This is a genomic window from Streptomyces shenzhenensis, assembly GCF_003688995.1.
In the GTDB taxonomy this organism is placed as follows: Bacteria; Actinomycetota; Actinomycetes; order Streptomycetales; family Streptomycetaceae; genus Streptomyces; species Streptomyces shenzhenensis_A.
Genome location: NZ_PENI01000021.1, coordinates 113,621 through 167,463, shown reverse-complemented (window position 1 = coordinate 167,463; position 53,843 = coordinate 113,621). Strand labels below are relative to the sequence as shown.

Genomic DNA, 53,843 nt, shown 5'->3' with positions numbered 1-53,843 from the left:
GCATCGACGGCGGCAACGGCCTCACCACCTCCGCCACCCTCGGCTCCGCCACCACCGGACACACCAAGGGCACCGCCGCCCTCGGCGCCGCACTCGACCTCCGACTCCCCACCACCACCCAACCAGGCACCTACACCACCACCCTCACCCTCACCGCACTCAGCTGACCCACACCCACACCCAGAGCCCGGCACAGCCCCACCCAAGGGCCGTGCCGGGCCTTGACCCGCCGCGGACGGAGGGCGGTTCATGGTTGTCAGCTGTCCGCGGGGCGTTCGATCGACACCTTGGGCAGCCTTCGTGCAAGGGGTGCGGGCAGCCACCAGGCCCACTTGCCGAGCATCTGCATGACGGCCGGGACGATGAGACAGCGGATGACCACCGCGTCCAGCAGGATCGCCACGGCGAGGCCGAGTCCGAACTGCTGCAGCATCCGGTCGGAGCTCAGTACGAACGCGGCGAACACCACGACCATGATGGCCGCGGCTGCCGTGATCACCTTGCCCGTGGACGCCAGCCCTTCGCGCACGGCGTGTGAGTGGTCCTTCGTGCGGGTCCATTCCTCGTGGATGCGTGAGACGAGGAAGACCTCGTAGTCCATGGACAGCCCGAACACGATCGCGAAGATCAGGGCGGGAATGAACGCCTCGATCGGGCCCGGCTGCGCCCCGAACCAGCCGTGCTGGAAGACCACGGTGACCACGCCGAGCGCGGCGGAGATCGACAGCAGATTCAGGACGGCTGCCTTGACGGGGATCCACACCGACCGGAAGACCAGCAACAGCAGCAGCGAGGAGACACCGACGACGACGGCGACGAACAACGGCAGCCGCTGCGCCAGGGTTTCGGAGACGTCCTGGGAAGCGGCGGTGGCGCCACCGACCAAGACCTCTGCGCCGGTGTCATGCTCCAGACCGGGGGCGACGTCGTCGCGCAGATGATGCACGAGGTCGGTGGTGCCCTCGTCCTGAGGAGCCGTCGTGGGGTAGACGAACACGGTGGACAGGGCGCCGTCCTCGGACGGCATGGCGGGGCTGGCCTCGGCGACACCGTCGGCCCCGGCCAGCTCTTTCTGGACGGTCCGGCCGGCGTCCTCGGCGCCCTTGACCAGGACGATCAGCGGGCCGTTGAAGCCGGGGCCGAAGCCCTCGGCGAGCAGGTCGTATGCCTGCCTGGACGTGGTGGCCTCGGGGTCGTTGCCGGAGTCGGCGAAGCCGAGGCGCATGCTCAGTGCCGGCGCGGACAGGGCCAGCAGGGCGATGACGCCGACCAGCAGGGTCGGAAGCGGACGGCGTTGCACGGCCTGGGCCATGGCCCGCCAGCGGCTGCCTTCGGCCCTGCCCTTGGCCGTGGTCCTGGCCGTCTGCTTGAGCACGTGGCGCTGGATGCGGGCGCCGAAGAGTGCCAGCAGCGCGGGCAGCAGTACCAGGGAGGCGGCCATGGTGACCAGTACGGTCACCGCCACGGCGAGGGCCACCCCCTGCAGGGAGCCGAGGCCGAGTGCGACCAGGCCAAGCAGGGCGATGATCACGGTGCAGCCGGCGAAGAAGACGGTACGGCCGGCGGAGTCCAGCGCCTTGCGGGCGGCTTCGGCCGGCCGGCCGCCGTCGGTGAGTTCGTGCCGGTAGCGGTAGAAGATCAGCAGGGCGTAGTCGACGCCGACACCGAGTCCGACAAGCATCAGGATGGGCGGAGTGAAGTCGGCGACGGTGAAGATGTGCGAGGCGAGCGCGATCAGTCCGATGGCTCCGCCGACTGCGAAGAGTGCGGTGATCAGCGGCAGGGACGCGGCCAGCACGGAGCCGAAGAGCAGTACCAGGATGACCAGGGCGGCGACGATGCCCGCGAGTTCGGCGGTCGGGGCTTCCTTGTCCTCGGCGTTGCGCGCGGCTTCACCGCCGACCTCGACCTGGAGCCCGTCGGTCTCGATGCCCTTCGCGGTGTCGATGATCTTTGCGACGTCCTCCCTGGGGACATCCTCGGTCTTGCCGTCCAGGGTCACGGAGGCGTAGCCGATCGTGCCGTCTTTGGACACGGCGGAGGTGTCGGCGTACGGGCTGCGCACATCGGCGACGCCCGCCATCCCCTTCACCTCGGCCAGCATCGGCTCGACGGTGGCCTTGTGGACCGCGACACCCTGAGTGTCCTTGAAGACGATCTCGACGCTGTCACCGGCCTGTTCGGAACCGTGCTTCTTGAACAGATCGGTGGCCGCCTGGGAGTCGGTGCCCGGCAGGGAGAAGTCGTTCTTGTAGGCGGAGCCTGCCGCGGTCGAGCCCAGCGTGATGGCGGCCAGGACGGCCACCCAGAGCACGAGAGCGGCCCAGCGATGGCGCTGTGCCCAGCCGGCGAGAGCACCGAACCGGCCGACGCGCGCCTGGTCGGGCCGGTCCGGCGGGGGCAGGGCAAGAGACGCGGCTGAGCCGCGGGGGGAAGACATGATGCCTACCTCGGATGTGAGCGAGTGTTACCTGGTGTCAGAGCCACGCCCACCACGGCACCGCCCAGTGCGGGCACACCGATCGCCAGGGCGGCGAAGATGCCGCTGACCGTCGTGGAGAAGGTTCCGGCAGCGGTGACCAGCAGGATTCCGGCAGCAGCCCCCACGAGCGCGCCGACGACGGCAGCGCTGGTACGTGTGGAAGCGGTGGACGACGTCATGCCCTTGATCCTGCAAGGGCGCGCAGGTCCGGGGCGTCGGCCTGCGGCTGACACTGGACGTACCCCAGCAGGAGCAGGTGCCGGCCGCGATCTACACCAGCGGATGCAGGCAAGGACCGCGCCTGGTCATCCCCAGGGGACAACTTGGCGCGAAGAGCGGACAGACAGACCTGGCCGGACCCACGGCACGGGCAGAATGAAGGCGTGCCGCGCTTCGATGTGACCCGTGTCCGCTTGCCCGGCGGCCCTCGAGCCGACCGTCTGCTCGCCCTGGGCGTGCTGGTGCTGGTGGGGGTGGCCGAGGTGCAGCGGTGGGGCCGCGAGGGTCACGCCGCGTCCCTGGCCGCGTCCTGGCTGCTGGTCATGGCGGTGTGCGCGGCGCTTCCGTTCAGACGCCGGTATCCGGTGGCCGTGGGTTGGTGCACGGTGGTGGGTACCGGCGCCTACCACCTGCTGAGCACCGTCGACGGCCCGCTGGTCCTGGTGCCGATCGTGGCGCTGTACGCGCTCGCGTCCCAGGGGCGCGTCCAGGCGGCGATCGGCATGGCAGCGGCCATGGTCGTCGGTGTCGGTGTCGGGGTCCTGGCAGGCACCGGCGATGTCAATGGCACGGCGGTGTTCATGCTCACCGGCTGGCTGGTCGCCGTCCTGGCGCTCGGCGGCGTACGCCACAGCCGGGTCGCCTTCGCCGAGGAAGCGGCCCGGCTGCGGGCCACGCAGGAGCGGCTGCGTATCGCCCGCGAACTGCATGACGTGATCGGCCACAGCATGTCGATGATCAACGTGCAGGCGGCGGCTGCCCTGCACCGGCTGAAGAAGGACCCGGGCCAGGCCGAGGAAGCACTGGCCGCGATCAAGGCGGGCAGTCGCGAGGGCCTGCGGGAACTGCGGGCCACCCTCGGCGTGCTGCGTCAGGTCGACGAAGAGGCACCCACCGCGCCCACGCCGGGGCTGGCCCGGATCGACGAACTGGTGGCCTCGGCCGGCCTGGCAGGACTGGTGGTGCGGATCGAGAAGAGCGGAACGGAACGCCCGCTGCCCGCCGCGGTCGACCTGGCCGCCTACCGGATCGTGCAGGAGTCACTGACCAACGCCGCCAGGCACAGCGGCGCCGGCCACGTCACCGTCCGGCTCTCCTACGACGACAAGCAGCTGACGCTCGCCGTCGAGGACGACGGCCGCGGCCCGTCCTCAGGACCGGCCGGGGTGGTCGGCAGCGGCATCGCCGGCATGACGGAGCGGGCGCGGGCACTGGGCGGAGAGCTGGCCACGCAACAGCGGCCCGGCGGGTTCACCGTGCGGGCCCGGCTACCGTTCGAAGACATGGAAGAGACCATGAAGCGGAGTGGCTGATGATCAGGATCCTGCTGGCGGATGACCAGCGGCTCGTCCGGGCCGGTATCCGCTCCATTCTCGAGGACGAGGACGACCTCGAAGTCGTTGGCGAGGCCGCCGACGGGCAGGCCGCGATCTCCGCCTGCCGCGCGCTGCAACCGGACGTGGTCCTCATGGACATCCGCATGCCGGGTACGGACGGCCTGGAGGCCGCCCGTGTCATCGCTGCGGACGAACGGCTGGCGACGGTGAAGGTGGTCATGCTGACCACCTTCGACCTGGACGACTATGTGTACGGAGCACTGCGCGCCGGAGCGACAGGCTTCCTGGTCAAGGACACCGAACCGGCGGAACTCCTGCACGCCGTGCGGGTGGCCGTCCGGGGAGACGCACTCATCAGCCCCTCGGTCACCCGGCGGCTCATCGCGGAATTCGCGAGCATGCAGAAGACCAGAGCGAAGGCGGACGCCCGGCTCGACGCCCTGACCGGCCGCGAACGCGAGGTGATGCGGCTGGTCGCCGCCGGATGCACCAACGACGAGATCGCGGCGCGCCTCGTGCTGTCCCCACTGACGGCGAAGACCCATGTCAGCCGCATCATGGCAAAACTCGGGGCACGGGACAGGTCACAAGTCGTGGTCCTCGCGTACGAGTACGGAATGGTCAGCCCCGGCTGGCTCACCGAATAGCCGCCCGCACACTTTCCTCCACGACGAGGATGAGCCCTGCATGCTGAGCATCTATTTCACATTCGAGTGGGAATCCGAAGACACCTGAGCGTGGACCAGGCCGAGCATCCTGGACTGCTCGCTCAGCGCCTTGGCCCGGCCGCTGGTCTCGTGGCCGCCGCTGTACCAGTCGACGACCACCTTCCCGCCGGCCGCGCGCAGCGCCTCGACGTAGCGGCGCACCTGATGGGGCGCGGTACGGGTGTCGTGTGTGCCCTGGTTGATCCACACCGGCGCCACGACATCGGCCACGTATGTGATGGGGGACGCGCGCACGAAGCGCTCCACGTCGTCCTCCGGCCGCGCGCCGAAGAACGACGCACAGGCCGCGCGCAGCGCCGGGTTCATGTCCTCGTACCCCGCAAGCCAGTCCGCCATCGGCACGTGCGCCAGCGCTCCGGCGAACAGCCCGGGCAGCCGTCCCACGGCCAGCAGTGACAGGAAGCCGCCGTACGAGGCACCCGTGACGAAGACCTTGCCGGGATCGGCGACGCCCTCGGCGACCAGCCACCGGACCGCCGCCTCGATGTCCTCGAGCTCCCGGTCGCCGATCGCCGGCATGAATCCCTCGCGGAAGCGCCGCCCGAAGGTGACCGAACCGCGGTAGTTCAGCGAGGCGTACGCCACGCCGTTGTCCAGCCAGGCCTGGGCCGAGGGGTCGTAGCTGTCGACCGTCACCAGGTTGGGGCCGCCGTGCAGCTGCAGGACGAGAGGGACGGGTCCCGCGGCATCGCGCGGCCTGGCCCACCACAGCTGCAGGGACGTACCGTCGGCCGAGCGGATCGTGCTCGACCTGCACCGGACGCCGTCCAGGTCCTGCTGCGGGAAGAGCTCAGGGCCGGGAAGGTTCTCCGGGGCGCCGGTGTGCAGGACGCGAAGGGGGGAGTCGAAACGCTGGTGCAGCAGGCGCACGGTGTCTCCGGGACCGTAGTGCGAGGCCCACTGGTGGCAGTGGGTGTCCGCCACGTCCGGCTCGAAGTACGCACCCGGCGGATGGTCGAGCAGCCGGAGTTCGCCCGACTCCAGGTCGGCCTCCATGACCCGGTGGATGCCGCCGTCCACGTGCACGGCCAGGACGCGGGTGGCGTCCTCGGACCAGTCGAGCGGGACCAGGTCGCCCCGCACATGCGGTGCGTCGAAGTCGATGCGGGTGCCGCGCGTGGGATGCCAGACGCAGGGACGGGCGAACCCGGTGCGTTCGGTGGCGACCAGTATCCGGTCGTCGCCCGCGACGGGCGAGAACCGCACGCCGCGCACGGGCGCCTCGGGCCCGTCGCTCAGGCAGCCGAGCGCCGCGCCCGTGGCGGTGTCGACGACGGTGACCGCGAACCTGCGGACCCCTGGATTGTGGTCGGTGGTGTCGACGCAGGCGAGGCCGGCGTCGGCCGAGATCAGGCCGTTCCACGCCTCGTTCGTCGACCGCAGCAACAGCTCGGGAGCGGCGGAGCCGTCCGTGCTGAGCAGCCACAGACTGAAACCGTCCTCGGCAGCACAGGTGATCACGGCCCGGTCGGCCCGTGCCGCCACATCCATCCCGCGCAGGGTGTAGGGCGGCAGGTCCGGCGTCAGATCACGGCTGGCGCCGCCGTCGAGGCGCGTCGCGTGCACATGGCCGACCTCGGACCCGTTGTCGTCGTGCAGGCTGAGCACCTGCCCGCCGTCGGAGGTGAGCACCGCCTGCGCGAGGTCGCCCGAGGTCAGTTCGCTCAGCGGCCGGACCGTGCCGCGTTCGGCGTCCCACAGGGTCAGCCGGGGACCCTCGTCGCTCTCCACGACGATCAGCGACCTGTCGCCCGGTCCGCGTCCGCGCCGTACCGCGCGGGGCCGTTCGGCGGTGAAGAACCGCTGCCAGTTCCTGGTCATGGTGCGGTGACCTCCTTGGGTTCGCCCGGTATCGCCGGGGGCGGGGCATCGGGAAAGTGGCAGGCGGCGAGATGTCCTTCGCCCTGCTCGGCGAGGGCGGGGGCGGTCTCGGCGCACAGGTCCCGCGCCTTCCAGCACCGGGTGCGGAAACGGCAGCCGGACGGCGGGGCCAGCGGGCTGGGCAGATCGCCGTCCAGGACGATCCGCCGGCGCGCCCGCTGGACGCGCGGATCGGGGATGGGCACGGCCGACAGCAGGGCCTGGGTGTAGGGATGGCGCGGCTGGGTGAACAGCGTGTCCACGGGCCCCTGTTCGACGATCTGCCCGAGGTACATGACCGCGACCTCGTCGCTGATCTGCCGTACCACCGACAGATCGTGCGCGACGAACAGGTAGGTGAGTCCCAGCTCCTGCTGGAGGTCCTCCAGCAGATTGATCACCCCGGCCTGGACACTGACGTCGAGGGCGCTGACCGGTTCGTCGAGGACGAGCACCTCCGGTTCGACCGCGAGCGCGCGGGCGATGCCGATGCGCTGCCGCTGGCCGCCGGAGAACTGGTGCGGATGGCGGTGGGTGTGTCCGGGGTCCAGGCCGACCAGCTCCAGCAGCTCGGTCACCCTCGCGTTCTCCCGGCCCCGGTGCAGGCCGTGGATCTTCAGCGGTTCGAGGAGCGCCGCGTGCACGGTGAGCCGCGGGTTGAGGGAGGCGTACGGGTCCTGGAACACGAACTGGATGCGACGGCGTACGGCCGCCAGCTCCCGTCGGCCGGCCGCCGTCACGTCCGTGTCGAACAGCATGATGCGTCCGGCGGCCGGGTCGGTCAGCCGGACCAGGCAGCGGCCCAGGGTGCTCTTGCCGCAGCCGGTCTCGCCGACCAGGCCCAGGGTGGTGCCGCGCGGGATGACGAGATTCACCCCGGAGACGGCCCGCACGGTCTGCGCGCGCCGGCCGCGCCGGCCGGTGGTGTACTCGGCCACCAGCCCCTCGACGGTCAGTGCCGGTGCTGTCATGGCGTCACGCTCGCGATCTCGGACGCCCGCACACAGGCCACGGTGTGGCCCTCGCCGACCGTGACCGGCCGGGGGTTCTCGGCGCACCGGTCCTCGGCGTGCGGGCAGCGGTTCTGGAAGGGGCAGCCCGGGGGCCGCTCGGCGGGGGAGGGCGGCTGGCCGGCGATCTGCGCGAGGCGCCGGGTGCCGCGGTCGATCCTCGGCAGCGCGGCGAGCAGGCCGCGGGTGTAGGGATGGGCCGGCCGGTAGAAGAGGGGCTCCACGGGGGCCTCCTCCATCGTGCGTCCGCAGTACAGGACGAGGACCCGGTCGGCGAGGCCGGCCACCACACCCAGGTCGTGGGTGATCAGCAGGATGGCGGACTTCGTACGGTCCTGGACGCGCCCCAGGACGTCGAGGACCTGGGCCTGGACGGTCACGTCGAGCGCGGTGGTCGGCTCGTCGGCGATGAGGACGTCCGGTTCGTTGGCGATGCCGGTGGCGATCATGACACGCTGGCGCATGCCGCCCGACAGCTCGTGCGGGTACTGGCCGGCTCGGGTCCGGGGGTCGGGGATGCCGACCAGGTCGAGCAGGTCGACGGCCCGTTCCCGCAGGGCGGCGCGGGAGATGTCCGGGTCGTGCACGCTCACCGCCTCGGCGAGCTGGGCGCCCACGGTCATCATCGGGTTCAGCGCGGCCAGCGCGTCCTGGAAGACCATGGCGATGCGCCGGCCGCGCACGGTCCGCATCTCCCGGTCGGACAGGCCCAGCAGTTCCCGGCCGCGGAACCGCACCGAGCCCGCGGCCACGGCGTTGCGCGGCAGCAGTCCCATCACCGCCAGGGAGGCGGCGCTCTTCCCGGAGCCCGACTCGCCGACGATGCTCAGGGTTTCCCCGGCCCTCAGGTCGAACGAGAGCCCGTCGAGGGCGGCCACGGGCCCGGCGTCGGTGCGATAGGTGACGCACAGGTCGCGGACCGACAGCAGTGGAGCCGTCGCCTCGCCGGTCACTTCGGTGAAGGTCTTCATCACTGCCTGCCTTGGGGGTCGAGCGCGTCGCGCAGCCCGTCGCCGAGGAAGTTCACGGCGAGCACGGTGATGAGGATCGCCAGGCCGGGGACGTAGAGGAGGTAGGACTGCGAGGTGCCGATCAGTCCGGCCGCCTGGGTGAGCAGGTTGCCCCAGCTCGACCGGGGCGGCTGGACGCCGTAGCCGAGGAAGCTGACGGTGGATTCGAGGATGATCGCCATGGCCACCGACAGGGATACGTTGACCACGATCAGGCCCGTCAGATTGGGCAGCAGATGCCGTACGACGATCCTGGGGCCGGAGGCGCCGATGACCCGGGCCGCCTCCACGAACTCCTGGTGGCGCAGCTGGATCACCCGGGCCCGTACGACACGGGCGATGAGCGTCCAGCCCAGACTGCTGAGCACCACGACGATGGTCGCGGGCGAGGGACCGAGGCCCTGCAGGGACACCGCCAGCACGGCGACCGGGGGCACGATCAGGAAGAGGTCGGCCACGCGCATGATCACCTCGTCGGCCCAGCCGCCGGCATACCCGGCCACCGCGCCGGCCGCCGTCCCCACCAGGGTGGCCAGCAGGGCGACGCCCAGTCCGATCGCCAGCGAGAGCTGCCCGGCGTAGAGCATCTCGCTGAGGTAGTCGCGGCCGAGGGAGTCCGTGCCCAGCCAGTGGCCGCCGGACGGCGGCTGGGAGGCCTCCAGGAGGTTCTGCGCGTTGCGCGGGCTGGGCGCGATCCAGGTGGCGCCGAAACAGCAGACCGCCAGCAGGACCAGCACGATCAGCGAGGCCACCGCGAGCCGGTGGTGCAGGAAGCGGGACAGGACGACGCGGGAGGTCCGCGGGTCGCCGGGCGCGGCGGGCGGCGGCGGAGGGAGGGCGGTGGGCTGGGTCATCGCAGGGCCACCCGGGGATCGAGGAGGGCGTAGGACAGGTCGGCCAGCAGGTTGAAGAGGATGACGGCGACGGCCACGACGAACATCCAGGGCAGCAGCACGAAGACGTCGCCGGTCTCCAGGGAGGCGAGGAACAGCTTGCCCATGCCGGGGATCGAGTAGATCTGCTCGGTCACCACGAGCCCGCCGACCAGCGCGGCGGCATCCATCGCGACCACGGTGACGAACGGCGCGAGCGCATTGCGCAGGGCGTGGCGCAGCAGGATGCGCCGGCGGGGGACACCCTTGGCCCGTGCGGTCCGCACATAGTCGCTGGAGAGCGCCTCCAGGAGGGTGGCCCGGCCGAACCGCGACCAGGAGGCGACGAGGCCGACGGTGAGTGTGGCCACCGGCAGCACCAGGTGGCGCAGATAGTCCAGATCGAGTCCGCTGTGCCCTACGGAGTGCAGTCCCACGAAGTACAGCGGCGGATCCGCCAGCCCGAACTGCTGCTTGGGCCATACGGCGAGCACCTGGATGAGGACCAGGCCGAACCAGAACGCCGGCATGGCGACGCCCAGATAGGACAGGCCGGTCAGGACATGGTCGCCGGCGGAGTACTGGCGCGCCGCCGAGTACAGCCCGATCGCCAGTGCCAGCACGACGGCGAGGGCCACGCCCCACAGGATCAGCTGCACCGTGGTCCCGAGGGCGTCGCCGACCATGGGCAGCACGGCCCCGCCGGTCCGGGTGCTGGTGCCCCAGTCGCCCTGCACGAAGCCTTTGACCCACAGCAGGTACTGCTCGGGCAGGCTGCGGTCGAGCCCGAGGCGGACCGTCTCACGGCGCAGGGCCGCGGGATCGACCGACTGACGCAGTTTCGCCAGCGGGTCGAAGGTCGCCCGCACCGCCCAGAAGAGGATGAACGAGGCGACGCAGACCACGGGCACGGAGGCGAGCAGGCGGCGCAGGACGTATCTCAGCATGGCAGGCCCCTGCGCGGTGCGCGGACCGGTGTCATTTCGCCAGGCCCCAGTCCTCGAGGTTCCACCAGGGGCCTTCCACCGGGTTGATGGAGAGCGGTCCGCCGACACGCTTGCCGGTGACGAGGATGTTCGGGACGGCGGCCAGCGGGAGCGAGGGTACGTCGTCGGCTATGAGCTTCTCCGCCCTGCGCGACTGAGTGATCCGGGCGGTGTCGTCCAGCTCGGTGTCGACCCGCTCCAGGACCGGGTCCAGGCCCGCGACGCGGATGCGCATGAAGTTGATGCCCGACTGGTTGTTGGCGGCGCCCGGGATGGCCGTGCTGCTGAAGGTGGCGGACAGGGTCGGGTTGGGGAAGGAGTCGGTGATGTTCCACAGACCCAGCTGGAAGTCACCGGCGGGGGCGAGCTTGCCGAAGATGTTCGCAGGCGTGGAGTTCTTGATCGTCACCCGGAACCCGGCCTTGGCGAGCTGGGACTGGAGGATCTGCTCCGTCAGTTCACGGCTCTGGTTGCCGGCGAGGGAGGTGACGGTGAACGCGGCCTCCTTGCCGTTCTTGGCCCAGAACCCGCTCGCGTTCTTGGCCCAGCCGTCCGCCTTCATGAGCTGTTCCGCCTTGGCGGTGTCCGGCTTGTAGCCGGAGAAGTCGGTGGACGCGTAGCGGGAGACCAGCGGCGACTGGAAGCTCTGCGCGGGAGCGGTGACGCCGTACGAGCCGAACAGGCGCTTGACGATGGCCTCGCGGTCGACCGAGTAGGCGAAGGCCTTGCGTACGGCGGCCGAGTCGAAGGGGAACTTCGCGTTGTTGAGCCACAGTGCCTGGAGGTTGCCGGTTTGCGCCTGCACCTGCATGCGGGCCGCGCTGCCCAGCGCCTTGATCTGGTCCACCGTGGTGAGCTGCGGGGTGGGGTAGAGGGCGTCGAACTGCCCGCTCGCGAAGGCCTGGGTGGCCGCCGAGGTGTCCGAGGCGAACTGGAAGGTGACCTTGTCCAGGTGCGGTTTGGCGCCCCAGTAGCGGTCGTTGGGGACGAGGGTGATGGACACCCCCTTCTTCCAGGACGCGATCTTCCAGGGGCCGCCGCTGAAGGTGTAGCCGTCCTTCATGACGGCGTTGCGGTCCTTGCCCCGGAGGAGGTGGGAGGGCAGCACGCCGTAGCCGGCGCTGAAGAGCTGCTTCCAGTTGCCGTACGGGGACTTGAGTGTGACGACGGCGGTGGTGCTGTCGGGGGTGTCGACCGACGTGATGCGGTCGTAGCCGCTCTTGTCGAAGACGGCCTTGCCGTCGCGGATTTGGAGAGCGGTGTACTTCAGGTCCGCGGAGGTGATCGGCTTCCCGTCGGACCAGACGGCCTTCGGGTTGAGCCGGTATGTGATCTGCTGCTGCTTGCCGACCAGTTTCGTCGTCGGCTCCGACGCCATCAGGTTCGAGGCGACCGGTGTCCAGTTCTCACCCTTGAGCCGGACGTCGAAGACCTGCGGGACGGTCTCGGTCTGCATCAGGTAGGTGCCCCAGACGGAGGCGCCGCAGGTGCCGATCCAGTCGGCGCAGTCGGGCTCCTGCTCGGCTCCGACGACCAGGCTGCCACCCTCCCTGACCGGGAGGTTCGTGCCGGTTTCCGATGGAGGGGAGGCGGCCCCCGAGGTGCATGCGGTGGCGGTCAGCGTCAGGGCCGTGAGGAGTGCGCCGGCCGCCGGGAGTCTGGCCGGGAACCGGCCCTGAACGGTCGCTGCGAGCAGTTGAGGCATGGCTGGAAACCTTCCGTGGCGAAGCCGTTGGCTCATCGTAGGGAGCAGCGCAAGTCTTAGCAATGGAGATAGGCTAGTAACTATGCGTTTGCATTGCCTAGGTGTGTGAATAACGTTTCGTGGCGAGCGATAGGGTCGCGGCGGCGTCCCGGAAGCCGAGGGAAGGGAAGAACATGAGTGGTGCGCGCGCGGGCGACGGCAAGGGCGCTTCGGCGGGCGGGGCCGGCGGCCGGCGGCGGCTGGCACGGGACACGCTGAGCCGGCGGGTGATCCTGGACGCGGCGGAGAAGGTCGCCTCCCGGGACGGTCTGGAGGCATTCACCTTCCAGGCGCTGGCCAAGGAGCTCCACGCCCATCCGACCTCGCTCTACCGGCATTTCCGCGACAAGGACGAGCTGATCCTGGAGCTCATCGACGACCTCCGGGCGCGTTCCTACGGCGGACATCTGCGGGCCACCGACTCCTGGCGCGACGACCTGCGGACCCAGGCCCGACACATCCACGAGCACTATCTGCGCTATCCCGTGTTCGCCTGGCAGATGGCGGCGCGTACGACGCGCCGGCCGACCGAGTTCGCCAATGTGGAGTTCGCCCTCGACTGCCTGCACCGGGCCGGGCTGGACGACGAGGAGGCGGTGATGTACGTACGTGTCCTCGGGAACGTCATCCGCTCGCTGTCCGCCATGGAGGCCGGGCTCCAGGCGCTCGACCCCGAGACCCGCGACCGGGACACCCTGGCCTGGGAACTGGAGTACCGCCGCCTTCCGGCGGAGACCTACCCGCGTATCGCCGCCCTGACGGCGCCGCTGGCCGCGATCGGTGACCCCACGGTCTTCGACCACGCGCTCGACATGCTGCTGGACTCGGTGGAGGCACGGGTGCGGGAGAAGGCGGCGGGCTGACCGGAGCGGTGGGGCCGCGCGAGGTCAGGGCGCGCGGTCGGCGAGGAGGCCGGCGATCAGGGACGTACGGTCCCTGACGGAGGTCAGCTCCACCCACTCGTGGCGGGCGTGCGCGCCCCCGCCGTCCGGGCCGAGGCCGTCCAGCGTGGGCACGCCCAGACTCGCGGTGATGTTGCCGTCCGAGCCGCCGCCGACGCCGGCCTCGGTGACCGGGGTGAGCCCCAGCCGTTCGGCGACCGCTCGGGCGGAGCCCAGCAGGCCGACGGACATCCCCCGTTCCAGCGGACCGCGGTTGACGCCGCCCTGGAAGGCGAGTTCGGCGCCGGGCGCACGCGGGCGCAGCGCCCGCAGCGCCCGTTCCACCCGTGCCAGCTCGGCCTGCTCCCAGGCCCGTACGTCGACATCCACGAACGCCTGCTCCGGAACGGTGTTGGTGGTGGTGCCCGCGCTGCCGACGGTGGGGGTGACGGTGGTTCCTCTGCCGCGGTCGGCGAGATCGCTGATCGTCAGCACCTGGTGGGCCAGTTCGACCAGCGCGTTCACGCCCTTGTGCGGTTCGAGCCCGGCGTGCGCGGCCCGGCCGCTGACGCCGAGCCGGTACAGCGCCACGCCCTTGCGCGCGGTCTTGAGCGCGCCGCCCTCGCTGGGCTCCAGCACCAGGACCGCCCCGCACGCCGCCGCGGCCTCCTCGACCAGAGCGCGGGACGTGAGGGACCCCCGCTCCTCGTCCCCGGACACGACCATGCTCACGTGGGAGACGTCCCCGGCCAGGCCGAGTGCCTCGAAGGCGAGGACGAGTCCCGCCTTCATGTCGAAGACGCCGGGACCGGTCGCCCGTGTTCCCTCCACCCTGAACGGGTTCTCCGCCAGGGTGCCGAGCGGCCACACCGTGTCCGCGTGCCCGAGCAGCAGAACCCGGCTGTCTTTCGGCGCGGCGGGATCCCCGCCGCGCCAGTACAGATGCGGCACCTCGTCGCAGACGACCCGTTCGGGACGGCCCAGGGAGTTCCCCGCCCAGGCTTCGAGCAGGTCGTAGGCGTCGTTCAGCCCTCGGGCCCACCCCGACGGCGTCTCGATACCCACCAGTTGCCCCAGCCGCCGGGTGAAACGCCCGGGGGCCGTGGAGCCGGAGCTGACGGACAAGGGGGCTCCTTCTGGTCGATGACGGCCCGGCCGGCCGCGAGCCGCCGGGATTCCGGGAGCATCACCATGCTCCTAGTCTAGAAGATAGTCAACATGCATTGCTAACTGTCGTGGTGAGGCGGCCTTGCGTCGGCCGCCGCCCGCAGCACGTCAGAGGAGTTCGAGGAGCTTCTCGGTGAACTCCGAGGTGCCGGCGGAGCCGCCGAGGTCCGGGGTCCGCACGGACGTCTCGGCGAGGACGGCGGCGATCGCGTCCGTGATGTCGGTGGCCGCGGCCGGATGGCCGAGATGGTCGAGCATCATGGCGGCGGACCAGATCGCGCCGAGCGGGTTGGCGATGCCGCGTCCGGCGATGTCCGGCGCGGAACCGTGCACCGGCTCGAACATGGAGGGGAATTCCCGCTCGGGGTTGAGGTTGGCGGCGGGGGCGATGCCGATGCTGCCCGCGACGGCGGCGGCGAGGTCGCTGAGGATGTCGCCGAACAAGTTCGACCCGACGACGACGTCGTAGCGCGCGGGATCGAGGACGAACTTCGCGGCCAGTGCGTCGACGTGCTCCTGGTCCCACGGCACAAGGGGATGGAGTTGGGCACGCTCGTTCACGAGCTCGTCCCAGAAGGGCATCGTGTGCACGATGCCGTTGGACTTGGTGGCCGAGGTCAGACGGCCACCACGCCGAGCGGCCAGGCCGAAGGCGTAGTCGAGCACTCGGTTGACCCCGGCGCGGGTGAACACGGCCTCCTGGACGGCCATTTCATCGGGGAATCCGCGGTTCATACGGCCGCCGATCTCGCTGTACTCGCCTTCCACGTTCTCTCGCACCACCACGAAGTCGACCTCGCCGGGCTCGGCGGTGCGCAGAGGGCTTGCCACTCCCTCGAAGACGCGGATCGGCCGCAGGTTGACGTACTGGCGGAAGCCGCGGCGGATGGGGATCAGCAGACCCCACAGGGAGACGTGGTCCGGCACGCCGGGGTATCCGACGGCGCCCAGGAGGATCGCGTCATGGTTGCGGAGCTGATCCAGACCGTCGTCGGGCATCATCGCGCCCTCGCGCAGATAGCGCGCACAGGACCAGTCGAACTCGTCGTAGGAGAAGGCGAGGCCGTGCCGGGCGGCGACGGCGTCCAGGACACGGCGGGCGGCGGGCAGCACCTCGGTGCCGATCCCGTCACCGGGGATGAGGGCGATGCGGTGGTTCGTCATGTCTGGATTGCAGCAAGCGGCACGTCGGCACGTCCAAGACGGGCTGTCCATGTCGCTTATAGGACACGCCTATCCATCGTGCCGTCGGCACCCTCTGCCGCACAGGTCAGGAACGCCTGCGCAGCCGGGGTCAGCGCTGTTTTCCTGCTGAGCAGCGCGATGTGCAGGCTGGTCGCCGGCTCGATGTCCAGCACGAGCGCCCCGGCCTGTTCGGCGAAGTCGCGCCACGCGTCGGTCACCACGGCCAGGCCGACGCCGCCGAGCACGAGCGGCAGGATCGCGATGCGATGCTCACTCTCCACGGCGACCGTCCACTCGACTCCCGCCGTACGAAGGTCATCGACGTACTGACGCATGCCGGTCCCCTGCTGACCGACGATCAGACGCTGTCCGGCAAGCTGCTCCTGCCGAACGGGCGACCCGGGCGGAAAGGGCCCGTCGGGCGGGGCGAGCAGAACGAACCTCTGCTCCAGGATCCGATAGGGCCGCACATCGGTCGCCGGGAGCGGCGCGGGGCCGGCCACCAGCCCCAGCTCGGCCTTCCCGGTGCGCACCGTCGCGGTGACATCTCCCGGGGTGAAGGCAGCCTGGATCGCCACGGAAACCTGCGGGTATCGCTCCGTGAAGCGCCTGATCATGCTGGTGAGCGGCTCGATGGACTGGGAGGGCATCGCCGCGATGTCCACCTGCCCACTGCGCAGGCCGTGCACGGATTCCACCGTCGCCCGCGCCATCTCCAGACTGCGGACGGCCGCGCGGGCCGGTTCGATCAGGGCGGTCCCCGCCTCGGTCAGCACGGCCTTGCGGCCGATGCGGTGGAAGAGTTCACTGCCCAGGTCGCGCTCCAGCGTCTGGATCGCCTGCGACAGGGAGGGCTGGGCCAGATAGAGCGCCGAGGCCGCACGGTTGAAGCCGCCGTGGTCGACCACGGCCAGAAAGTACTCGAGCTGCCTGACATCCATCGCCGTCCTCCGCTCAAGGGGTCACATAGGTTGCCCCTATAAGCATGGTCGCCAAACAGTCTTGGACCGGCACTCTGCGGGCTGCTGTGATCGGGGCATGACCGACCTGCTACCCGCTGAGTTCGCCCACCGTCTCGTGGACGCCGAGGGCGTACGCATCAATGTCCGCGTCGGTGGAGACGGCCCGCCGGTGCTGCTGCTGCACGGCTACCCGCAGACGCATCTGATCTGGCACCACGTGGCTCCGCTGCTGGCCGCACGGCACACGGTGGTCCTGACCGATCTGCGCGGCTACGGCGACAGCGACAAGCCGCACTCCGGCCCTGACCACGCCGCCTACGCCAAGCGCTGGATGGCACACGATCAGCTTCTGGTGATGCGGGAACTGGGCTTCGACCGCTTCGCGGTCGTCGGCCACGACCGCGGCGGCCGGGTCGGACACCGCCTCGCCCTGGACCATCCGCACGCCGTCACGGCGCTGGCCGTCCTGGACATCGTGCCCACCCGGCACGCGTTCCGGCACGCCGACAGCGACTTCGGGCTCGGCTACTACCACTGGTACTTCCTCGCCGCCGGCAACAACATCCCCGAACACCTCATCGGCGCCGACCCCGGCTTCTGGGTCCGCACCCGCATGGGCGCCCGCCACCATGGCGGAACCCCCATCAGCCCGATCGCGCAGGACGAATACGTGCGCTGCTTCTCCGACCCGGCAGCCATCCACGCCTCGTGCGAGGACTACCGCGCCGCCGCGAGCATCGACCTCGTCCACGACGACGCGGACGCCGCCGCGGGCCGCCGCGTCACGTGTCCCCTGCTGGCCCTGTGGGGCGAGCACAGCTTCGTCGGCCGCACCTACGACGTCCTCGACGTCTGGCGCGCGTACGGCACGGACGTACAGGGCCGGGCACTGCCCTGCGACCACTACGTGCCCGAAGAAGCCCCCGCCCGGACCGCGACACTGCTGGACGCCTTTCTTCAGGGCCGGCGGTAACCGGGCGCGGGACCGGGTCAGCTCGGTGACGGTCCGTTGCCCGAGGCGGGAAAGCGGTCGGGGGAGAGGAATCCGACGTCGGTGTACGGAGTCTCGCCCAGCGTGCATCCGGCCAGCAGCTCCCCGATGCCGGCGGCGTGCTTGAAGCCGTGGCCCGAGTCCCCGCCGGCGACCACCAGACGCGGGTCGCCGCCGGGCCGTCCGACGACGAACTGGTGGTCCGGGGTCGTGGTGATCATGCAGGGGGCCGCGCCGGCCGGTACCGGATCGACACCGGGGAACGCGTCGGCGACCCACGCGGACAGCTGGGCGATGTCCGTGTCCGGATGGATGCCGCGGTCCACCTCGTCGGGATCGGTGTCCGAGAAGTTGTGCCCCTGATCCTCCATCCCGATCTTGATGCCGAAGCCCTCCCGGCTGTCCGAGCCGTGCCCCCACAGCACCCGGCCGTCCGGGAGCTGCCGGATGAACGCCGGGAACCGTTCCAGAGCGAACCCCTCGTCCCGCGGGTCACGGGCCCGGAACCAGAACAGGGGGACGCGGCGCGGTTGCAGGGGCAGGCCGGGGACCAGCTGTCCGAGCCAGGCCCCTGCGCTGACGACGGCCTGCCGGGCGACCACACGTGTGGTCGGTGTGTGCGCGACGACGCCGTCCGCGGTGAGTTCGAGACGGACCACCCGCGTGTCCGTGTAGACCACGGCCCCGTGCTCGGACGCCGCGCGCACATGGGCGCGCACGGCCCGCTCGGGGAAGCAGATCCCGGCCTCCGGGTCGAGGACCGCCTCGTCGGTGGCGCCCAGACCGGCGTACTGCGGGTAGCGGGCGACGAGTTCGTCGTGCCCCAGGCGGACCACCGGGAGGCCCGCGCCGGCCGCGGCGGCGAGGGTCCCGGTGATCGGCGTGGATCCCGGTGAGCCCACGCTCAGGCATCCGCTCTGCCGCACCAGCTCCTGCCCGTACCGGTCTTCGAGTTCGTGCCACAGGTCGCGGGTCCTGCCCGCGATCGGGGACAACCCGGGATGCTCCTGGCAGGCGACCCGGAACAGCCGGGTGATGCCGTGCGACGAGCCGAACGGGTGCCCCACCCCGAAACGCTCCAGGCCCACCACATCGACCCCCCGCTCGGCCAGGCGCCACAGGGCGGCCGAGCCGAACGCGCCGAGGCCGATCACCACGACATCCGTGCGCACGGGCGCGAAGGACCCGCTCCGGACCGCCGCGGCGCTGTCGCCGGTCACAGCTCGGACGAGGCCGTCCAGGGGTTGACCCCGGCCTCGACAGCGTGCTCGTCGATCTCGGCGAGTTCCTTCTCGGTGAAGGAGAGGTTCGTCAACGCGTCGAGATTGTCGCGGAGTTGCTCCACGCTGACCGCGCCGACCACGGCGGTCGTGACCCGGGTGTCACGCAGCACCCAGGCGAGCGCGAGCTGTGCGAGGGTCTGGCCGCGGCGCTCGGCGATCTGGTTCAGGGCCCGCAGCTTCACCAGGGTGGCGTCGGTCAGCGCCGCAGCGGGCAGCGTGGGACGCGCGCCGCTGCGCCGCACCCCGTCGAAACCATCCAGGTAACGGTCGGTGAGCAGGCCCTGGGCCAGCGGTGTGAACACGGCGGAGCCGATGCCGGCCTCGCCCAGTGTGTCCAGCAGTTCGGTCTCGATCCACCGGTTCAGCAGCGAGTACGAGGGCTGGTGGACCGCCAGCGGTGTGCCGAGACTCCGCGCGACGGCGATCGCCTCCTTGGTGCGCGCGGCCGAGTAGGAGGAGATACCCACATACAGGGCCTTGCCGGCCCGTACGGCGGCGTCGAGCGCCCCGATGGTCTCCTCCAACGGGGTGTCCGGGTCGTAGCGGTGGGAGTAGAAGATGTCGACGTGGTCGACGCCGAGCCGCTCCAGGGACTCGTCGAGGCTGGTGAGCAGGTACTTGGCCGAGCCGAGGCGGCCGTAGGGGCCGGGCCACATCGGCCAGCCTGCCTTGGTGGTGATGACCAGTTCGTTGCGGTAGGGACGCAGGTCCTTGCGCAGTACCCGCCCGAAGTTCTCCTCGGCGGCGCCCGGGGGCGGGCCGTAGTTGTTGGCCAGGTCGAAGTGGGTGACACCGTGGTCGAAGGCGTAGCGGATCAGGTCCCGCTGTGTCTGGAACGCCCGGTCGTCCCCGTACCCGTACCACAGGCCGAGACTGATGGGGGGCAGCAGCAGACCGCTGCGGCCGGCGCGTCGGTACTCGACCTCGGCGGCGCGGCGCGGGTCGGCGCGGAAGACGTCGTGCGGGTCGGGGCGCTCGTCGTTGAAGGTGGCGGTGTTCGACATGGTTCTCCATGAGGGCGTCGGGGTGGTCGGGCACGGAGTTCTCGGCCGCGCCGCGCGCTGCGGCGACGGGGTGTCCGGGATCGGCCTCAGTCGCCTGCGGCGCGGGCCTCCTGGGCCTGGCGGACGAGGGCCGCGCCGGCGGAGGCGTACTTCCAGCCGTTCGGATCGTGAAGGGTGTGGGTACGGGCGTTGCGCCAGTGCCGGTGCAGGTTGTGCCGGTCGTCGGTGGCGCTGGTGCCCGTCCAGCTGAACAGGTCACTGGACACCTCGACGGCGACGTCGGCGGCGAACGCCTTCGCCTGGTCGAGGACGAGGCGTGCCTCGCGGACGTCCGTGTCCTCGTCGCTGTTCCAGGCCAGGTCGACCGCGCGGGCCGCATCCGCCAGCAGTAGCCGTGCCGCACGGGTGCGGGTGGCGGCCACGCCGACACCGTGCTGGATCAGCGGGTCGTCGCCAGGGGCGTCGAACGGCAGCCCCGGGGAGACCCGCGCCCGTGTGGCCAGATAGGCGAGGCCGTCGTGCAGGGCGTTCTCGGCGATGCCGACGTCGATGGCGGTGTGCGCGAGCCGGCCGGCGAGCCACCAGCCGCGGCGCGCCGCGGGCTGGGTCCACGGCCTGATCACCCGGTGTGCGGCCACGGGTACGTCGTCGAACCGGGCGGTACCGCTTCCCGTGGCGCGCTGTCCCATGCCGGCCCAGTCATCCGCAAGGCGCACGCCCGGGGCGTCGCCCGGCACGAAGACGACGGTGAGTTCGTCGTCGAGGAGCGCGTAGACGGCGATCCACTGCGCGCCGAGCGCCCCGGTGGCGTAGTGCTTGGTGCCCTGCAGCCGCAGACCGTCCGCGCTCCGCACGACCCGGGTGCGGAAATCGGCGGCCGTCCTGCCGCCCCGCTCGCTCGCGGCGTTCCCGATGCGGGCTCCGGCGAGCACCGCCGCGAACACCTCGCGCCGGAGCGTCTCGTCGCCGGCCACGAGGAGCGCGTCGAGGAACGCGAAGTGACTTTGCGGGATCTGCGCCAGGGCACCGTCCGCTGCGGCCAGGACGCGGAAGACCTCGGCGACGGTCCGCTGGTCCACGCCGGCGCCCCCGTATGCGGCGGGGATCCGGATGCCCAGCAGCCCCGACTCCGACAGCAGCCTCGCCGCCCGGTACGGGAAACGTCCCTCGCGATCGCGCGCCGAGGCGTCCGCCGCGAGTTCGGCGGCGAGGTCGTGAGCCGCCCGGACGGCCTCGGACGCCGATGCCAGGACGGGCACGGGTGGGGTACTCATGCCGACACCTCCCGGAAGGCCGCGGCGGGATGGGTGTCGGCCACCCGGTCGCCGGCACCGAGCAGCCGGTGACGGTGGCTGCCGGGCTCGTACGCGGTGCGGTAGAGGCCCCGTCGTTGCAGGATCGGCACGACGGACTCGATGAACTCGGTGAAGTCGTCGGGCGTGACGAACTCGTGCAGGTTGAAGCCGTCGACTCCGGTGGTGTCCGCTATCCGGCTGATGCCGTCGGCGATCTGTGCGGGCGTGCCGATCAGGGTCTCCGAGTACGGGCTGAGGTCGGTCAGGCGGCGGACGACGTCGTCCACCCGGTCGGGGGTCTGCTTCTCCCTGGTGAACCGGGCGGCCTCGGACTGGGAGTGCTCGCCCGGTGCGGGACTGAGCCGTTCCTTCCCGGACGCGGTGGAGAGGTCGATGCCGCTGGCGCCGCCGAAGCCGGCCAGGGCGCCTTCGACCGACTGGGAGCGCCGCACCAGATCCGCCTTGCGCCGGGCCTCCTCCTCGGTCCGGCCGATGACCACCGACAGGTCGGTGACCACCCGCAGGTCGTCGCGCCGGCGGCCCGCGGCCTCGGCGGCGTCACGGATCGCGGTGATTGCCGCGGTCAGCGCGCCGGGGTTGGTGCCGTTGACGAAGACGGCTTCGGCATGACGGCCGGCGAAGGCACGTCCCCGCTCGGACGCTCCGGCCTGGTAGATCACCGGGGTGCGCTGCCGCGACGGCGGCACCAGCGAGGGGCCCTGCACGTCGAACAGCTGCCCGTGGTGGTCGATGCGCCGGACCTTCGCCGGGTCGGCGTAGACGGTGTTGTCCTTGTCGTACAGCACCGCGTCGTCGAGCCAGCTGCCCTCCCAGAGCTTGTAGGAGACCTCCAGGAACTCCTCCGCCCGGGCGTAGCGCACCGCGTGTCCCGGCATCTCGGAGAGGCCGAAGTTGCGGGCGGCGTTCGGTAGATAGGACGTGACGACGTTCCAGCCGATCCGGCCACCGGTGAGGTGGTCGAGACTCGCGAAGCGGCGTGCGTGGGCGAACGGGTGCTCATAGGTGGTGGAGACGGTGACCGCGAACCCGAGGTGCCGGGTCACCGCGGCCATGGCCGGGATGACGGTCACCGGGTCCAGCAGCGGGAAGTCGACGGCGCTGCGGATCGCGGGATCCGGGGACCGTCGGTAGATGTCGTAGACCCCGAGCACGTCCGCGAAGAACACCGCGTCGAACAGGCCCTCCTCGAACTGGCGCGCGCGGTCCAGCCAGAACGAGAGATCGGTGAAACCTTCCCGGTGACTGCGGGGGTGCGTCCAGGTGCCGTGCGCGTAGTAGCCGACACCGGTCATCTCGAACGCGTTGAAGATCAGGGGGCGGTTGCGTGCCGGAATGATCTGCTCCTTGGATGTCATCGGATACCGCTGGTGGAGGACGAGGCGATGAGCCGGCGCTGGGTGAACAGCAGCAGGACCGCCGGAATGACGACGAGTACGAGCACCTCGGCGAACGCCCGCTGTGTGTGGGACGACAGGGGGCCGAAGTTCGACGCGATCGCCACACTCGCCGTGACGTTGTGGTTGTCGGAGATGATCAGGAGCGGCCACAGATAGGAGTCCCACTGCGACACGAAGAGGATCATCCCGGAACCGATCAGTGCCGGGCGGCTCAGCGGCAGGTACAGGTGCCAGAAGCGGCGCAGATGCCCCGCGCCGTCCATGTGCTGCGCCTCGGCCAGTTCGAGCGGGACGCTCAGGAACGCCTGGCGCAGGTTGAACACCGCCAGCCCGTTGCCGAGTGCCGGCAGGATCAGCGCGGGCAGTCCGTCGGACAGGCCGAGGCGGGAGAAGACCGGCACCAACGGCACCGACAGCGTCTCGAACGGCAGCAGAAAGCTGGCCACGACCACCACGAACAGCACCCTCGACAGCCGGGTCCGCACCGCGACGAATCCGTACGCGGCGAGGGACGACACCGCCAGCCCGCCCACGACCGTGCCGGCCGCCGCCGCGAGCGAGACACCGACCGCACGGAGGTAGCCGTCCTCGATCGCCGACCGGAAGCCCGCGAAGGAGAAGGACCGCGGTATCAGCGTGTCGAGGACCGAGGTGCTGCTGAGCGCCTCCGTCGGATCCCGGAACGCGGCGACGACGAGCCACCAGACCGGGACGAGGAAGACCAGGCCGCTGAGCACACCGAGCACGGTCAGGCCGTACCGCCGTGCCCGTTTCCGCGCGAGGGCTGTCATTCCCGCTCCCCGAGCAGGGCGAACTGCGCGGCGACGGTGGCGCCGAGCAGCACCAGCAGGACCACCATCTGGGCCATCGCCTGCTGCTGGTTGGAGTAGACCGTCGCGGTGCGGACGGTGTCGAACATCAGGGTCGAGGTCGCTCCCGAGGGCCCGCCGTTCGTGAGCACCTGGATCGGGGCGTAGATCTGGAACACCCAGACGGTGTTGGCGACCAGCACGAACAGCAGCGGCCTGCGCAGCAGCGGCACGACCACGGAGAAGAACTCGCGCCATGGTGACGCCCCGTCCATCCGCGCGGCCTCGAGCACCTCACGCGGGATGTCCAGCAGGCCGGCGATCAGGAAGACCATCCAGTAGCCGACACCGCCCCAGGCCGTGATCAACGCGATGGTCGGCAGGGCCTGTGCCGTGGAGCTGTAGAAGCCCTGGGCGGGCAGACCGAGCGCTTCGAGGACGTTGTTCAGCACACCGGTGGGCTTCAGCGCCACGCCCCACATGACCGTCAGCCCCAGGCTGGGGATGGCGCTGGGCAGGAACGCCACCGTGCGCCAGAAGCCGCGCATCGGCATCGTGCGGGTGTAGAGCCAGGCCAGGAAGAGTGATCCCACCACGATGACGGGACTCGCCAGGACGACGAACCACACGGTCACGCCGAGCACCTGCCAGAACGCCGCGCTCGTGAACAGCCGCCGGAAGTTGTCCCAACCGGCGAATGTCCACGAGGCGCTGCCGAACGGGTCGACCTTCTCGAACGACGCGACGAGCGAGTAGCCCTCGGGAGCGAGCCTGGTGAGGATCAGCAGAGCCAGGGCCGGACCGGTGAAGGCCAGCAGCACGCCGGTCCGGGCCCCGCGCCGTACCCCGGGAGTACGACGGCTCACTTGTACTTCTCCAGCGCCGCGCCGGCCGTGGACTGCGCCGACTTCAGGGCCTTCTCGACGTCCTCACCATTGGTGATGGACAGCAGGGCCGAGGACAGCGCGGAACTCAGCTCGTTCCAGCCGACGGTGGACACCCGTTCCTTGGCGATGCCCTGGGACAGCTGGTGGTCCACGACCTTCTGGGCGTCGGTCGCACGCGGGTCCTGGAACACCTCCTGTGCCCAGTACAGCTTCTTGCCCTCGTCGTTGGCCGGCGGCGAGCTGGTCTCTGAGTTGTACGCGGCTGCTCCGGCGCCCTTGAACACCATCGCGTTGATGAACGTCAGCGCCGCCTCGGTGTTCTTCGACCCGGTGTAGAGTCCCAGGCCCACCCCGCCGGCGTTCGAGACGGCCTGGCCGCCGGCGAACTTGGGCATCGGCGCGATCCCGTAGTCCAGGTCCTTGTTCTTGTTCAGTTCGGCGATGTTCCAGTCGCCGCCGATGTGGAACGCGGACTTCCCGGAGGCGAACAGGCTCGTGTAGACGCTGTTGGCGTCGCCCTGCGGGCTGACCTTGTCCTTGTAGAGGTCGGCGTACCAGCTGAACGCCTTCACCGCGGCCTCGCTGTCCAGGTTCGGGGTCAGACTGTCCGGGCCGTCGGCTCCGTAGCCTCCGCCGAGTCCCTGCACGAGGGGCCACTGGTAGTACCAGTTGGAGATGCGCTCCCACGTGATGCCGTGTTCCGCTCCGGCCTGCTGCGCCTTCTTCGCGTCGGCGGTGATCCGTTCCCACGTCGCGGGCTTCGAGGGGTCGGACGACGGCAGCGCCACCCCGGCCTTCTCGAGCAGGTCCTTGTTGTAGAAGAGGAACGAACTGTCTGATTGCTCGGGCGCGTTGTAGAGCTTCCCGTCGACCGTCGAACCGGCGAGCGACGCCTTGTCCAGCGCGTCGAACTCGCTCTTGAACACAGGGGTGATGTCTGCCAGATAGCCGGCGGCCACGTAGCGGGCCGTCAGCGGCTGGTCGACGGTGATCACGTCGACCTTTCCGGACGTGAGACGGGACGGGAGAACGGTTTCGAAATCGGCGTACGGAATCGACTCGTACTTGATGGTGATGTTCGGGTATTCGGCCTCGAACTTCTTGATGGTCGAGCCCACATTCACGTTCGTGTTGGCCGCGTCCAGCCATGTCACCGTGACCTGCTGGTCCGGATTTCCCAGCGCAGACAGGGACGGCAGCGACTTCTTGGCCGATGAACCCTCGGAATCGCCTGCACAGCCGGACACACACGCGAGACATCCCATGGCGACGACCGTCGCCGTCGCGCGAAACGTGGTCCTTGGCAGCCAAACCGACATCGAGCCTCCCAGAGATGGCGGACATGAAGTCCGGGCCGCATCGTATGCGCTGACCAGGCCGATGTCGTCACGCGGTTTCACGATCTGGAATGCGCGCCAGTCTGCCGGCAGAACCCGTTGGGAGCGCTGGGGAGTGGCGGTGATTGCGCGGGATTGCGCGACGCCGCTTCCGCGGTTGTCGGGCGTCTTCTTTCAGGGCTGCGTCCGTCGGACGGCTGGGGCGCCGGCCGGACGGCGGGCGGGAGCGAGGTGGCGAGGCGCATTCCAGCCCGCGCCGGTCTCCGTCAGGCGCCCTCGGTGAATTCGAGGAAGTTCGCGCTCGCTGGAAAATATGCGTGGGACACTTCGAGGAGCAGTCCTTCGGTATCGGAGAGGCGGCGCTCGAAGCGAAAAACGGATTTCCCCTCATCGATGCGAATGAGGGTGGCCAGTTGCCGGTCGCACTCGACGGCTTCCGCCGTGATGGCCACATTGCCGAGCTGAGCTCTGTATGTTTCGGTGAAGTACTCGTCGAGGGGTTGACTGGCCTCCCAGCGCGGACGGTCCTGGGAATGCATCGCCGACAGCCGGGCGTACAGATCGCTGTCGACGGCCCGGGAGAATGTGATCTCGAAGCAGAGGGCGTCGCCATGGCCCAGCAGGCGCTCGACCACCACGGTCCCGGTGGTGGCCGGCTGCTCGTCGAACAGGCCCGGTGGTGCGGGGCAGGCGGTGACCTCCAGCACCGCCACCGTGGGGTCGAGGTTGCGCACGCGGAACAGCTGGCCGACGTCCACCCGGCTGGGACCGCGCATCACCACGGTGCCCCGGCGCGGGGCGCGCTCGACCAGGCGGTCGTCGCGCAGCCGCTGCAGAGCCACACGGACCGCGTCACGCGGAGCGGAGAACGTCCGGCCGAGCTGGCCCTCGTCGAGCCTCGACCCGGAGGGGACCCGGCCGTCCCGTATGCCCGAGCGCAATGCCCCGTAGATGCGCTGAGTGACTGGCACTGGCGCTTCCGCCCTTCTCGAGATCCTTTTGGGTGGCCTTTTTCTGCGAAATCAAGGTATCAGGCCTGCGTGCCACACAAGTTGCACCGCGAGAATTATGAAATTTATGTTGCAGCTTTTCGGCGCCCGCAATTTCACGGGTATGCTCGATGAAAGGGAATGCGTGCCGCGGAGTCGGCTCAGCGCAGTGCGGCCACCAGTGCGTCGCTCGCGGAGCACCACACCTGCCGAGCCTCGGCGAAGCCCTGCTCCAGCAGGGTGTCGAGGTGCCAGCGGGTGGCGGTGGGCCGGTCCGGCTTCGCGCCGACAGGCCGGGGCTCACGTGGGTCGCCCAGCAGGGCGAAGCGGCGGGCAGCCGGCTCGGCGAGTACGGGATCGTCGGCCACCCGGCTCCACCAGTCCGCCCAGTCGAGTGCGCCCTCCCGCCGCTGCCGCTCCTGGCGTTCGGTGAGCAGGGCGCTCAAAGCCGCGGTGAGTCGGGGAGCCGACGCGTCGTACATGTGATCGGCGTTCAGGAACACACCGCCCTCGCGCAGCAGCCCTGCCAGGGTGCCGTAGAGGCGGCGGAGCGGTTCGGTGTCCAGCCAGTGCAGGGCGGTGGCTGTCACGACGGCGTCGTAGGACGCAAGGGGGAGCCGCTCGGCCCAGTCGGGGTCCGTGAGATCGGCCTCGGCGAAGGCGACCCGCTCGTCCCCGGCGAAGTGGCCGCGGGCGATGGTCAGCAGGGCGGGGTCGATGTCCACGCAGACGGTGCGGGCGCCGGGGAGCCGGCGCAGCAGGCGGTCGGAGATGCTGCCCGTGCCGCAGGCGAGGTCGAGGACGAGCGGGGTGCGGCCCGCCACGGCTTCGACCGCGTCGGTCATGACCCGGAACCGTTCCTCCCGGTCCGGCATGTACCACTCCTGCTGGCGGTCCCAACTCGTCTGCCACTGCTGCCAGTCGGCTGTGGTCGTGGTGGTCATGGGCGGGGTGTTCCTTTCACTGGACGTCGGTCGGGGCCGGTTCGGACGACATCGCGGGCACCGGGCCCAGATGCCGGGCCCGAAGCAACAGACGGGTGGTCTCGGAGCGCGGGGAGGTGAGGACCGTACGGCTGTCGCCGCTGTCCACGACGCTGCCCGCGTCGAGGACGACCAGGTCGTCCGCCAGCTGCTCCACGAGTGCGAGATCGTGGCCGATCCACAGCACGGCTGTGTCGCTCTCCTCGCGGAGGCGGGTGAGCTCGGCCGTCACCAGTTCCGTGCTGACGGTGTCGAGCGCGGTGGTGATCTCGTCGCAGATCAGTACGTCCGGTTCGGCGAGCAACGCCCTGGCCAGCGCTGCCCGTTGCAGTTCCCCGCCCGACTGCGCACCCGCATGCCGCGTCGCGTGCTCGGTCGTGAGCCCGAGCCGCTCCCACACCTGCCGTGCCCGCCGCTCGGCCTGCGGCGCGGACAGGCCGCGCAGCCGAACGGCGGTGCGGGCCACCTGCTCCAGGACCGTGCGCCGTTCGTCGAAGGAGTTGCGCACCTCCTGCCAGACGTACTGCACCCCGCGGATCTGCCGGACGGTGCGGTGCCGCAGCACGGGCAGCGGCTCGCCACGGAACATGACGTGTCCGCGGTGGCGTTCGTGCAGCCCGGCGAGACAGCGGGCGAGGACCGTCTTGCCGCTGCCCGACGGGCCGACGACCGCCGTGCAGCCCGCTTCCGGTACCCGCACGGTCACCTCGTGCAGGATCTCGCCCTGGCGCCCCGGACGCAGCCATGCGGTCAACCCCCGTGCGTACAGCACCGTTTCGGAGGCGGGCGTGACCGGCGCCGGGGGAGTGGACGACACCGGACGAGGCGCGGCCGGCAGCACATCCCTGGTGCGGCCCGCGGCGCTCACCCGGCCACGGTCCAGCAGGACCGTGCGGGCGGCCACCGCCCGCACCAGATCGTGGTCGTGGCTGAGCAGCAGTACGGTGAACCCGTCGGCGGCGAGCCGGGTCAACTGCCCCGCCAGCCGCATCCGTGTCACCGTGTCCAGGCCGGTGCTGGGTTCGTCGAGCACCAGGACACGGGGACTGCCCGCCAGTACCTGGGCGAGCGCCACACGCTGTCGTTGCCCGCCGGAGAACTGGTGCGGGAAACGGCGCCGGGTGGCGATGTCGTCCGGCAGCCCGGCGGTGCGCAGGGCCTCGGCCGCGAGGTCCGCGGCGGCGGACCGTCCTACGGTTCCGCGCGGCCGATGCAGGCGGGCGAGTTCGGTGAGGACCGAGCCGATCCGCCGGGCGGGGTTGAGGGCGTGGGCCGGGTGCTGGGGCATGTAGGAGACGATCCGGCCGCGTACGTCTCGCGCGGCGCCGGTCGGGCCGTCGGCGTCCACCACCGGGATGCCCACGACCCGTACCGTGCCGCTCAGCCGGACGCCCGCTGCGGCCTCACCGAGCAGAGCGAGGGCAGCCGTCGTCTTGCCGCTCCCGGACGGGCCCACCAGGGCGGTCACCTCGCCGCCTGCGACGGTGAGGTCAACGGCGTCCAGCAGGACGGCCGTCCCCGCGCGCGCCGTCAGACCTCTGACCTCGATCACGGGTTCCACGCCGTCGCCTTCCCCTCGGCCTTCGCGGCGAGCAGGCCGTCCGCCAGGAGGTTGACGCCGACCGTGAACAGCACCAGCAGCAGCGTCGGCGCGCACACCGCCCACGGCTGCACGAACAGGGCCTCCCGGCTCGCGGCGATGACCACACCCCAGTCCGGCGAGGTCGGATCGAGGCCGAGCCCGAGGAAGTTGGCGGCGGCCACGGTGAAGACCGCGCTGCCGACGCGGGCACCGGCGTCGGCGGCGGCCACCGGCAGCACGGCCCGCCCGACATGCCCGAACAGGATCCGCGCCGGTGACTCGCCCTGGAGGCGCAGCGCCTCCGCGACGGGGCCGCTGGCCGCGTCCAGCGCCGCGGCGCGCAGCAGCCGTGCGACGGCCGGGACGTTGAGCGCGGCGACGGCCAGGGCCACCGCGACCGGATGACCGCGCCAGCCGACCCCCACGACGCTGATGACCAGCAGCGAGGGAAGCGGCAGGAGCAGCTCCACCGGGCGGATGAGCAGGTCGTCGAGCCGGCGGCTGCGGGAGGCCGCCGCGGCCAGCCCGAGCAGGCCCCCCACGGCGACGGCCAGCGCCACGGCCGTACACGCCACACCCAGGGCACTGGCGCCGCCGCGCAGCACGAGCGTCAGGACGTCCCGGCCCAGTGCGTCCGTCCCGAGCGGGTGCCCGCCGCCGAGCGCGTAGGGCGGGCCGTCGGACGGGATGTCGGCGGGCGTCACGAGCGGACCGACGACGGCCGCCGTGACCGGCAGTGCCAACAGCAGCGCGCCGCCCGTGACGCGCCGGTGACGGCGCCGTGCGCCGCGTCTCATCGCAGTACCTCCGTACGGGGCGCCAAGCGCTGACCGACGAGATCGGCGGCCAGGTTGAGCAGGCAGGCCACCGCGGCCAGGGCCAGGGTGAGCGCCTGGACCGTGGGCACATCGCGGTTCTGTACGGCCTCGACCAGCGCCGTCGCGGTGCCGGGGACGGCGAAGACGGCTTCGATGACGAGCACGCCGCCCAGCAACTGGTCGCCGGTGCGGGCCAGTTCCTGCACGCCGGGCGCGGCGGCGTTGGGCAGGACATGCCACAGCAGCAGCCGGGCGGGCGGCACACCCAGCCGGCGGGCCTGCACCGTGTAGCCGGCGTGCAGCGCCGTGATCGTGCCGGCCCGGATCTGCCGGGACAGCACGCACACGGTGCGGGCCAGCAGCACCGTCAGCGGCAGCACGAACAGCTCCGGCCGTTGCCACCACACGTCGTCCGCGCCCACCCATGTCGAGGGCAGCCAGCCCAGCCGGAGTGCGAACAGCCCCACAAGCAGCAGGGCCAGGACGAAGTCCGGGACCGAGGTGAGCGTCAGCGTCACGGCGGAGATCACGCGGTCGGTGCGGCTGTCGGCGCGCAGCCCGGTCAGCAGGCCGACGGCGACGGCGAGCGGCACCAGGAACAGGATCGTCATGGCGGCCAGCGCGGCCGTCACACCGACGGACGACGACAGCACCTCGCTCACCGGGCCACCGCCGACCAGCGAGGTGCCGAGATCGCCGGTGAGCAGACCGTGCGCCCAGTCGGCGAACCGCTCGGCCAGTGGACGGTCCAGTCCCATCTGCTCCCGCAGCCGGGCGACCTGGTCCAGGCCGGCCTGCTCGTTGAAGTCGACGGTGGCCGCGTCACCCGGCAGCAGATCGGTCAGCAGGAACACGATGACGCTGAGGGCGCCGAGCTGGACGACCGTCCAGCCGCACCGCCGCAGGGTGTAGCGCAGCACCTCTGCTCAGTCCAGCCACACCGTGTCGAACCGCGCCCAGTCCACCGTGTTCGGCGGGGCCTCCCGCACGCCCTGGACGGTGCGGGAGACGGCGTTGAGCCACTCCGGATGCCCCCACAGCACCAGCCCGCCGCGCTCGCGCAGCGTCGTCTGCACCGACCGGTAGCGCCTGGTGCGCGTCTCGTCGTTCACCACGGCCCGTGCGGCGGTGAAGGCGTCGTCGAAGTCCGCGTGCCGCCAGGCGGTGGCGTTCTGCGGCGCCCCGCTGAGCAGGCGTTCGCTGATGTAGGTGGGGATGGTCATGGCGCCGCAGCGGTGGTTGGTGACCGTGCCCGTGCTCAGGGCGTCCGTGAAGTACGACTCCGGCGGCCCGTTGGTGATCTCCACCTTGAGCCCCGCCTCACCGGCTTGCTCGGTGAACAAATGGGCGGCCTGCGCGAAGCCGTCCGCCGCCGTGGAGGTGTAGAAGGAGACCTTCTTGTTGTACAGGCCGGTGCGGCGCAGCAGCCGTCTCGCCTCCGCCACGTCCCGCTCGCGCTGCTCCAGGCCGTCCGGGTAGTACGTGTAGCCCTTGCCGTACAGGTCGTTGCCGAGCTCGGCGCGGCCCGAGCAGACCACCTCCACCAGCCGCTCCCGGTCGACGAGAAGCTTGACGGCCATCGCCGCGTCCGGATCGTCGAACGGCGGCCGGTCGGTCTTCAGCGCGAAGCCCTGCACCCCGCTGCGCCTGGTCGCCACCACCCGTACCCGGCTGTCGTGCTCGACCGTGCGGGCGAAGGTGGGCGTCATCTCGTGCGCGTAATGCACCTCGCCGCTGCGCACCGCGGCAGCGCGTGCCTCGGCCTCCGCGGAGAGGATCTGCACCTCGTCCAGGTGAGGGGCACCGTTCCAGTGGTCGTCGAAGCGGCGGCCGGTGAAGCTGCGCCCGGCGGTGAAGGCGACGCACCGGAACGGGCCGGTGCCGACGGGATGCCGCGGATCGTCCCAGCCGTCACGGACGACGGGCGTACCGGTCATCGCCAGCTGGCTGGGCAGTTCGGCGTTGGGCCGGGTGAGGGCGATCTCCACTCCGTGCTTGCCCACCGCGCGGCAGTTGGCGAGGTCGATGTGCGACAGGGAGTTCTTCGCCAGGTGGTCGCCGGCCTTGGGGTCGAGAATGCGGGACAGGCTGTACAGGACGTCGTCGGCATCCAGTACGTGCCCGTCGTGGAAGCGAGCCTCCCGCAGCTCGAACCGCCAGACCCGGGCCTCGTCGTCGCTGGACCAGGAACGCGCCAGTCTCGGTACGGGCCGAAGGGCCGCGTCCAGATCGACGAGCTTGTCGAACACGGCCTTGTGCCGGGCGATGTCGACGAACTGCCGCTGCGCGTGCGGGTCCATCGTCTCCTTGACTCCCGCACCCGGGAAGACGGCACGCAGCGTCCCGCCCTGCTTCGGGGAGGAGGAACCGGCGCCGGCGGGCGAGCAGCCGGTGAGCAGACCGGCGCCGGCGGCGACCGCCGCGGTGAGCACACTGCGGCGGGTGGGAGTGACCGGCATGTGTACGCAGCCTCCTGCTTCCTGCTCCGGAATCACGGCGTACGCATCTAATATGTAATTGCAAACTATGTGCAATAGGGTGTGGTGTGGGATGGGCCACTCGGACAGGTACCGCCGGAGGGGGCCGCCACCTGCCGGGACGCCGACGCCCCCTGCCGTGCTCCGGAGCACGGCAGGGGGCGTCGGTGGCTGCGCAGGGGCGTGAACGGGTGGCGTTGTAGTGGGAGTCGGCCGCCGGGTGGGCCGTAAGGGGAGGGGGCCGCCCGGCGGGGTGCGCACGGCGCGCGGGTTGTCACAGAATGGTGTGGTCCGGGTGCTGCCCGGAGGGGAGCCCCGGCCCGATTCCAGCGGGCCGGGGGTTCCCGTCGTGCAGCCGGTTCAGCCGGTTCAGTACTTGAACTCGTGGTGCCTGATGACCCGGAAGCTGCCCAGCACTCCCTCCTTGACGTGGACGCCCTCCGTCTCGTGCGGCTTCACGCCGTTGTTGGAGCTGTGCGGTCCGACGGTGGCGATGGGGGCGCCGTTGTCGCAGACGGCCCCGCGGAAGACCTCGACGGTACGGCGGCTCTCGTTGCGGATGTTCAGGGTCTTGGCGCCGAGGCCGCTGATCACGGTGATGCAGCCGTCGGGGTGGGAGGAGTAGGTCCGCTCGTTGATGTGGATCCGGCCCTCTTCGAACCTCTTGCCCTTGCCCTCGCGGCCCTCGTTCTCCTCCTCGTTCTCCTCGTTGTTGCCCTTGCCGACGTTGCCGCCGAACGGCGCCTGGGCGGTGGTGCCGAAGGGTGCCTGGGCGATGGCGCCGAAGGGTGCCTGGGCGGGGGCGGGAGCGGGAGCCGCCGGCAGGGCCACCGGGGCCACCGGGGCCACCTGGCCCGGCTCTGAGGCGGCCGAGGCGTAGGTGATGCCGGTCGCGGTCAAGGCCGCGGCGGCCACGATACCGGCGGTGACCGCCGTGGAGCGGGTCATCAACATGCAACTTCTCCTGTCTGCGAGAGGCCGGCTGAGCAGCCGGCGCATGATGAACGTACAAACAGCTCCGGTGACTTTCATCTCGAGCATCTCCAGAGGCCGAAGCCAGGGAGCCGAACGGGGGACCCGTGACACCCGTACGCCATGTCGTCGAGAGCCGGCGGCACGTCAAATACCCGGAAAGACAAGGGGCTTGATTGCGAGTTAGCCCCTTAAGGTGATTTGCCTGACTGGCGGTCACCCCATCGACCATCAACCGCCTGCCGCAGCGTCACCACCGTGTCTGTGGCCGTTCACTCGGCGGGCCGGATGGTGGCCCGGTCGCCGAGGAGGGTCAGGCGGGTGGCGAAGGGGGCGGACAGCGCCGCGACGCGCTCCAGGAGCGGCTCGGCCACAGCCGGGGCCGCCAGGCGCGGGGTGCCGTGGGCGGCCCCCGCGGTGCCGCGGCCCAGGTCGAGGGGGAGCAGTTCGATCTCGGTGAGTTCGCCCTCGTCGTAGTGGAGCAGCGGCAGCAGCGACTCGTCGAGTACCGGGTCGGCGAAGATGGTGGCGTTGCGGGCGCTGAGCAGCTCCGGGACCGTGACGTCGGCCGGGTCGGCGCCGTAGAGCCGATACGTGTCGCGGGTGACGACGTCGAGGCTGTTGCTCATCATGGCGAAGTTGCCGAGCGAATGGAAGATCGGTGCCCCGCGGTAGAGCTCGATGCCGCGCAACTGGTGCGGGCCGTGGCCGACGACCACGTCCGCCCCGGCGTCGACCGCGCGCCGGGCGAACTCGGCGGCGAACGGTGCCGGTTGCGCACCGTTGTCGGGTTCGTGGCTGTGGAACGAGAAGACGACGAAGCTGCTGTTCTGCCTGGCCTGGCGGATCGCGGTGAGGATCTCGGCGGCATCCGACTCGTCGGTGCGGTGTTCGATGCGCACCTCCCCGGGTCCCAGGCTCTCGTCGGCCACGAACTCGCCGCCCATCAGGCGCAGTGAGCCCTCGCGGACCGAGTTCGAGTAGCTGCCGGCCGCGGCGAGTCGGGTCAGCACCGCGTAGTCCTGCGGACTCACGACGCTGGTCTCGACTGTGCGCAGGACGCTGATACCGGCACGGGCGGGCACACGCCCGAAGGGATCGGCGGCAGGGGACATCGGCGTGAAGGTCGCGGTGGCGGCGAGCACGGCGATCCGCCCCTGCTCGACGTCCAGGTAGGTCGCGGCCCGCGCCCCGCTCGACGTACGTCCCGCGCCCGCGCTCGGCAGTCCCGCGCGGTCGAGGCGGCGTACGGTCTCCAGCAGGCCCTCGGTGCCCCAGTCGGTGGCATGGTTGTTGGCGAGGCCGACGACCGAGAAACCGAGCGCGCTCAGGTCGTCGGCGACCCGGGGATCGGCGTGCATCCAGGTGCCGCCGGACTCGGCCTGCGGGGCGCCGTCGAAGGCGTCGAGGTCGAGGATCGCGGTTTCGAGATTGCCGAACAGGACGTCGGCGCGGGCCAGTTCGCGCAGCAGACCGGGTTGCTGCGCGCGCAGCGTGCGCGCCATCGGGCGCAGGTAGATGAGGTCGCCCACGGCGCCGAACGTGAACCGCCCGGCGAGAGGGGAACGCGGCACGTCGCCCGGCTCCAGTGCCATGCCCTCCATGCGCATGCTCATGCGTTCTTCCCGTCTCCCGCCTCGACGGCGGACCCGGTGGCGGGTTCCGTGGCAGCCCCGACGGCGGCGGGCCCGGCGGCGAACTCCGCGTCGAGTGCGGCGATGTCGCGCTCGAACCGCTCGCGCAGCTCCGTCTTCCGGCCGGGCGGCAGCCAGCAGGCGTCGACGCTCGCGAGTGCCATCGCCCGCAGCCGCTCCCTGGGCACCGCCAGCTCGTCGGCGAGGATCCGGTACTCGGCCGCGAGCGTCGTGGGGAACATGCCCGGATCGTCCGAAGCCGGGATCACATTGAGGCCGGCCTCGTTCATGGCGGCGATGGAGGCCTTGCGCCAAGGGCGCCAGGAGCGCCGCGAGGTCGTCGAGATGACGCAGAGCGGCACCTGCTCCTCGCGCAGTCGCGCGACGACGGCGTCGTCCTCCAGAACGAAGTAGCCGTGGTCGATGCGGTCGCAGCCGAGTACGTCGAGGCAGGTGATCGTGTTCCCGGCGACTGGTGCGTGCTCGGAGGAGTGTGCCGTGCGCCGGAGCCCCGCCTCGCCGGCGAGCCGGTAGGCGGCCGCGAAGCGCTCGGGGGGACCGGCCGTCTCCAGGTTGTCCAGGCCGATGCCCGCGACGTACTCGTGCGGATGATCGACGACCGTGCGGACCCACGCGAGCGCGTCGTCCGCGCTGCGGCTGCGGTCGATGCCGGCGATCAGCAGACCGGTCATGCCGAAGTCGCGCTCGGCCATCCGGATTCCCTCGGCATAGGCCTCGACGACGCCGGGGTAGCCGATCGGAAGCAGGTGCTCCGGCAGTGCGTCGAAGGACAGTTCGAGATGCCGGGTGGAGCTGTACCGGTGGGCGTCCTCGAACGCCTCGTGGACGACGCGCGTCAGATCGTCGGGCCCGCGCAGTACGTCGACCACCCAGCGGGAGGCCTGGAACAGCGAGTAGGAAACGTCCGGTTCGTCGGCGGAGCGGCCCTGCGGTACGGGTATGCGGGTCGTGCGGTAGAGGGCCGGGTCGGGCGGCAGGGAGTTGATGCCGGCGTAGACCCGCTCGGGCGAGTCGGGGAGCGGGAGGCGTTCGCGGCGGGCGAGTTCGGCGAACGTGGCCGCCCGGACGGTGCCGATCAGGTGGCAGTGCAGATCCGCCTTGGGGAGGCGGTCGAGGTAGGCGTGGAGGCGGCCGGCCCGGGAGGCGGTCTGCTCGTCGAGGCGGCTGGACGGGGGAGTGGGGGTGCTGGGGCTCATGGATGCTTCGTTCGCTCGTGGGTTGTCCGGCGCGGGTGCCGGTTTCGCGGGCTGCCGGCTGGGCCCGGGTACGGTGCCGGGCGGGCCCGGGGCGAGGACGGATTCGCCCGGGCCCGTCCCCGTCAGTGCCCCGCCACTTCGCGGGCGAAGCGCTTGACGAGTTCGTCGCGCACGGCGAGCACTTCGGCGGGGTCGAGCGTCTTGTACCCGGCCTTGACGGGATCGTCCGCGATGTCGCCGACGACGGCGCGCAGGGAGTCCGGGATCTCCGCGCCCGGGTTCACGGGCAGGTCGCCGACGGTCTTGGCCGAGGACGACTGCGCCGTCACGCCGAGCAGATAGTCGATGAAGGCGTGCGCGCCCTTGGAGTTCGGGGCTCCCTCGGGGACCGCGGCCCGGTTGGTGGTCATGTAGGCGCCGGTCGACGGCTTCTGGAACGCGATCGGTTCCTTGGCGGCGACCAGGCTCGTCGCGAAGCCGTTGAGCGAGTTGGCCGCGACGATCTCGCCCTGGCTGAGCAGGCTCGTCACCTCGGTGGAGGACGTATAGAACTGCAGAACACCGGGGGCCCAGCCGGACAGCTTCTGCAACGCGGTGTCGATGTCGTAGGGGCCGTCACCGTACGTCTCGCCGAGCCCCGCGACCAGCAGTTGGCCGGAGGAGGCGGAGATGTCGGGCAGCGCGACCCTGCGGGAGCGGGCGGGGTCGCCGTAGAGCCCCCAGTCGGCGGCCTGCTTCCGGGTCACCTTGTCCGTGTTGTAGATCGTGCCGTTGAGCTGGTACGAGTACGCGGGCCCGGGGTAGGCGTCGTCGACGGCGAAATCGGCGATGTCCTTGATCGCGGGGACGTCCTCCGCGTCGACCGGCTCGAACAGCTTGTCCTTCGCACCCAGCGCGACGTAGGTGTCCGACAGGAGCATCACATCGATGCCGGAGCGGTCCTTGGTCAGCTGGAGCTGGGAGAGCCGGTCGGAGTTGGAACCGGTCTGGACCTTGACCTTGATGCCTGTCTTCTTGGTGAACGGGTCGACGACCGCCTTCTGGAACTCCTCCACTCCGAAGGGGAAGGTGCTCACGACGATGGTGTCGGCGTCGGAGCCGGAACCGGGCGAGGAACAACCTGAGGCGAAGACCGTCATGACGGCGAGACCGATCGTGACGGACAGGCGTCTGCTCGGGCGGATGCGGGGCATGGTGCTGATCCTTTCGGCGGATGGCCTCGGGGGCGTGGCGAGGCGATGGGGCCGGTGGTGCCGGTGGCGGACATGGCGTGGGGGAGCAGGGGAGACGGGGGAGCGGGGCCGTGCGGGCGGGGAACGGGGAGAGGGCCCGCAGGCTGCCGTGACGGAAACTCAGTCCTGTACGCGGATCAGGCTGTGCTCGGGCGCTGTCAGCCGTACCCGGTCACCGGGGCGAGGGCCGGCGGACCGAGGGCTGCCGGGACCGGACTCGCGCACCTCCGCGACGATCCGCACCGTACGGCCCGAGGGGTCGGCCGCCTCCACCGTCACGACGAGGTCGACGCCGCGGAAGGCGACGTCCGTGACCGTGCCCTGGAGGCTCAGCCCGGCCGGGGCGTCCGGGCCTTGTTCGGGCGCCGGGTCGTCGTCGAGCCGCAGCTGCTCGGGCCGGACGGTGAGCAGGGCGCCGTCGGTGCCGGTGAGGAAGTTCTCGTAACCGAGGAACTCCGCGACGAACCGGTCGGCGGGGTTGCGGAAGACGGTCTCCGGCGCGCCACGCTGCACGATCTTGCCGGCGCGCATGACCACCATGACGTCGGACAGTTCGAGTGCTTCGTCCTGGTCGTGGGTGACGAGGACGACGGTCAGGCCGGTCTCGGCCTGGATGCGCCGGATCTCCGCCCGCATCTGGACACGCAGCCGGGCGTCGAGGTTGGACAGCGGCTCGTCGAGCAGCAGCAGTTTCGGCCGGATGGCGATGGCACGGGCGAGAGCCACCCGCTGCTGCTGGCCGCCGGAGAGCTTGCGCGGCCGGGATTTCGCCAGGTGTCCGAGCCCGACCAGCTCCAGCGCCTCACCGACACGGGCCTGTCGCTCCGCGCGGGTCACCTTCCGCAGCTTGAGCCCGTATCCGACGTTGTCGGCGACGCTCATGTGCGGGAAGAGCGCGTACGACTGGAACACCATGCCGAGGCCGCGCCGCTCCGGCGGGGTACGGGTGCTGTCCACGCCGTCGATGAGGATGCGGCCCTCGCTCGGGGCGGCGTAACCGGCGAGCATCCGCAGCGAGGTCGTCTTGCCGCACCCGCTCGGGCCGAGCAGTGTCGTGAGCTTGCCGCGCTCGATGGTGAGGTCGATGCCGTCGACCGCGGCGACGTCGCCGAAGCGTCGGCTGACGCCGATGAACTCGGCGGCGGGAGCTGCCGGCGTGGCCGGTTGCGACGCTGCGGTCGGCGCCGGCGGAGTCGTCTGCGGCGTCGGCTTCATTGGTTGATCCCTCCGAAGATCCTGGCGAAGCCGACCGTGCGCTCGGCGAGAACGGCGACCAGCACCGTGGCGGCCAGGACGAGTGTCGAGACGGCCGCCACCATCGGGTTGTAGTTCTGCTGGACGTAATCGAGCATCGTGACCGGCAGTGTGCGGAATTCGAAGCTCTGCAGCAGCAGGGAGAGCGGCACGTTGTTGAACGAGGTGATGAAGGCCAGCAGGCCGGCCGAGAAGATTCCGGGCCGCAGCAGCGGCAGGGTGACGGTCAGGAAGGCCCGCAACGGTGAGGCGCCGAGCCCGCGTGCCGCCTCCTCGACCTGGCCGTCGACGAGGGCGAGCGAGGCGCCCGTGACCCGCACGGCGTAGGGGAGCAGAAGCACGGTGTGGCCGAGCAGGAGCACCTGGAAGTTGTCCATCCGGAGCCCGATGACCAGCTGCTGATAGAGCGCCAGGCCGAGCACCAGTTCGGGCACGACGAGCGGTGACAGGAAGAGACCCTCGACGAGCGCCTTGCCGGGCAGCCGCCCGCGGTGGATGGCGAGCGTCGCCGGTACCCCGATCAGCAAGGCCAGCAGAGTTGCCAGGAAGGCGAGTTGGAGGCTGCCGAACAGGGCGCTGACGAACGGCTCGTTGGCCAGAGCTGCGCCGAACCAGCGCGTGGAGAACCCTTCGGGGGGAAAGCGCAGGGTGTTGCCCGCGGTGAAGGCCGTGGCCATCACGAAGAGAAGCGGCACGATCATGATGACGTATCCGGCCACGGCGAGGCTCGCGGCGACGGGATGGCGGCTGTTCACGAGGTTCTCCCACGGCGGGCGGCCAGCGAGGACAGACCGGACACGGCGAAGACGAGCACGGTCATGATGAGCGCGGTCGCCGAGGCGCTCGCCCAGTCGATGGTGACGCTGGAGTAGCTGTAGAGCTGGGTGGAGAGCATCCGGTGCCGCGAGCCCCCCAGGAGGTAGGGGGTTGTGTACGCGGTCGCCGAACCGGCGAAGACGAGCGTCGCGGCGATCACGATGCCGGGGGCCGACAGCGGCACGACGACGTCCCAGAAGGTGCGCATGCGACGCGCACCGAGTCCGCGTGCGGCCTCGTCGAGGCCGGCGTCGATCTGTGCGACCGCCGAGTAGCAGGACACGACCGCCAGCGGCAGGAAGAGCTGGGTCAGTCCGAGCACGATCGCCAGGTCGGTGTAGAGGAGCTGCGGTGCCTTGTCGACCATCCCGAGCCCGGTGAGCAGTTGCCCCACGGCCCCGTTGGAGCCGAGGACGACGAGCCATCCGTAGGTGCGTACGACGTTGCTCAGCAGCAGCGGGAAGATCGCCAGCGCGAGCAGCATCCCGGACCAGCGTGAGGTGGAGCGGGCGAGCAGATAGGCGATGGGGAAGCCGAGCCCGACGCAGACCACGGTGACGACGAGGCCGATACCGACGGTACGTCCGATGATCCGCAGGTCATAGGCGTTGCTCAGCATGTCGCCGAGCCGTTCCAGGATCTCGCCGGTACCGACACCGGGTGGCGCCAGGAGCATCGCGGCCGAGGGAACCAGGAACGCCGTGAGCAGCAGCAGGAGTCCGGGTGCCGCGAGCAGGGCTGTGCGCCGTGTATGCACCGGTTCCTCCGTTCTGAAGGCTTCTGGCAAGGGTTTGTGAGGGACAGGAGTAAAACGTTCTGCAACCGGTTGCGCAACCGGTTGCAGAACCATAACCTGATGTCAGGGGGCGGTTCTGCAACCGGTTGCGCAACCGGTTGCAGAACCATAACCTGATGTCAGGGGGCGGTCGACCCCGCGTTGTAAACATCCTGTAAACCTGGGTGTCGCCGCACCGCAACCGGTTCGGGTCGCCGTGGGAAAGGGAAATGGGCGTCCGACCGTTCACCCGTCAGTCCCGCCGGGCGATCCCCGTCCGGGACTCTCCGAGAAGGGACAGCCGTGTCCACACTGGCCGACGTCGCCGCGCTCGCCACCGTCTCGAAGTCGACGGCGTCACGAGCGCTGAGCCGCCCGGACCTCGTCGCACCGGAAACGGCGGCCCGGGTGCGGGCGGCCGCCGAGCAACTCGGCTTTGTGCCCAGTCGCGTCGCCAGTCAACTGGCCCGCGGGCGGACCGGCATCGTCGCGCTCGTCGTACCGACCCTCGACAACACCTTCTTCACCCCGATCATCTCCGGTGCCCAGGCCCGCGCGGACCTGGCGGATCTGCAACTGACCGTCTCCGTCAACCCGATGGAGGAACCGGCGCAGCTACGTGCCTTCGAGCGACTGACCCGCCAGGTCGACGGCGTCATCGTCGTGGCGCCGCGCGGTGCCGACGAGCTGTTGCAGGCTGCCGGGGCCCTGCGGCCGACCGTGCTCGTCGATCGTGAGCTCGCCGGGATGAGCTCGATCGTCGCGGACACCGCGACCGCCTTCGGCACGCTCATGCGCCGCTTCATCGCCGACGGGCATCGCTCGGTGGCCTACATCGGCGGCCCCGAGGGCTCCTGGCAGGACCGTCAGCGCACTCGGGCGGTGACGGAGGCGGCCCAGGGCCGGGCCGGGCTCACCGTGCTCGGCCCGGCCCCCTCGACGTTCGCCGCGGGTGTGTCGAGCGTCGAAGCGGTCCTGGCCTGCGGTGCGACGGCGGTGGTGCCCTACGCCACCTCGATCGGGCTCGGCCTCGTCTTCGGGCTGCACGCCCGGGGCATCGCCTCGCCGGGCGACGTCATCGTGAGTACGGAGCGGATGGTCGCCGAGGCGCTCGGCGGCGGCACGATCCCCGCGATCGACGTCGACGGTGAAGGGCTCGGCACGGCGGCCATGGCGGCGCTCGCCGACGCCCTCGAGTCGAAGGGAGCGCCGGCCGCGCCGGTGCGGCGGCGCCTGTCGGTGCCGGTCTTCTGGCCGGGGGCCTGACGCGTCGTCCGAGGCCGGGTGCTCCCAAAGGATCCTGGGAGTGGCCGACGGACTCGCGGGTCGCCGGGTGGAGCCCGCCCTCGTCGGTGGCGATGGAGGTGATGTCGCCGACGTGCCTCGTCCCGGGCGCCGGAGTGGTGAAGTCCCGCCCGGGCGAATCCGCCGCGGGCATGGCTCTCTCGGCCGGACGGGTCAGCGTCGGCCCTCGGCGGCGGGGCGCGCCGGCCATGTCCCGTTCGATGCGCTTGCCGTTGGTCATGTACCGTCTGCTGCGGCCGCTCTCTGCGTCGACTTCAGTGCGGTCTGGGCTGTGACTGGCGCTGAGGTGGAGTACCACCGGGGAGCGGTCTGACGGGACGTCGTTGCCGCGCGCCTGGGCGAGTAGTCAGAAACGCCTGGAGGACAATCGTGTCCGCGACTCAGACGGCCCAGCTCATGGACGGCACCGGCCTTGCCACATGCATCGTCGAAGAGGCTGCTGCCAAGGCCGCGGAGATTTCACAGCGCACGGGCGCTGCACCCTGTCTGGCGACGGTGCTGGTGGGAGAGGATCCCGCGTCGGTTACGTATGTCCGTATGAAGCGTGCGCGGTGCGCGAAGGCAGGTATCCAGTCTCGGCACATCGGTCTGCCTGCCGCCACCACGACCGCTGAGCTGATCGACATTCTTGCCGGCCTGTCCGGCGACCCGGAGGTACACGGCGTCCTGCTCCAGCATCCTTGCGGCCCGCACATCGACGAGCGCGCGGCGTTCGAGGCCATCGCCCCGGAGAAGGATGTCGACGGGGTCACGATGCGTTCCTTCGCCACGATGAGCTTTGGCCTGCCGGGCTTCGTGTCCTGCACGCCGGGCGGGATCATGCGCCTGCTGGAGGCATACGACGTCGACCTCACCGGCAAGCAGGCCGTCGTGGTGGGCCGCAGCGCGATCCTCGGCAAACCGGTGGGGATGCTCCTGCTCGCCAAGGACGCAACGGTGACGTACTGCCACTCGCGAACGGCGGACTTGTCGAGGATCGTCCAGGAAGCGGACGTCGTGGTAGCGGCCGCGGGACGACCCCGACTGATCCGAGGTGAGGACATCAAGCCCGGCGCGGTGGTGATCGATGCCGGATACAACCCGGGCAACGTCGGCGACGTGGACTTTGACACCGCCCGCACCCGCGCCCGTCTGATCACTCCGGTGCCCGGCGGCGTCGGGCCGATGACCATCGCCGTCCTGCTCGCACAGACCGTGAACGCCGCCGCGAACCAGCTCGGAATCCAGCACCACTGATCTCGGCGCCGCCGACAATTCCGTGGCAAGCACCCAGTGAGACATCGGCCTGGTGAAGGTCATTTCGACTCTTTCGGACGGCGGAGTGCGGGGATGCCGAGGCCGACACGTGGTCGCTGAGCTGGACGTCGCGTCTCGTCACGCTTGGAACGGTTGCCGGCTGAGACTCCGACGCGAACGGACTGCCCCTCCTCGTCCGCCAAGGCGGGCGTCGTGGTGCTCACCAAGGTGTTCGCCGGAGAGCTGGCGGCCCGAGGCGTGACCGTCGACGCCGTCGCACCGGCCGCCGTCCATACGCCCGCGGTGGATGACCTGGGTGCGGCGGCGGTGTCGGACGCGGCCCGGAGCATCCCCGTAGGGCGCCTGGGCCGGCCGACGGAGGTCGCCGGCCTCGTGGCCTACCTCGTCAGTGAAGAGGGCGGCTACGTCACGGGCGCCACCTTCGACATCAACGGCGGTTCCCACATGCGCTGAAGCAGCGAGCGGATCTCACGGGTGGATCACACCGGTCGCTAGTCGGACGTGGAGTCTGTGCGCGGGATCCGGCCGGACAGCAGGAGGTCGACTATCTGCTCCGCCAGGTTGCGGGGAGGAGGGCTTCCCGTCACCAGCTGCCGGTAGAAGACAGGGCCGGCGAGCACGTCCATGAAGAGTTCGATGTCGACATCCGCGGGGATGTCGCCTCGCGCGATGCCGCGGTGAATGACTCGCGTGCAGTTGGCTCTGCGCTCGTGGAGGAAGACCGCTCGGAACGCCTCCAGGGTTCCGGGTTCGCGCGCCAGGTCGTTGAGCAGGCCGGGAAGCGCGCTGCCCGCCGCGGTGGAGGTGTAGTTGGCGATCGTGACGTTGAGCCAGCTCACCAGGTCCTCCCGGGTGTCGCCGGTGTCGGGGATGGGCCCGGTGGACAAAGAGGCCCCGAGCGCCCAGCCGACCAGGTGCCCTTTGGACGCCCACCAGCGGTACAGCGTGGCCTTGTGGACGCCTGCGCGCGCCGCGACGCCCTCCATCGTCAGGTCTCGGTAGCCGCGCTCGCCGAGCTGTTCCAGGGTCGCGGCCAGGATGGACTCCCTGCGCCGCGGGCCCGTGTCCGCCTTTGGCGACTTTTCGTGCATCTGAATCCCCGCGCGCTCTGGCATGGCGGCCATTATGCATGGCAGCATTTGCGACGCGACGTCGCGTCGCACTACGACTGCTGGGGCCGCCAAGGGAGTCGCTCGGAGACTCGTACAGGTCAGCTGCTTGGGCGTGCGCTTGAGGCGGTGTGGTCCGTATGGCTCCCCCGGTATCCGATACGGGAACAGGCATGGAGGAATGTCCGAATTGCTGCGCGAGGGCTTTCCCACCACGAGTGCTCGCGGACTGCTCGCGGCATGCCTCCTCGGGGGAACCGCCGGGTGGTCGTTGACGGCCGCCGGAGCGGAAGCGCCTGCGATCGCCGAGGCGTACGGCCTGAGCTTGCCCGAAGTCGGCTTCCTCACCTCGGCGTTCAGCCTCACGTATGCGGCGGCCCAGGTGCCGGCCGGCCTGGTGGTCGACCGGCTCGGCATGCGCAGGACCGGGTTGTGGGGGCTGGCGACCGTCGCGCTCGCGTACGCCGTCGCGAGCGCCGCCCCGCTGGGGGCGCTGGCCGCTGCGTGCCGTGCGATCGCCGGTATCGGTGCCGCGCTGTGCTATGTCTCCGGAGCCGAGGTCGCCCGCAGCAGCGGCAGTGGCGCAACGGGACAGGGAGTGTTCGGCGGCGCTGCCGCGGCTGCCGGCGGAGCCGCGCTGCTGGGCGTTCCGCTCGGCGCGCACACACTGGGGTGGCGTTCGACCTGGGTGACGTCCGCGGCGCTTGCGGTCCTGGCCGTCGCGGCACTGCTCGCCGACACCGCCTCTCGTGAGCCGGCCGGGAAGCGCGTACAGCGAGTTGTCCCAGGGCCTCGGCGGTCCGTGCTGCGGGATACGGAGTTGTACCGGCTCGCGGCGGTGCACGCCGTCACTTTCGGGGCCTCGGTGGTGCTGAGCAACTGGGCGGCGCTGGTCCTCCACAGGACGTGGGGGATGTCGAGTGCCTTCGCGACCGGCACTGCTTCCCTGATCCTGCTGACGACGATCGTGAGCCGCCCGCTGGGCGGAATCCTGGCTCGCGCGTGGCCGGAGCGCGTGCGGCCGTGGACCGCCGGCTCGCTGCTGGTGGGCGGCCTGTGCGTGCTCGCCCTGGCGCACGCGGGTCCCGTCGCCCTCGCCCCGCTCCTCTGCATCACGCTGGGCATCGCGTCAGGGCTGCCGTTCGCGGGCGTCTTCACCTCCGCCCAGCAGCGACGCCCCGACCGTCCTGCGGGAGCGATCGGACTGATCAACGCGCACGCCAACCTGGTCATCGTGGTCGGCACCCCGCTCGTCGGGGCCGCGGTGGCCGGCGGGCGGACAGGCGTCGCCATCGTCGCGGTCGCGGCCCTGTGGGTGATCCCGCTGCTCTGCCTGCCAGGCTCCACCTCCAGCCGAAGCCGATGTAGCGAGGCGGCGCGTGCCGAGGGCACTTCCGTCACCGAGTGAGCCACCGGTGCCCATCGCCGGGGACAACCCGCGTACATGATCCGAACACGAGAAAGGGGAGGGATACGTGCGCGTCAACCACGAGCGCCTGCACCAGCGGATGGCCGAGGAGCGACTCGACGCCGTCGTGAGCACCACAGCCGAGAACCTGACGTACCTCACCGGCATCGACAGCGTGCACCTGGGCATGTTCCCGCACTCGGGACGCGCCTTCGCCGTGCTGTCCCAGGACACCCGAGCCGGCGCCGTGTTCGTGTGCGGGCGCTGCGAGGTGGACCAGTTCCTCGACGCCGACGAGCCGATTCGCGAGGCCGTCGCCTACGGGCCGTTCTTCCGCGAGGTGCCGGAGGAAGCCGCCCTGGGCCCGCAGGACGAACTGCTGCGCGAGGTCAGCTGGGACACCCGCTTCGACACGGCGCTGTCCGCACTCGCCCACGCGATCCGCAGTACGTGCCCGGGCGGTGGACGGGTCGGCGTCGACGAGGAGGGCGTACCGGCCGACTTCTTGGAAGCCTTGGCGAAGGAGCTGTCCGGCTGGCAGATTGTCCCGGCAGCCCAACACCTGCGCTGGGTGCGGCAGGTGAAGACCCCTCAGGAACTCGAACGCATTGCTGCTGCCGCGGCAGTGGCGGAGAACGCCATCCGCGCCACGGTCGCGATCACGGAACAGGGCGTCACCGAGCGTGAGCTGGTGCGGGAGTTCAACCGGTCGGTGGCGGCGCAGGGCGGCGTGCCGAAGTTCACCCTCATCCGCATCGGCGCGAATGCTGTTGCGGGCCAGCGCCGCCCGACCGGGACACCGCTGCAGCGGGGGCAGGCGATCTGGTTCGACGTGGGCGCGGTGGTCGGCGGCTACTGGTGCGACATCGCCCGCGTGTGCACCCTCGGCGAGCCGGACACGCGACTGGCGCGGCTCTACGACGCCGTGCTCGCGGGGGAGCAGCAGGCCCTGGACGCCGCACGCCCCGGGATGAGCGGACACCAGCTGTTCGACCTCACCGTGGACAGCGTCCGTGCCGCCGGCATCCCGCACTACCGCCGCAACCACGTCGGCCATGGCATCGGCGTCGAGGTCTACGACCCGGTCCTGATCCGCCCCGGCAGCACCGGCGAACTGGAGCCCGGGACGGTCGTGAACATCGAGACGCCGTACTACGAGTTCGGCTTCGGCTGCGTGCACGTCGAGGACCCGTTCGTCGTCGGCAGCGACGGCAACCGGCTGCTCACCACCCTGCCACGGGACTTGATCGTCCTGCCCTGAAGCGTGACCGCACACCGCCACCGGAACGACCCGATCCAGGAGGCAACGTGATCTACGAGAACGTGCTCGAGACCCTCGGCGACACCCCGATCGTCCGCTTGCGCAAGCTCCTGCCCGAACCACAGGACCGGATATGCGTCAAGCTGGAAGGCACGAACCCCTCAGGAAGCATCAAGGACCGGGCCGCCTTACACATGGTGGAGGAGGCCGAACGGCACGGACGCCTCACCCCGGGCAGCACTCTCGTCGAGTCCACATCCGGGAACCTCGGCAAGTCCCTGGCGCTGATCGGCGCGGTCAAGGGCTACCGGGTGATCCTGGTCGTCGACCCGAAGACACCGCAGTCCGTACTCTCCTACGCCACCAGCTTCGGCGCGGAGCTGGACATGGTCGACCGCCCCGACGGCAACGGCAGCTACCAGGTCGCCCGGATCCGCCGTGTCGAGGAGTTGCTGGCCCAGAACCCCGAAGCGCGCAGCCTCGACCAGTACAACAACCCGGACAACCCCCAGGCGCACGCGCTGCACACCGCCCCCGAGATCGCCAAGGACTTCGACGACCTGGCCGCCCTGGTCGGCACGGTCTCGACCGGCGGACACCTCAGCGGTCTCAGCAGCGCCCTCAGAGAGCACTTCCCGTCCCTGCACGTGCGCGCGGTCGACGCCGTCGGGTCGGCGACGTTCGGCCACCCCTTCGCGCCGTACATGATGCGCGGGATCGGCCTGAGCTGGCGGCCGGGCAACCTGCGTACCGACCTGATCGACTCCCTGCACCGGGTCGCCGACACCGAGGCGCTGTCGACGTGCCGGGTCCTGGCGAGGGAAGAGGGCCTGCTGCTCGGCGAATCGGGCGGAGCCGCGGTCTTCGCCGCTCTCGCCTACGCGACTGCCCACCCGGGCCGCCCTGTCCTCGCCATCGCCCCCGACACAGGCGCCAACTACCTGTACGAGTCCTACGACGACGCGTGGCTGGCCGAACACGGCGTCCCCGTCGACGTGCTGTGGCACACCAGCCACGACCTGCTGCGGCACGCCCGGACACCGCTGTATCCGCCGGCCGCGCAGCCGTCCGACCCGCAGGGTACCGAGCGGATGATCGAGGGGGCACGGGCATGACCGTACGCACCGGAACCCAGTACCTGCGGGGCCTGCACGACGGGCGAGAGGTCTGGCTCGGCGGACGCCGCGTGGACGATGTGCTGGACGAGCCGGTCCTCGCCGGCGCCGCCCTCACCGTCGCCCGCCTCTATGACCTGCAGCACGACCCCGAGCTGCGCCACCAGTTGGTCCGCGAGGACGACGATGGCGTCTACCCCGTCTCCCTCGCGGCACCCCGCAACGCGCAGGAGCTGCGAGCGCGCGGTCAGGCGTATCGCACCACCGCCTCCGCGACCTTCGGGCTGCTCGGCCGCTCGCCGGACTTCGTCAACACCGCCGTGACCGCCTTCTCCTCCGCGCAGGAGTTCTTCTCCCGCACCGATCCCCGGTTCGGCCGCAACGTCCGTGCCTTCCACGCCCGTTGCCGCGAAAGCGACCCCTTCCTGTCGCACGCCGCGATCAACCCACCGCTCAACCGCGCCCGCGCCTCCAACGACCAGGACGACCCCTTCGTCCACCTGCGCATCGTGCGGGAGACCAGCGAGGGACTGGTGGTGCGCGGCGCCAAACTGATCGGCACCCTCGTCCCGGTGGCCGACGAGATCGTGGTGTTCCCCCTGCCCAAGTACGCCAAGGGCGACGAGGCCTACACCGTGGCGTTCTCCGTCCCCGTGGCCACGCCCGGCCTGCGGATCGTCTGCCGCGAACCGTTCGTGGCGGACCCGACCCGGCTGATCAGCACGCCGCTGGCCCCCTACGAGGAGATCGACGCGACGTGCATCTTCGACGACGTCGTCGTCCCCTGGGACCGGGTCTTCTTCCACGGCGATGTGGACGCCGCCAACCGCCTCTACGACGTGACCACGGCACGCCACCACACCGGCCAGCACGGGATCGTGCGCGGAGCGGCCAAGGCCGAACTGCTCGCCGGCATCGCGGTGGCCCTCGCGGAGATGTCCGGCACCAACGCATTCCTGCACGTCCAGGAGATGCTCGGCGAGGTCCTCGGCTTCCTGGAACTGGCCAAGGCCGGCATCCTCGCGGCCGAGGCCGACGCTCGCACGTCCGAGTGGGGGACACTCACCCCCGCGATCGCACCCGTCATGGCGCTGCGCTACCACTTCCCCAAGATGACCGCCCGCATGATCGAGGTCATCCAGATACTCGGGGGCGGCAGCTTGCTGAGCACGCCCGCCGAGGAGGACCTCCGCAGTGACCTGTGGCCGGCCATCGAGCGGTTCTACCGCGGAGCCGACGGTGTCTCCGCCGAGCACCGCGTCCGCCTCCTCAAGCTCGCCTGGGACGCCACCGGCAGCGCCTTCGGCCAGCGCCAGATGCAGTACGAGCGCTACCACTCCGGCGACCCCGTGCGTCTCGCGGCGGCCCAGTACTTCGGCTACGACACCACCTCGCTGCTCGACACGGTCAACCGGGCGCTGCGACCCGCCCCGGCAGCCGCACAACTCCAGCAGGAGGCCCGCACATGAAGGCCTTCACCCCCAGGCGGCTCCTGGTCCTGGCCGGGGCCGCCGCGCGCCCGTCCCGCACCCTCACCGTGGCCGAAAGTGTGAGCCGGCACATCGCTGCCACCGGAAGCCGTCCCATCCTGCGCGACCTCGCCGACCAGTCCCTCCCGCCGCTGCACACCGGCGACCAGCCGCCCGACGCCCTGGCGGACCTGCGGCACCAGGCCGCGAAGGCCGACGCCCTGGTCTGGGTGACTCCGTGCTACCACGGCAGCTATTCCGGACTGCTGAAGACCGCCCTGGACCACCTGTGCGAACCGGACCTGAAGGGCAAACCCGTGGGGCTGGTCGCCGTCGGTGCCTCGCTCACCGCGGTCCAGGCCTGCGACCACCTGCGGTCCGTCGCCCGCGCCCTCGGGTGCATCGCCGTCCCCACCCACGCTGTGGTCACGCCTCCTGCCATCGGCACTCCTGATGACACCCCGGGGACCGACGCCGCCCGGATCACCCGCATGATCAGCGAAATCCATGTCCTGGCCGACGCGACCTGGCAACTGCGCCGCGATCCCACTCCGGTCTTCGCGTCCTCCGGAGCGGGCCCATGACCCGTCCACGGCACCAGGGGCCGGCGCGGGAAGACGGAACCGTGCTGCTGCGCACCGACTTCGACCACTACACCAGCATCGAGGTGGCTGCCCCGCGCATCGCCCGGCTGATCCAGCCGGGCCAGTTCGTCTCCGTGCCCGCCCCGCCCGGGTTCGGTCCCCCCGGCCGGTGGATGCTCTCCCCGGCAGCGGTGCGACGCGACAGCGGCGACGCCTCCGGGCTACGCCTGGTCGCCCGGCGCAGCGACAACGGCCCTGGGGCGCTCGGGCAGCTGCACTCCGGTGACCTCCTCGCCTTGATCGGCCCGCTGGGTTCCCCCTTCCAACTGCCCGCGGTGGCAGGTATCACCAGCATCATCGGGGTCGATCACGGTGCCGCCGCGGCCCTGTTCGTCGCGGACTCCCTGCGCGAAGCCGGCGGACCGCATCAGACACACCTGTTCGTCCCCGCGCCCGTCGACAAACACGCCGCTGTCTGGTGGGATCCGGTTCCGCGGGCCGCAGTGAGCGTCGAGGCCACACCCGAACCGCAGCGCTGGACCACCCGCGTCGCACGGCTGGCCGCCCGGGCCGGCCAGGTCGTGATCATCGCTCCAACACCGCTTGCCCGCACGGCATATGAGGTCTGCCGTGCCCGGCAGGTCCCCTGCTGGGTGCTCCTGGAACCCTTCATGGCCTGCGGGATCGGCCTGTGCCTGACCTGCGCGGTCCCCGTGGCACCCGGGAACACCTACGCACGTGGCTGCGTCGACGGCCCCGTCTTCCCGGGCGACCAGATCGCCTGGCAACACCTCAGCCCTGCCGGGAGGCCGACATGACCCTCCACCCGGATGACGTCGACCTCACCACCGATCTCGCAGGGCTCCGCCTGTCCACGCCTCTCGTGCTGGCCTCCGGCACCGCCATGTACGGGCGTGAGATCAGCACCTTCCTCAACCTCGCCGAGACGGGAGCGATCGCCACCAAATCCGTTCTGGCACGCCCCTGGCCCGGCCTGCCGCCCGCCCGGGCCGCAACCACCCCCGCGGGGATGCTCAACAGCATCGGACTCCAAGGCGAGGGCATCCGCACCCTCCTGGACGAGCACCTACCCTGGCTCGCCAAGCAGGGGGCCACCACCCTCGTCTCCATCGCCGGCCACAGCATCGACGAGTACGCCACCTGCGCCAAGGCCATCGCCGAGCACCACCAACCCGTCGACACACTGGAAATCAACATCTCCTGCCCCAACGTCGAGGACCAGGACCGCGTCTTCGCCCGCAACCCCGACGCCGCCGCCCGCGTGGTCGCCGCCGTCCGGACCGTGCTGCCGCACACCCGCATCACCGCCAAACTCAGCCCCGACGTCGCCGACATCACCGAGATCGCCCGGGCGTGCGTCGACGCGGGCGCCGACGCGCTCAGCCTCATCAACACCCTCCTGGGCGCGGCCATCCACCCCCGCACGCTGCGCCCCACCCTGTCCCACACCTTCGGCGGCCTCTCCGGCCCCGCGATCAAACCCGTCGCCGTCCGCTGCATCTGGCAGGTCCACCAGGCCCTGCCGCACATCCCGGTCCTCGGAGGCGGCGGCGTCCGCCGCGGTCAGGACGCCCTCGACCTCACCGCCGCAGGCGCGTCCGCCGTCTCCATCGGCACCGTCAACTTCGAGGAACCCGACGCCGCCGTACGCATCACCGCCGAACTGCGCACCCTTCTCGCCTCCCACGGTATCGCCCGCTACCGCGACGCCATCGGAGTCGCCCACCGCCCCCTGGAGCCGCGATGACCTCGACCGCACCGCACGACACCACCGAACTCGCCCGGCTCATCCGGGACCGAGCCATCGTCCGCGGACAGGTCACCCTGTCCTCCGGAGCGACCTCCGACCACTACTTCGACCTGCGCCGCGTCAGCCTCCACCCGCGCGGCTTCACCCTCATCGGGCACGCCATCCGGCACGAGGCCCGCGTCTGGCACTACGACGCCGTGGCCGGCCTCGTCCTGGGAGCCGTCCCCGTGGCACTCGCCACCATGGCCGCCGCCAGAGACCTCGGCCAGGAACTCCCCGCCGCCGCCATCCGCAAGGAGGCCAAACAGCACGGGCTCGGCAAGCGCATCGAGGGCACCGACCTCACCGGCAAGCGGGTTCTGCTCGTCGAGGACACCTCCACGACCGGTGCCTCAACACTCGACGCCATCGCCGCCGTTCAGGCCGAGCGCGCCGAAGTAGTCGGCGTCGTGCTCCTCGTGGACCGCGGCGGTGCCGACCCGGTGGCCGCCACCGGCATTCCCGTCCGCAGTGTCTTCACCGCCGCCGACCTCCTGGGGAAGTAGAAAGAGGAGATGCACACCGTGGCCCCCGCACAACCAACCGGACCCTCCACGAACGGCCAACGCCGTACGTGACATCACAGACGCCCCCCGAACTCCTCACCGGCAGAAATGTGAACATGACCGACGACCGCACTCTCACCTCAGTCGGGTGGATCACCCGCGACCAGGACCGTCTTCTCGTCGTACGCACCAAGGGCCGTGACGCGTTCTACCTGCCCGGTGGCAAGATCGAGCCCGGTGAGACCCATGAGCAGGCCCTCGTCCGCGAAGTCCACGAAGAACTGGGCCTGCGGCTCCTCCCCACGACACTCGAACACGTCGTCACCATCGAGGCACCCGCACACGGCCGGCCAGGTATCCACCTGCGGATGCACTGCTTCACGGGCACAGCGCACGGCTCCCCGCACGCCGGCCGGGAGATCGCCGAGCTGGCCTGGATCGGCATCGACGAAGCCGAGCGCTGCGCGCCCGCTGTGCAGCAGGTGCTCGACGCCTTGTCTGGTCTGTGAAGGGGTTCAACTGCCGTCGGACCCATTGCCGGGGAAGCAGGTACGCGTTCATCCGACTCGGTACTGAGCTCCCGGCTCCCGGTGGGCACCGCGGCCCCGGCCCTGCTGGGCACGTGGTGCGCCGCCGGCGCGGTGGCCCGGCGGCTGGGCCGCCTGCCCGGACTGCGGAACGTGGCCCGCTCGCTGAGGCTGACGTCCTGGGCAAGCACCGCGGCCGGTGCGGCGTTCCTATCAGATCGCCGCGCTGCAACTGGCGCCCGTGACGGTGGTCCAGCCGGCCGGGGTGATGGGACTGGCGGTGAGCGTTGCCTGGCGGCTCAGGAGCCACGGTACGTGGACGAAAAGCTGAGTCGCCGCGCTGGGCGGGCTACGCTGTCACCGTTGCCCATCAGGCGTTCCCAGGTCCCCGGCTCGTTCCGGACGTATGCAGAAGGGACAGCACGATGGATCCTGATATCCGGACCAGGGCCGCAATCGAGGAACACTGGCGGGCATCGGAACGTGGGGACACCGAAGCCGAGCACGCCATTTACGCCGCGGACGCTGTCCTCGATTACCCCCAGTCAGGTGAACGATTCCGGGGCCGCGCGACGATTTCGGCCCAACGTGGCGGGCACCCTGCCAGTCGGCACTTCACCGTCCACCGAATCGTCGGTGGCGGAGACCTGTGGGTGAGCGAGTGCGTCATCACGTATGACGGAGTTCCCACCTACTCGGTGAGCATCATGGAATTCGCCCACGGGCACGTGGTGCACGAGACGCAGTACTTCGCGGACGCCTTCGGCGCACCCGAATGGCGGACGGCACTCGCGGAGCCGATGCCGGGCAGAAACATCGCCAGAGCCTGACCGCCCGCGCCCGGCAGGCCGGTATCCCTCATGATCCTTGGCATTCCCAAAGTGCAAGGCCCGCGGCGGCGGAACGCAGTACTGGCCGGGCCGACGTGCTCATGCGTGAGAACGGCCTCTCAGTCCCCGGGTGCTGACGCTTCCCTGACATCGCCCGCGGCCGGACCCGAGGCGCGGAAAGTGCGTCGGTATGCCGACGGGGCGACCCCCGCCTCCACCGCCAGGTGCCGCCGCAGTGAGGTGGCGGTGGCGAAGCCGACCTCGTGGGCGACCCGTTCCACCGGCAGATCGCTGGACTCCAGCAGGTGCCGCGCTCGCCGCAGCCGCTGCTGCGTCAGCCAGCGGCCGGGGCTCAGACCGGTCTCCTCCCGGAAACGCCGGGCGAAGGTGCGGGTGCTCATCGCCGCGTGCGCGGCCAGTTCGTGCAGTGACAGGGGCAGTTCCAG

At 70.7% G+C, this 53,843-nt stretch carries 50 protein-coding genes and 1 riboswitch (1 of these 51 cut by a window edge); of the genes, 17 read left to right on the top strand and 33 right to left on the bottom strand.

Features of this window, described 5'->3' with window-relative positions:
* Positions 1 to 256: 256 nt before the first annotated feature.
* Positions 257 to 2,440 carry an MMPL family transporter gene (locus CTZ28_RS28830; RefSeq protein ID WP_121892629.1) on the bottom strand — a complete coding sequence of 728 codons (2,184 nt, stop codon included), beginning with the start codon at positions 2,438 to 2,440 and terminating at the stop codon, positions 257 to 259.
* 5 nt (positions 2,441 to 2,445) lie between these two features.
* Positions 2,446 to 2,661 carry a hypothetical protein gene (locus CTZ28_RS28825; protein ID WP_121892628.1) on the bottom strand — a complete coding sequence of 72 codons (216 nt, stop codon included), beginning with the start codon at positions 2,659 to 2,661 and terminating at the stop codon, positions 2,446 to 2,448.
* Between the two features lie 204 nt (positions 2,662 to 2,865).
* On the opposite strand from CTZ28_RS28825, the gene CTZ28_RS28820 reads away from it, so the two are divergent.
* Positions 2,866 to 4,014: a sensor histidine kinase gene (locus tag CTZ28_RS28820; protein WP_121892627.1), complete on the top strand. Its 1,149-nt coding sequence runs from the start codon at positions 2,866 to 2,868 to the stop codon at positions 4,012 to 4,014.
* On the top strand, positions 4,014 to 4,685 hold the full coding sequence (locus CTZ28_RS28815; protein WP_121892626.1) for a response regulator: 672 nt from the start codon (positions 4,014 to 4,016) through the stop codon (positions 4,683 to 4,685). The genes CTZ28_RS28820 and CTZ28_RS28815 overlap by 1 nt, the downstream gene beginning before the upstream one ends.
* A gap of 51 nt (positions 4,686 to 4,736) precedes the next feature.
* Here the strand turns inward: CTZ28_RS28815 and CTZ28_RS28810 are convergent, their stop codons facing one another.
* From CTZ28_RS28810 to CTZ28_RS28785, 6 genes are read right to left on the bottom strand one after another with little or no spacing between them, the layout of a single operon-like run.
* Complete coding sequence (locus CTZ28_RS28810; protein WP_121892625.1) at positions 4,737 to 6,587, bottom strand: S9 family peptidase; 1,851 nt, start codon at positions 6,585 to 6,587, stop codon at positions 4,737 to 4,739.
* Positions 6,584 to 7,597 (bottom strand): ABC transporter ATP-binding protein, encoded by a 1,014-nt coding sequence (locus tag CTZ28_RS28805; protein ID WP_121892624.1) that lies wholly within the window; start codon positions 7,595 to 7,597, stop codon positions 6,584 to 6,586. The genes CTZ28_RS28810 and CTZ28_RS28805 overlap by 4 nt, the downstream gene beginning before the upstream one ends.
* Entirely contained in the window at positions 7,594 to 8,607 is a 1,014-nt protein-coding gene (locus CTZ28_RS28800) for an ABC transporter ATP-binding protein (protein WP_121892623.1), read from the bottom strand. The genes CTZ28_RS28805 and CTZ28_RS28800 overlap by 4 nt, the downstream gene beginning before the upstream one ends.
* On the bottom strand, positions 8,607 to 9,500 hold the full coding sequence (locus CTZ28_RS28795; RefSeq protein ID WP_121892622.1) for an ABC transporter permease: 894 nt from the start codon (positions 9,498 to 9,500) through the stop codon (positions 8,607 to 8,609). Before CTZ28_RS28795 ends, CTZ28_RS28800 begins: the two co-directional genes overlap by 1 nt.
* Positions 9,497 to 10,465 carry an ABC transporter permease gene (locus CTZ28_RS28790; RefSeq protein ID WP_121892621.1) on the bottom strand — a complete coding sequence of 323 codons (969 nt, stop codon included), beginning with the start codon at positions 10,463 to 10,465 and terminating at the stop codon, positions 9,497 to 9,499. The genes CTZ28_RS28795 and CTZ28_RS28790 overlap by 4 nt, the downstream gene beginning before the upstream one ends.
* Before the next feature lie 31 nt (positions 10,466 to 10,496).
* Complete coding sequence (locus CTZ28_RS28785) at positions 10,497 to 12,209, bottom strand: ABC transporter substrate-binding protein (protein WP_121892620.1); 1,713 nt, start codon at positions 12,207 to 12,209, stop codon at positions 10,497 to 10,499.
* A gap of 173 nt (positions 12,210 to 12,382) precedes the next feature.
* Here CTZ28_RS28785 and CTZ28_RS28780 point away from each other — a divergent pair, with 173 nt between their 5' ends.
* The gene (locus tag CTZ28_RS28780; RefSeq protein ID WP_121892619.1) at positions 12,383 to 13,111 is read left to right on the top strand and encodes a TetR/AcrR family transcriptional regulator; all 729 of its coding nucleotides are present in this window, start codon (positions 12,383 to 12,385) and stop codon (positions 13,109 to 13,111) included.
* A gap of 24 nt (positions 13,112 to 13,135) precedes the next feature.
* Here CTZ28_RS28780 and CTZ28_RS28775 read toward each other — a convergent pair whose 3' ends face one another.
* The 3 genes from CTZ28_RS28775 to CTZ28_RS28765 form a co-directional block, all read right to left on the bottom strand.
* On the bottom strand, positions 13,136 to 14,254 hold the full coding sequence (locus CTZ28_RS28775) for a M20/M25/M40 family metallo-hydrolase (RefSeq protein ID WP_121892618.1): 1,119 nt from the start codon (positions 14,252 to 14,254) through the stop codon (positions 13,136 to 13,138).
* A 150-nt stretch (positions 14,255 to 14,404) separates the two neighbouring features.
* Entirely contained in the window at positions 14,405 to 15,460 is a 1,056-nt protein-coding gene (locus tag CTZ28_RS28770; protein WP_121892617.1) for a tartrate dehydrogenase, read from the bottom strand.
* A 56-nt stretch (positions 15,461 to 15,516) separates the two neighbouring features.
* Positions 15,517 to 16,422, bottom strand: coding sequence for a LysR family transcriptional regulator (locus CTZ28_RS28765; protein ID WP_121892616.1), 906 nt, complete (start codon positions 16,420 to 16,422; stop codon positions 15,517 to 15,519).
* 97 nt (positions 16,423 to 16,519) lie between these two features.
* Between CTZ28_RS28765 and CTZ28_RS28760 the strand changes: the two genes are divergently transcribed.
* Positions 16,520 to 17,416, top strand: coding sequence for an alpha/beta fold hydrolase (locus tag CTZ28_RS28760; RefSeq protein ID WP_121892615.1), 897 nt, complete (start codon positions 16,520 to 16,522; stop codon positions 17,414 to 17,416).
* Between the two features lie 17 nt (positions 17,417 to 17,433).
* Here CTZ28_RS28760 and solA read toward each other — a convergent pair whose 3' ends face one another.
* The 20 genes from solA to CTZ28_RS28660 form a co-directional block, all read right to left on the bottom strand.
* Positions 17,434 to 18,654, bottom strand: coding sequence for an N-methyl-L-tryptophan oxidase (solA, locus tag CTZ28_RS28755; protein ID WP_121892614.1), 1,221 nt, complete (start codon positions 18,652 to 18,654; stop codon positions 17,434 to 17,436).
* Positions 18,651 to 19,721: an aldo/keto reductase gene (locus CTZ28_RS28750; protein ID WP_121892613.1), complete on the bottom strand. Its 1,071-nt coding sequence runs from the start codon at positions 19,719 to 19,721 to the stop codon at positions 18,651 to 18,653. Before CTZ28_RS28750 ends, solA begins: the two co-directional genes overlap by 4 nt.
* 86 nt (positions 19,722 to 19,807) lie before the next feature.
* A complete protein-coding gene (locus CTZ28_RS28745; protein WP_121892612.1) occupies positions 19,808 to 20,995 on the bottom strand; it encodes an acyl-CoA dehydrogenase family protein in 1,188 nt (395 codons plus the stop codon).
* Entirely contained in the window at positions 20,992 to 22,392 is a 1,401-nt protein-coding gene (locus tag CTZ28_RS28740) for an LLM class flavin-dependent oxidoreductase (protein WP_121892611.1), read from the bottom strand. Before CTZ28_RS28740 ends, CTZ28_RS28745 begins: the two co-directional genes overlap by 4 nt.
* Positions 22,389 to 23,225, bottom strand: coding sequence for a carbohydrate ABC transporter permease (locus CTZ28_RS28735; protein ID WP_121892610.1), 837 nt, complete (start codon positions 23,223 to 23,225; stop codon positions 22,389 to 22,391). The genes CTZ28_RS28740 and CTZ28_RS28735 overlap by 4 nt, the downstream gene beginning before the upstream one ends.
* On the bottom strand, positions 23,222 to 24,109 hold the full coding sequence (locus CTZ28_RS28730; RefSeq protein WP_147481209.1) for a carbohydrate ABC transporter permease: 888 nt from the start codon (positions 24,107 to 24,109) through the stop codon (positions 23,222 to 23,224). Before CTZ28_RS28730 ends, CTZ28_RS28735 begins: the two co-directional genes overlap by 4 nt.
* Positions 24,106 to 25,284, bottom strand: coding sequence for an ABC transporter substrate-binding protein (locus CTZ28_RS28725; protein ID WP_183154643.1), 1,179 nt, complete (start codon positions 25,282 to 25,284; stop codon positions 24,106 to 24,108). Before CTZ28_RS28725 ends, CTZ28_RS28730 begins: the two co-directional genes overlap by 4 nt.
* Positions 25,285 to 25,733: 449 nt before the next feature.
* Entirely contained in the window at positions 25,734 to 26,438 is a 705-nt protein-coding gene (locus CTZ28_RS28720; protein ID WP_183154642.1) for a GntR family transcriptional regulator, read from the bottom strand.
* A 179-nt stretch (positions 26,439 to 26,617) separates the two neighbouring features.
* A complete protein-coding gene (locus CTZ28_RS28715) occupies positions 26,618 to 27,400 on the bottom strand; it encodes a class I SAM-dependent methyltransferase (protein WP_121892606.1) in 783 nt (260 codons plus the stop codon).
* A 16-nt stretch (positions 27,401 to 27,416) separates the two neighbouring features.
* A complete protein-coding gene (locus tag CTZ28_RS28710) occupies positions 27,417 to 29,000 on the bottom strand; it encodes an ABC transporter ATP-binding protein (protein ID WP_121892605.1) in 1,584 nt (527 codons plus the stop codon).
* The gene (locus tag CTZ28_RS28705; RefSeq protein WP_121892604.1) at positions 28,988 to 29,818 is read right to left on the bottom strand and encodes an ABC transporter permease subunit; all 831 of its coding nucleotides are present in this window, start codon (positions 29,816 to 29,818) and stop codon (positions 28,988 to 28,990) included. The genes CTZ28_RS28710 and CTZ28_RS28705 overlap by 13 nt, the downstream gene beginning before the upstream one ends.
* Positions 29,815 to 30,759, bottom strand: coding sequence for an ABC transporter permease (locus tag CTZ28_RS28700; protein WP_121892603.1), 945 nt, complete (start codon positions 30,757 to 30,759; stop codon positions 29,815 to 29,817). Before CTZ28_RS28700 ends, CTZ28_RS28705 begins: the two co-directional genes overlap by 4 nt.
* A gap of 6 nt (positions 30,760 to 30,765) precedes the next feature.
* Positions 30,766 to 32,298: an ABC transporter substrate-binding protein gene (locus CTZ28_RS28695; RefSeq protein ID WP_121892602.1), complete on the bottom strand. Its 1,533-nt coding sequence runs from the start codon at positions 32,296 to 32,298 to the stop codon at positions 30,766 to 30,768.
* A 387-nt stretch (positions 32,299 to 32,685) separates the two neighbouring features.
* The gene (locus CTZ28_RS28690; protein WP_259471849.1) at positions 32,686 to 33,270 is read right to left on the bottom strand and encodes a hypothetical protein; all 585 of its coding nucleotides are present in this window, start codon (positions 33,268 to 33,270) and stop codon (positions 32,686 to 32,688) included.
* A gap of 290 nt (positions 33,271 to 33,560) precedes the next feature.
* Entirely contained in the window at positions 33,561 to 34,904 is a 1,344-nt protein-coding gene (locus CTZ28_RS28685; protein WP_121892601.1) for a CapA family protein, read from the bottom strand.
* Complete coding sequence (locus tag CTZ28_RS28680) at positions 34,901 to 36,139, bottom strand: adenosine deaminase family protein (RefSeq protein WP_121892600.1); 1,239 nt, start codon at positions 36,137 to 36,139, stop codon at positions 34,901 to 34,903. Before CTZ28_RS28680 ends, CTZ28_RS28685 begins: the two co-directional genes overlap by 4 nt.
* A 122-nt stretch (positions 36,140 to 36,261) precedes the next feature.
* Positions 36,262 to 37,332: an extracellular solute-binding protein gene (locus CTZ28_RS28675; RefSeq protein WP_121892599.1), complete on the bottom strand. Its 1,071-nt coding sequence runs from the start codon at positions 37,330 to 37,332 to the stop codon at positions 36,262 to 36,264.
* A 159-nt stretch (positions 37,333 to 37,491) separates the two neighbouring features.
* Entirely contained in the window at positions 37,492 to 38,586 is a 1,095-nt protein-coding gene (locus CTZ28_RS28670; protein ID WP_121892598.1) for an ABC transporter ATP-binding protein, read from the bottom strand.
* On the bottom strand, positions 38,583 to 39,380 hold the full coding sequence (locus CTZ28_RS28665) for an ABC transporter permease (protein ID WP_259471848.1): 798 nt from the start codon (positions 39,378 to 39,380) through the stop codon (positions 38,583 to 38,585). Before CTZ28_RS28665 ends, CTZ28_RS28670 begins: the two co-directional genes overlap by 4 nt.
* On the bottom strand, positions 39,377 to 40,198 hold the full coding sequence (locus CTZ28_RS28660) for an ABC transporter permease (RefSeq protein ID WP_121892597.1): 822 nt from the start codon (positions 40,196 to 40,198) through the stop codon (positions 39,377 to 39,379). The genes CTZ28_RS28665 and CTZ28_RS28660 overlap by 4 nt, the downstream gene beginning before the upstream one ends.
* A gap of 321 nt (positions 40,199 to 40,519) precedes the next feature.
* On the opposite strand from CTZ28_RS28660, the gene CTZ28_RS28655 reads away from it, so the two are divergent.
* The 3 genes from CTZ28_RS28655 (at position 40,520) to CTZ28_RS28640 (ending at position 43,231) form a co-directional block, all read left to right on the top strand.
* The gene (locus CTZ28_RS28655; RefSeq protein ID WP_121892596.1) at positions 40,520 to 41,482 is read left to right on the top strand and encodes a LacI family DNA-binding transcriptional regulator; all 963 of its coding nucleotides are present in this window, start codon (positions 40,520 to 40,522) and stop codon (positions 41,480 to 41,482) included.
* A gap of 300 nt (positions 41,483 to 41,782) precedes the next feature.
* Positions 41,783 to 41,868, top strand: a riboswitch (ZMP/ZTP riboswitch).
* A 49-nt stretch (positions 41,869 to 41,917) separates the two neighbouring features.
* Positions 41,918 to 42,757 carry a bifunctional 5,10-methylenetetrahydrofolate dehydrogenase/5,10-methenyltetrahydrofolate cyclohydrolase gene (locus tag CTZ28_RS28645; protein WP_121892643.1) on the top strand — a complete coding sequence of 280 codons (840 nt, stop codon included), beginning with the start codon at positions 41,918 to 41,920 and terminating at the stop codon, positions 42,755 to 42,757.
* Positions 42,758 to 42,901: 144 nt separating this feature from the next.
* Positions 42,902 to 43,231 (top strand): SDR family oxidoreductase, encoded by a 330-nt coding sequence (locus tag CTZ28_RS28640; protein ID WP_310887629.1) that lies wholly within the window; start codon positions 42,902 to 42,904, stop codon positions 43,229 to 43,231.
* A gap of 38 nt (positions 43,232 to 43,269) precedes the next feature.
* On the opposite strand, the gene CTZ28_RS28635 is transcribed toward CTZ28_RS28640, so the two are convergent.
* Positions 43,270 to 43,893: a TetR/AcrR family transcriptional regulator gene (locus CTZ28_RS28635; protein ID WP_220795419.1), complete on the bottom strand. Its 624-nt coding sequence runs from the start codon at positions 43,891 to 43,893 to the stop codon at positions 43,270 to 43,272.
* A gap of 175 nt (positions 43,894 to 44,068) precedes the next feature.
* Between CTZ28_RS28635 and CTZ28_RS28630 the strand changes: the two genes are divergently transcribed.
* The 10 genes from CTZ28_RS28630 (at position 44,069) to CTZ28_RS28585 (ending at position 53,397) form a co-directional block, all read left to right on the top strand.
* The gene (locus CTZ28_RS28630; protein WP_183154640.1) at positions 44,069 to 45,295 is read left to right on the top strand and encodes an MFS transporter; all 1,227 of its coding nucleotides are present in this window, start codon (positions 44,069 to 44,071) and stop codon (positions 45,293 to 45,295) included.
* 67 nt (positions 45,296 to 45,362) lie between these two features.
* Entirely contained in the window at positions 45,363 to 46,556 is a 1,194-nt protein-coding gene (locus CTZ28_RS28625; RefSeq protein WP_121892592.1) for a M24 family metallopeptidase, read from the top strand.
* Positions 46,557 to 46,603: 47 nt separating this feature from the next.
* Positions 46,604 to 47,671 (top strand): PLP-dependent cysteine synthase family protein, encoded by a 1,068-nt coding sequence (locus CTZ28_RS28620; RefSeq protein ID WP_121892591.1) that lies wholly within the window; start codon positions 46,604 to 46,606, stop codon positions 47,669 to 47,671.
* Entirely contained in the window at positions 47,668 to 49,140 is a 1,473-nt protein-coding gene (locus CTZ28_RS28615) for a 4-hydroxyphenylacetate 3-hydroxylase family protein (RefSeq protein WP_121892590.1), read from the top strand. The genes CTZ28_RS28620 and CTZ28_RS28615 overlap by 4 nt, the downstream gene beginning before the upstream one ends.
* Positions 49,137 to 49,724, top strand: a complete 588-nt coding sequence (locus CTZ28_RS28610) for an NADPH-dependent FMN reductase (RefSeq protein WP_121892589.1) — start codon at positions 49,137 to 49,139, stop codon at positions 49,722 to 49,724. The genes CTZ28_RS28615 and CTZ28_RS28610 overlap by 4 nt, the downstream gene beginning before the upstream one ends.
* Positions 49,721 to 50,542, top strand: coding sequence for an iron-sulfur cluster-binding protein (locus CTZ28_RS28605; RefSeq protein WP_121892588.1), 822 nt, complete (start codon positions 49,721 to 49,723; stop codon positions 50,540 to 50,542). The genes CTZ28_RS28610 and CTZ28_RS28605 overlap by 4 nt, the downstream gene beginning before the upstream one ends.
* The gene (locus tag CTZ28_RS28600; RefSeq protein WP_121892587.1) at positions 50,539 to 51,492 is read left to right on the top strand and encodes a dihydroorotate dehydrogenase; all 954 of its coding nucleotides are present in this window, start codon (positions 50,539 to 50,541) and stop codon (positions 51,490 to 51,492) included. The genes CTZ28_RS28605 and CTZ28_RS28600 overlap by 4 nt, the downstream gene beginning before the upstream one ends.
* A complete protein-coding gene (gene pyrE, locus CTZ28_RS28595) occupies positions 51,489 to 52,040 on the top strand; it encodes an orotate phosphoribosyltransferase (protein ID WP_121892586.1) in 552 nt (183 codons plus the stop codon). Before CTZ28_RS28600 ends, pyrE begins: the two co-directional genes overlap by 4 nt.
* 116 nt (positions 52,041 to 52,156) lie before the next feature.
* Entirely contained in the window at positions 52,157 to 52,549 is a 393-nt protein-coding gene (locus CTZ28_RS28590; RefSeq protein WP_121892585.1) for an NUDIX hydrolase, read from the top strand.
* A gap of 443 nt (positions 52,550 to 52,992) precedes the next feature.
* The gene (locus CTZ28_RS28585) at positions 52,993 to 53,397 is read left to right on the top strand and encodes a nuclear transport factor 2 family protein (protein WP_121892584.1); all 405 of its coding nucleotides are present in this window, start codon (positions 52,993 to 52,995) and stop codon (positions 53,395 to 53,397) included.
* Positions 53,398 to 53,516: 119 nt separating this feature from the next.
* On the opposite strand, the gene CTZ28_RS28580 is transcribed toward CTZ28_RS28585, so the two are convergent.
* On the bottom strand, positions 53,517 to 53,843 hold the end of the coding sequence (locus CTZ28_RS28580; RefSeq protein ID WP_183154639.1) for a GlxA family transcriptional regulator. Its footprint extends 693 nt past the window's final position; 327 of the gene's 1,020 nt are visible here — the last part of the coding sequence; its start codon lies beyond the right edge, outside the window; its stop codon occupies positions 53,517 to 53,519.

Excerpts from the sequence above, each read along its gene's own strand:
- CTZ28_RS28645 (WP_121892643.1), top strand. The coding sequence starts at position 41,918 with ATGGACGGCACCGGCCTTGCCACATGCATCGTCGAAGAGGCTGCTGCC.
- CTZ28_RS28780 (WP_121892619.1), top strand. The coding sequence starts at position 12,383 with ATGAGTGGTGCGCGCGCGGGCGACGGCAAGGGCGCTTCGGCGGGCGGG.
- CTZ28_RS28795 (WP_121892622.1), bottom strand. The coding sequence starts at position 9,500 with ATGACCCAGCCCACCGCCCTCCCTCCGCCGCCGCCCGCCGCGCCCGGC.
- CTZ28_RS28585 (WP_121892584.1), top strand. The coding sequence starts at position 52,993 with ATGGATCCTGATATCCGGACCAGGGCCGCAATCGAGGAACACTGGCGG.
- CTZ28_RS28805 (WP_121892624.1), bottom strand. The coding sequence starts at position 7,597 with ATGACAGCACCGGCACTGACCGTCGAGGGGCTGGTGGCCGAGTACACC.
- CTZ28_RS28675 (WP_121892599.1), bottom strand. The coding sequence starts at position 37,332 with ATGCCCCGCATCCGCCCGAGCAGACGCCTGTCCGTCACGATCGGTCTC.
- CTZ28_RS28590 (WP_121892585.1), top strand. The coding sequence starts at position 52,157 with ATGACCGACGACCGCACTCTCACCTCAGTCGGGTGGATCACCCGCGAC.
- CTZ28_RS28785 (WP_121892620.1), bottom strand. The coding sequence starts at position 12,209 with ATGCCTCAACTGCTCGCAGCGACCGTTCAGGGCCGGTTCCCGGCCAGA.
- CTZ28_RS28740 (WP_121892611.1), bottom strand. The coding sequence starts at position 22,392 with ATGACATCCAAGGAGCAGATCATTCCGGCACGCAACCGCCCCCTGATC.
- CTZ28_RS28765 (WP_121892616.1), bottom strand. The coding sequence starts at position 16,422 with ATGGATGTCAGGCAGCTCGAGTACTTTCTGGCCGTGGTCGACCACGGC.
- CTZ28_RS28670 (WP_121892598.1), bottom strand. The coding sequence starts at position 38,586 with ATGAAGCCGACGCCGCAGACGACTCCGCCGGCGCCGACCGCAGCGTCG.
- CTZ28_RS28630 (WP_183154640.1), top strand. The coding sequence starts at position 44,069 with ATGTCCGAATTGCTGCGCGAGGGCTTTCCCACCACGAGTGCTCGCGGA.
- CTZ28_RS28690 (WP_259471849.1), bottom strand. The coding sequence starts at position 33,270 with ATGTTGATGACCCGCTCCACGGCGGTCACCGCCGGTATCGTGGCCGCC.
- CTZ28_RS28825 (WP_121892628.1), bottom strand. The coding sequence starts at position 2,661 with ATGACGTCGTCCACCGCTTCCACACGTACCAGCGCTGCCGTCGTCGGC.
- CTZ28_RS28810 (WP_121892625.1), bottom strand. The coding sequence starts at position 6,587 with ATGACCAGGAACTGGCAGCGGTTCTTCACCGCCGAACGGCCCCGCGCG.
- CTZ28_RS28685 (WP_121892601.1), bottom strand. The coding sequence starts at position 34,904 with ATGAGCATGCGCATGGAGGGCATGGCACTGGAGCCGGGCGACGTGCCG.
- CTZ28_RS28815 (WP_121892626.1), top strand. The coding sequence starts at position 4,014 with ATGATCAGGATCCTGCTGGCGGATGACCAGCGGCTCGTCCGGGCCGGT.
- CTZ28_RS28680 (WP_121892600.1), bottom strand. The coding sequence starts at position 36,139 with ATGAGCCCCAGCACCCCCACTCCCCCGTCCAGCCGCCTCGACGAGCAG.
- CTZ28_RS28770 (WP_121892617.1), bottom strand. The coding sequence starts at position 15,460 with ATGACGAACCACCGCATCGCCCTCATCCCCGGTGACGGGATCGGCACC.
- CTZ28_RS28800 (WP_121892623.1), bottom strand. The coding sequence starts at position 8,607 with ATGAAGACCTTCACCGAAGTGACCGGCGAGGCGACGGCTCCACTGCTG.
- pyrE (WP_121892586.1), top strand. The coding sequence starts at position 51,489 with ATGACCTCGACCGCACCGCACGACACCACCGAACTCGCCCGGCTCATC.
- CTZ28_RS28750 (WP_121892613.1), bottom strand. The coding sequence starts at position 19,721 with ATGTCGAACACCGCCACCTTCAACGACGAGCGCCCCGACCCGCACGAC.
- CTZ28_RS28745 (WP_121892612.1), bottom strand. The coding sequence starts at position 20,995 with ATGAGTACCCCACCCGTGCCCGTCCTGGCATCGGCGTCCGAGGCCGTC.
- CTZ28_RS28705 (WP_121892604.1), bottom strand. The coding sequence starts at position 29,818 with ATGAGACGCGGCGCACGGCGCCGTCACCGGCGCGTCACGGGCGGCGCG.
- CTZ28_RS28735 (WP_121892610.1), bottom strand. The coding sequence starts at position 23,225 with ATGACAGCCCTCGCGCGGAAACGGGCACGGCGGTACGGCCTGACCGTG.
- CTZ28_RS28760 (WP_121892615.1), top strand. The coding sequence starts at position 16,520 with ATGACCGACCTGCTACCCGCTGAGTTCGCCCACCGTCTCGTGGACGCC.
- CTZ28_RS28695 (WP_121892602.1), bottom strand. The coding sequence starts at position 32,298 with ATGCCGGTCACTCCCACCCGCCGCAGTGTGCTCACCGCGGCGGTCGCC.
- CTZ28_RS28615 (WP_121892590.1), top strand. The coding sequence starts at position 47,668 with ATGACCGTACGCACCGGAACCCAGTACCTGCGGGGCCTGCACGACGGG.
- CTZ28_RS28790 (WP_121892621.1), bottom strand. The coding sequence starts at position 10,465 with ATGCTGAGATACGTCCTGCGCCGCCTGCTCGCCTCCGTGCCCGTGGTC.
- CTZ28_RS28600 (WP_121892587.1), top strand. The coding sequence starts at position 50,539 with ATGACCCTCCACCCGGATGACGTCGACCTCACCACCGATCTCGCAGGG.
- CTZ28_RS28605 (WP_121892588.1), top strand. The coding sequence starts at position 49,721 with ATGACCCGTCCACGGCACCAGGGGCCGGCGCGGGAAGACGGAACCGTG.
- CTZ28_RS28830 (WP_121892629.1), bottom strand. The coding sequence starts at position 2,440 with ATGTCTTCCCCCCGCGGCTCAGCCGCGTCTCTTGCCCTGCCCCCGCCG.
- CTZ28_RS28635 (WP_220795419.1), bottom strand. The coding sequence starts at position 43,893 with ATGCCAGAGCGCGCGGGGATTCAGATGCACGAAAAGTCGCCAAAGGCG.
- CTZ28_RS28610 (WP_121892589.1), top strand. The coding sequence starts at position 49,137 with ATGAAGGCCTTCACCCCCAGGCGGCTCCTGGTCCTGGCCGGGGCCGCC.
- CTZ28_RS28715 (WP_121892606.1), bottom strand. The coding sequence starts at position 27,400 with ATGACCACCACGACCACAGCCGACTGGCAGCAGTGGCAGACGAGTTGG.